Annotated in this window: 40 protein-coding genes, 10 tRNA genes, 1 other RNA gene and 1 riboswitch (1 of these 52 running past the window's edge); of the genes, 28 read left to right on the top strand and 23 right to left on the bottom strand. The window is 73.6% G+C overall.

The window, feature by feature from the left end; all coding sequences use genetic code 11:
* Together Sfr03f_RS24815 and Sfr03f_RS24810 are read right to left on the bottom strand one after the other, a co-directional pair.
* Window positions 1-438, bottom strand: the 5' portion of a protein-coding gene (locus tag Sfr03f_RS24815; RefSeq protein WP_245967739.1) for a SpoIIE family protein phosphatase. The gene continues 1,611 nt to the left of window position 1, outside the view; 438 of the gene's 2,049 nt are visible here — the first part of the coding sequence; the start codon lies at window positions 436-438; its stop codon lies off the left edge, out of view.
* 331 nt (window positions 439-769) lie between these two features.
* A tRNA-Ser gene (locus Sfr03f_RS24810) sits at window positions 770-857 on the bottom strand.
* Window positions 858-928: 71 nt separating this feature from the next.
* On the opposite strand from Sfr03f_RS24810, the gene ffs reads away from it, so the two are divergent.
* The 6 genes from ffs to Sfr03f_RS24780 all read left to right on the top strand — a co-directional run bounded on the left by ffs (window position 929) and on the right by Sfr03f_RS24780 (window position 10,288).
* Window positions 929-1,027: signal recognition particle sRNA small type (gene ffs, locus Sfr03f_RS24805), an RNA gene on the top strand.
* A 76-nt stretch (window positions 1,028-1,103) separates the two neighbouring features.
* Complete coding sequence (locus Sfr03f_RS24800; RefSeq protein ID WP_108956291.1) at window positions 1,104-3,503, top strand: DNA polymerase III subunit gamma and tau; 2,400 nt, start codon at window positions 1,104-1,106, stop codon at window positions 3,501-3,503.
* A gap of 101 nt (window positions 3,504-3,604) precedes the next feature.
* On the top strand, window positions 3,605-4,858 hold the full coding sequence (gene purD, locus Sfr03f_RS24795) for a phosphoribosylamine--glycine ligase (protein ID WP_108956290.1): 1,254 nt from the start codon (window positions 3,605-3,607) through the stop codon (window positions 4,856-4,858).
* A gap of 293 nt (window positions 4,859-5,151) precedes the next feature.
* Window positions 5,152-7,509, top strand: a complete 2,358-nt coding sequence (locus Sfr03f_RS24790) for a hypothetical protein (protein ID WP_245967738.1) — start codon at window positions 5,152-5,154, stop codon at window positions 7,507-7,509.
* Between the two features lie 282 nt (window positions 7,510-7,791).
* Window positions 7,792-9,246: a N,N-dimethylformamidase beta subunit family domain-containing protein gene (locus tag Sfr03f_RS24785; RefSeq protein ID WP_108956286.1), complete on the top strand. Its 1,455-nt coding sequence runs from the start codon at window positions 7,792-7,794 to the stop codon at window positions 9,244-9,246.
* A gap of 142 nt (window positions 9,247-9,388) precedes the next feature.
* Window positions 9,389-10,288, top strand: coding sequence for a phosphoribosylaminoimidazolesuccinocarboxamide synthase (locus tag Sfr03f_RS24780; RefSeq protein WP_108956284.1), 900 nt, complete (start codon window positions 9,389-9,391; stop codon window positions 10,286-10,288).
* A 57-nt stretch (window positions 10,289-10,345) separates the two neighbouring features.
* On the opposite strand, the gene Sfr03f_RS24775 is transcribed toward Sfr03f_RS24780, so the two are convergent.
* The 8 genes from Sfr03f_RS24775 to Sfr03f_RS24740 form a co-directional block, all read right to left on the bottom strand.
* A tRNA-Gly gene (locus Sfr03f_RS24775) sits at window positions 10,346-10,421 on the bottom strand.
* Between the two features lie 23 nt (window positions 10,422-10,444).
* Entirely contained in the window at window positions 10,445-11,059 is a 615-nt protein-coding gene (locus tag Sfr03f_RS24770) for a response regulator transcription factor (protein WP_108956282.1), read from the bottom strand.
* Window positions 11,056-12,450, bottom strand: a complete 1,395-nt coding sequence (locus Sfr03f_RS24765) for a sensor histidine kinase (protein WP_108956280.1) — start codon at window positions 12,448-12,450, stop codon at window positions 11,056-11,058. Before Sfr03f_RS24765 ends, Sfr03f_RS24770 begins: the two co-directional genes overlap by 4 nt.
* A gap of 44 nt (window positions 12,451-12,494) precedes the next feature.
* Window positions 12,495-13,313: an ABC transporter permease gene (locus Sfr03f_RS24760; protein WP_108956278.1), complete on the bottom strand. Its 819-nt coding sequence runs from the start codon at window positions 13,311-13,313 to the stop codon at window positions 12,495-12,497.
* Complete coding sequence (locus tag Sfr03f_RS24755) at window positions 13,310-14,326, bottom strand: ABC transporter ATP-binding protein (RefSeq protein ID WP_108956276.1); 1,017 nt, start codon at window positions 14,324-14,326, stop codon at window positions 13,310-13,312. Before Sfr03f_RS24755 ends, Sfr03f_RS24760 begins: the two co-directional genes overlap by 4 nt.
* A gap of 163 nt (window positions 14,327-14,489) precedes the next feature.
* Window positions 14,490-14,565, bottom strand: a tRNA-Gly gene (locus Sfr03f_RS24750).
* 88 nt (window positions 14,566-14,653) lie between these two features.
* Window positions 14,654-14,725 (bottom strand) — tRNA-Gly (locus tag Sfr03f_RS24745).
* A gap of 119 nt (window positions 14,726-14,844) precedes the next feature.
* On the bottom strand, window positions 14,845-15,165 hold the full coding sequence (locus tag Sfr03f_RS24740; protein WP_108956274.1) for a histone-like nucleoid-structuring protein Lsr2: 321 nt from the start codon (window positions 15,163-15,165) through the stop codon (window positions 14,845-14,847).
* A gap of 404 nt (window positions 15,166-15,569) precedes the next feature.
* Between Sfr03f_RS24740 and purS the strand changes: the two genes are divergently transcribed.
* The 6 genes from purS (at window position 15,570) to purM (ending at window position 22,756) form a co-directional block, all read left to right on the top strand.
* The gene (gene purS, locus Sfr03f_RS24735; RefSeq protein ID WP_108956272.1) at window positions 15,570-15,833 is read left to right on the top strand and encodes a phosphoribosylformylglycinamidine synthase subunit PurS; all 264 of its coding nucleotides are present in this window, start codon (window positions 15,570-15,572) and stop codon (window positions 15,831-15,833) included.
* A complete protein-coding gene (gene purQ, locus Sfr03f_RS24730; RefSeq protein ID WP_108956270.1) occupies window positions 15,830-16,531 on the top strand; it encodes a phosphoribosylformylglycinamidine synthase subunit PurQ in 702 nt (233 codons plus the stop codon). Before purS ends, purQ begins: the two co-directional genes overlap by 4 nt.
* Window positions 16,528-18,789 carry a phosphoribosylformylglycinamidine synthase subunit PurL gene (gene purL, locus Sfr03f_RS24725; protein WP_108956269.1) on the top strand — a complete coding sequence of 754 codons (2,262 nt, stop codon included), beginning with the start codon at window positions 16,528-16,530 and terminating at the stop codon, window positions 18,787-18,789. The genes purQ and purL overlap by 4 nt, the downstream gene beginning before the upstream one ends.
* A gap of 179 nt (window positions 18,790-18,968) precedes the next feature.
* Window positions 18,969-19,778, top strand: coding sequence for a sterol carrier family protein (locus tag Sfr03f_RS24720; protein WP_108956267.1), 810 nt, complete (start codon window positions 18,969-18,971; stop codon window positions 19,776-19,778).
* Window positions 19,779-20,057: 279 nt separating this feature from the next.
* The gene (purF, locus tag Sfr03f_RS24715; protein WP_108956265.1) at window positions 20,058-21,578 is read left to right on the top strand and encodes an amidophosphoribosyltransferase; all 1,521 of its coding nucleotides are present in this window, start codon (window positions 20,058-20,060) and stop codon (window positions 21,576-21,578) included.
* Window positions 21,579-21,688: 110 nt separating this feature from the next.
* Window positions 21,689-22,756 (top strand): phosphoribosylformylglycinamidine cyclo-ligase, encoded by a 1,068-nt coding sequence (gene purM / locus Sfr03f_RS24710; RefSeq protein WP_108956263.1) that lies wholly within the window; start codon window positions 21,689-21,691, stop codon window positions 22,754-22,756.
* 199 nt (window positions 22,757-22,955) lie between these two features.
* Here purM and Sfr03f_RS24705 read toward each other — a convergent pair whose 3' ends face one another.
* Both Sfr03f_RS24705 and Sfr03f_RS24700 read right to left on the bottom strand, forming a co-directional pair.
* Window positions 22,956-23,201 carry a DUF3073 domain-containing protein gene (locus Sfr03f_RS24705; RefSeq protein WP_108956261.1) on the bottom strand — a complete coding sequence of 82 codons (246 nt, stop codon included), beginning with the start codon at window positions 23,199-23,201 and terminating at the stop codon, window positions 22,956-22,958.
* A gap of 426 nt (window positions 23,202-23,627) precedes the next feature.
* Window positions 23,628-24,707 (bottom strand): Leu/Phe/Val dehydrogenase, encoded by a 1,080-nt coding sequence (locus tag Sfr03f_RS24700; RefSeq protein WP_108956259.1) that lies wholly within the window; start codon window positions 24,705-24,707, stop codon window positions 23,628-23,630.
* Window positions 24,708-24,954: 247 nt separating this feature from the next.
* Here Sfr03f_RS24700 and Sfr03f_RS24695 point away from each other — a divergent pair, with 247 nt between their 5' ends.
* The gene (locus Sfr03f_RS24695; RefSeq protein ID WP_108956257.1) at window positions 24,955-25,797 is read left to right on the top strand and encodes a DUF8083 family protein; all 843 of its coding nucleotides are present in this window, start codon (window positions 24,955-24,957) and stop codon (window positions 25,795-25,797) included.
* A 506-nt stretch (window positions 25,798-26,303) separates the two neighbouring features.
* The gene (bldC, locus tag Sfr03f_RS24690) at window positions 26,304-26,510 is read left to right on the top strand and encodes a developmental transcriptional regulator BldC (protein ID WP_003949541.1); all 207 of its coding nucleotides are present in this window, start codon (window positions 26,304-26,306) and stop codon (window positions 26,508-26,510) included.
* Between the two features lie 839 nt (window positions 26,511-27,349).
* Here the strand turns inward: bldC and Sfr03f_RS24685 are convergent.
* The 6 genes from Sfr03f_RS24685 to Sfr03f_RS24660 all read right to left on the bottom strand — a co-directional run bounded on the left by Sfr03f_RS24685 (window position 27,350) and on the right by Sfr03f_RS24660 (window position 33,637).
* Window positions 27,350-27,424, bottom strand: a tRNA-Asp gene (locus Sfr03f_RS24685).
* A 126-nt stretch (window positions 27,425-27,550) separates the two neighbouring features.
* A complete protein-coding gene (gene hrpA, locus Sfr03f_RS24680; RefSeq protein WP_108956255.1) occupies window positions 27,551-31,537 on the bottom strand; it encodes an ATP-dependent RNA helicase HrpA in 3,987 nt (1,328 codons plus the stop codon).
* A gap of 128 nt (window positions 31,538-31,665) precedes the next feature.
* Window positions 31,666-31,739 (bottom strand) — tRNA-Phe (locus tag Sfr03f_RS24675).
* A 24-nt stretch (window positions 31,740-31,763) separates the two neighbouring features.
* A tRNA-Asp gene (locus Sfr03f_RS24670) sits at window positions 31,764-31,838 on the bottom strand.
* Window positions 31,839-31,885: 47 nt separating this feature from the next.
* Window positions 31,886-31,958, bottom strand: a tRNA-Glu gene (locus tag Sfr03f_RS24665).
* Between the two features lie 80 nt (window positions 31,959-32,038).
* Window positions 32,039-33,637: a metallophosphoesterase family protein gene (locus tag Sfr03f_RS24660; RefSeq protein ID WP_108956253.1), complete on the bottom strand. Its 1,599-nt coding sequence runs from the start codon at window positions 33,635-33,637 to the stop codon at window positions 32,039-32,041.
* Window positions 33,638-33,742: 105 nt separating this feature from the next.
* Here Sfr03f_RS24660 and Sfr03f_RS24655 point away from each other — a divergent pair, with 105 nt between their 5' ends.
* The 10 genes from Sfr03f_RS24655 to Sfr03f_RS24615 all read left to right on the top strand — a co-directional run bounded on the left by Sfr03f_RS24655 (window position 33,743) and on the right by Sfr03f_RS24615 (window position 42,738).
* On the top strand, window positions 33,743-34,093 hold the full coding sequence (locus tag Sfr03f_RS24655) for a metallopeptidase family protein (protein ID WP_108956251.1): 351 nt from the start codon (window positions 33,743-33,745) through the stop codon (window positions 34,091-34,093).
* A 204-nt stretch (window positions 34,094-34,297) separates the two neighbouring features.
* Window positions 34,298-34,825 carry a hypothetical protein gene (locus Sfr03f_RS24650; RefSeq protein ID WP_108956249.1) on the top strand — a complete coding sequence of 176 codons (528 nt, stop codon included), beginning with the start codon at window positions 34,298-34,300 and terminating at the stop codon, window positions 34,823-34,825.
* Window positions 34,826-35,056: 231 nt separating this feature from the next.
* A complete protein-coding gene (locus Sfr03f_RS24645; RefSeq protein ID WP_108956248.1) occupies window positions 35,057-37,396 on the top strand; it encodes a DEAD/DEAH box helicase in 2,340 nt (779 codons plus the stop codon).
* Window positions 37,397-37,536: 140 nt separating this feature from the next.
* Window positions 37,537-37,609 (top strand) — tRNA-Lys (locus Sfr03f_RS24640).
* A 72-nt stretch (window positions 37,610-37,681) separates the two neighbouring features.
* The gene (locus Sfr03f_RS24635) at window positions 37,682-38,830 is read left to right on the top strand and encodes a dihydrofolate reductase family protein (RefSeq protein WP_108956635.1); all 1,149 of its coding nucleotides are present in this window, start codon (window positions 37,682-37,684) and stop codon (window positions 38,828-38,830) included.
* Between the two features lie 49 nt (window positions 38,831-38,879).
* Window positions 38,880-38,953, top strand: a tRNA-Met gene (locus tag Sfr03f_RS24630).
* Window positions 38,954-39,142: 189 nt separating this feature from the next.
* Window positions 39,143-39,661 carry a hypothetical protein gene (locus tag Sfr03f_RS31380; RefSeq protein WP_245967737.1) on the top strand — a complete coding sequence of 173 codons (519 nt, stop codon included), beginning with the start codon at window positions 39,143-39,145 and terminating at the stop codon, window positions 39,659-39,661.
* A 3-nt stretch (window positions 39,662-39,664) separates the two neighbouring features.
* Window positions 39,665-40,276, top strand: a complete 612-nt coding sequence (locus Sfr03f_RS31375) for a PP2C family protein-serine/threonine phosphatase (RefSeq protein WP_245967736.1) — start codon at window positions 39,665-39,667, stop codon at window positions 40,274-40,276.
* A gap of 232 nt (window positions 40,277-40,508) precedes the next feature.
* A riboswitch (cyclic di-AMP (ydaO/yuaA leader) is annotated at window positions 40,509-40,647 on the top strand.
* Window positions 40,648-40,658: 11 nt separating this feature from the next.
* Window positions 40,659-41,699: a M23 family metallopeptidase gene (locus tag Sfr03f_RS24620; protein WP_108956246.1), complete on the top strand. Its 1,041-nt coding sequence runs from the start codon at window positions 40,659-40,661 to the stop codon at window positions 41,697-41,699.
* A gap of 94 nt (window positions 41,700-41,793) precedes the next feature.
* Window positions 41,794-42,738 (top strand): aldo/keto reductase, encoded by a 945-nt coding sequence (locus Sfr03f_RS24615; protein WP_108956244.1) that lies wholly within the window; start codon window positions 41,794-41,796, stop codon window positions 42,736-42,738.
* Between the two features lie 19 nt (window positions 42,739-42,757).
* On the opposite strand, the gene trmB is transcribed toward Sfr03f_RS24615, so the two are convergent.
* On the bottom strand, window positions 42,758-43,519 hold the full coding sequence (gene trmB / locus Sfr03f_RS24610; RefSeq protein ID WP_108956243.1) for a tRNA (guanosine(46)-N7)-methyltransferase TrmB: 762 nt from the start codon (window positions 43,517-43,519) through the stop codon (window positions 42,758-42,760).
* Window positions 43,520-43,688: 169 nt separating this feature from the next.
* Complete coding sequence (locus Sfr03f_RS24605) at window positions 43,689-45,113, bottom strand: NsdA family TPR-like regulatory protein (RefSeq protein ID WP_108956241.1); 1,425 nt, start codon at window positions 45,111-45,113, stop codon at window positions 43,689-43,691.
* A gap of 648 nt (window positions 45,114-45,761) precedes the next feature.
* Between Sfr03f_RS24605 and Sfr03f_RS24600 the strand changes: the two genes are divergently transcribed.
* Complete coding sequence (locus tag Sfr03f_RS24600; RefSeq protein WP_108956239.1) at window positions 45,762-47,888, top strand: asparagine synthase-related protein; 2,127 nt, start codon at window positions 45,762-45,764, stop codon at window positions 47,886-47,888.
* Between the two features lie 297 nt (window positions 47,889-48,185).
* Here Sfr03f_RS24600 and Sfr03f_RS24595 read toward each other — a convergent pair whose 3' ends face one another.
* Both Sfr03f_RS24595 and Sfr03f_RS24590 read right to left on the bottom strand, forming a co-directional pair.
* The gene (locus Sfr03f_RS24595) at window positions 48,186-50,111 is read right to left on the bottom strand and encodes a sigma-70 family RNA polymerase sigma factor (RefSeq protein ID WP_372514191.1); all 1,926 of its coding nucleotides are present in this window, start codon (window positions 50,109-50,111) and stop codon (window positions 48,186-48,188) included.
* A 732-nt stretch (window positions 50,112-50,843) separates the two neighbouring features.
* A complete protein-coding gene (locus tag Sfr03f_RS24590; protein WP_108956237.1) occupies window positions 50,844-51,581 on the bottom strand; it encodes a TetR/AcrR family transcriptional regulator in 738 nt (245 codons plus the stop codon).
* Window positions 51,582-51,961: 380 nt separating this feature from the next.
* On the opposite strand from Sfr03f_RS24590, the gene Sfr03f_RS24585 reads away from it, so the two are divergent.
* The gene (locus Sfr03f_RS24585) at window positions 51,962-53,359 is read left to right on the top strand and encodes an NAD(P)/FAD-dependent oxidoreductase (protein ID WP_108956235.1); all 1,398 of its coding nucleotides are present in this window, start codon (window positions 51,962-51,964) and stop codon (window positions 53,357-53,359) included.
* A 162-nt stretch (window positions 53,360-53,521) separates the two neighbouring features.
* Window positions 53,522-55,195, top strand: coding sequence for an ATP-binding SpoIIE family protein phosphatase (locus tag Sfr03f_RS24580; RefSeq protein WP_108956233.1), 1,674 nt, complete (start codon window positions 53,522-53,524; stop codon window positions 55,193-55,195).
* Between the two features lie 49 nt (window positions 55,196-55,244).
* Here the strand turns inward: Sfr03f_RS24580 and Sfr03f_RS24575 are convergent, their stop codons facing one another.
* Complete coding sequence (locus Sfr03f_RS24575) at window positions 55,245-56,537, bottom strand: MFS transporter (RefSeq protein ID WP_108956231.1); 1,293 nt, start codon at window positions 56,535-56,537, stop codon at window positions 55,245-55,247.
* A 117-nt stretch (window positions 56,538-56,654) separates the two neighbouring features.
* Between Sfr03f_RS24575 and Sfr03f_RS24570 the strand changes: the two genes are divergently transcribed.
* Window positions 56,655-57,221, top strand: a complete 567-nt coding sequence (locus Sfr03f_RS24570; protein WP_108956229.1) for a MarR family winged helix-turn-helix transcriptional regulator — start codon at window positions 56,655-56,657, stop codon at window positions 57,219-57,221.
* Window positions 57,222-57,671 lie beyond the last annotated feature (450 nt).

Here is a 57,671-nt window from a genome sequence, read left to right as displayed (position 1 = left end):
GGGAGGCAGCAGCGGGCGGCCCCGGCCCTCGCTCCGCTCGAGAAGAGTCACCACGTCCTCGCAGAACATGGTGATCGCCTCGCGCTGGTGCGAGCTGAGCCGCGGCGGATGCCTGACGGGCCACAGCAGCGCGACACCCCCCTGCACCGCGGTGCCGCTGACGAAGGGGGCCGCGGCGAGCATGAAGTCGTACGGCACCGCGAGCCCCAGGTGGGGGTAGTAGCGGGCGATCTGCTCCCGGCTGCTGCGCCACAGCAGGTGCCCTTGACGCATGGCGTCCGGCACCGGGAACACGGAATCCACGGAGACGCGGTCCACAGGCGCCGTGATGCGCTCCGGAATACCCGCTGCGAGGGCGAGCCACAGAGTCCGCTCCCCGGGAGGCAGCAGGTAGAGCAGACCGGCTGAAGCGCCGGTCTCCTGCATCACCGTAGTCATGAGGCGTTCCAGACGCTTCATACCGAGGTCTTCCTCTCATGATGCGGGTGTGCGGCGGGGCTCCGCCGGCCGGCGGGTCGTGTTCGCCGCGGAGGCCGGCTGACGGACTGCCGTGTCCATGGTGGGGATTATCCCCTTTGTCCTGTGATGCGTGAGGGAGGCGCAATGGGGCCGAGCAGGCCGGCGGGGCGCGCGCGAGGCGATCGAGATACAGGACCGGGGAGCGCCCGAAGGCCTCGTTGTGGACAGAGACAGGGCAACGAGGTCCGGGACAACGTCGAAGGGCCCCCTGTTTCCAGGGGGCCCTTCGACATCGTGCCCGGTGAGGCACTGGCGGAGGATACGAGATTCGAACTCGTGAGGGGTTGCCCCCAACACGCTTTCCAAGCGTGCGCCCTAGGCCTCTAGGCGAATCCTCCGGGAAGAACATTACATGACTCGAGACAGTGGTCGCGAACTCGTTCTCCCCGGCCGGATCGGGTACCCTGTGCGGAGCCCCTCACGTGGCGCTATCTGACTGAACCCCCCCAGGGCCGGAAGGCAGCAAGGGTAGGTCGGCTCTGGCGGGTGCGTGGGGGGCGCTTGCGTTCCCGGCCTCGGGCGGTCGCTGTGGGGCTGTCCACAGGCCCTCCGGTATGTCGGCGCTCGCCTATAACCTCGTAGGCGTGTCGTCTCTCGCGCTGTACCGCCGCTACCGTCCCGAGTCCTTCGCCGAGGTCATCGGGCAGGAGCATGTCACCGACCCGCTGCAGCAGGCGCTGCGGAACAACCGGGTCAATCACGCGTACCTGTTCAGCGGCCCGCGCGGCTGCGGCAAGACGACCAGCGCCCGCATCCTGGCCCGCTGCCTGAACTGCGAGCAGGGCCCCACCCCGACGCCGTGCGGCGAGTGCCAGTCCTGCCGCGACCTGGCGCGCAACGGCCCCGGCTCCATCGACGTCATCGAGATCGACGCCGCCTCGCACGGTGGTGTGGACGACGCCCGTGAGCTGAGGGAGAAGGCGTTCTTCGGCCCGGCGTCCAGCCGCTACAAGATCTACATCATCGACGAGGCGCACATGGTCACCCCGCAGGGCTTCAACGCCCTGCTGAAGGTGGTCGAGGAGCCCCCGGAGCACCTCAAGTTCATCTTCGCGACCACGGAGCCCGAGAAGGTCATCGGCACCATCCGCTCCCGGACGCACCACTACCCCTTCCGCCTGGTCCCGCCGGGCACGCTGCGCGACTACCTCGGCGAGGTCTGCGGCAAGGAGGAGATCCCGGTCGAGGAGGGCGTGCTGCCGCTGGTGGTCCGCGCGGGCGCCGGCTCGGTGCGTGACTCGATGTCGGTGATGGACCAGCTGCTGGCCGGCGCGGGGGAGGACGGCGTGACGTACGCCATGGCGACCTCGCTGCTGGGCTACACGGACGGTTCCCTCCTGGACTCCGTCGTCGAGGCGTTCGCCACCGGTGACGGGGCGGCCGCCTTCGAGGTGGTCGACCGCATCATCGAGGGCGGCAACGACCCGCGGCGCTTCGTGGCGGACCTGCTGGAGCGGCTGCGCGACCTGGTGATCCTGGCGGCGGTCCCGGACGCGGCGGACAAGGGGCTGATCGACGCCCCGGCCGACGTGCTGGAGCGGATGGCGGCGCAGGCGTCGGTGTTCGGCCCGGCCGAGCTGAGCCGCGCGGCGGACATCGTCAACGAGGGCCTCGGCGAGATGCGGGGCACCGCCTCGCCGCGCCTGCAGCTCGAGCTGATCTGCGCGCGGGTGCTGCTGCCCGCCGCGTACGGGGACGAGCGGTCGCTGATGGCGCGGCTCGACCGGATGGAGCGGGGCATCAACTTCTCGGCGGGCGCGGGCGCCCCCGCCATGGGGTACGCGCCGGGACCCGACGCGCACGGGCCCGGGGCCGCCCGGGCCGCGGTCCGTCCCGGCGGCGCCCCGCAGCCCGGTCCGCAGGCGGTCCCGCACGCCGGTCCGCAGGGGGCGCCGCAGCCCGGGCCCCACGCGGGCCCGCAGCACGGCATGCCCGCCGGTCAGCCGCCGGCTCCGGCCGCCGCGCCGCCGCCGCAGGCTCCCGCCCCCCACCAGGCTCCCGCCGCCGCCCAGGTACCCGCCCCCGCTCCGGAACAGGCAGCGGCCCAGGGCGCTCCGGCCCCCGGCGCGTGGCCCACGGCCGCCCCCGCCGGCGGCGGTCGCCGCCCCGGCGGCTGGCCCACCGCGGCTGCCGCGGGCAGCGGCGCACCCGCGGCGCGCCCGTCCGCGCCCGCCCAGGCGCAGGCCCCGGCGCACCCGCAGGCCCCGGCCGCGGCCCACGGCGCGGCCCCGTCAGCGCCCGCCGCCGCGCCCCTGCAGGCGCCGCCCGCGGGCGGGCTGGACCCGCGCACCCTGTGGCCCAACATCCTCGAGGCGGTGAAGAACCGCCGCCGGTTCACCTGGATCCTGCTCAGCCAGAACGCGCACGTGGCGGGCTTCGACGGTACGACGCTCCAGATCGGCTTCGTCAACGCCGGCGCCCGTGACAACTTCTCCGGCAGCGGCAGCGAGGACGTGTTGCGGGCGGCGCTGGCCGAGGAGTTCAACGTCCAGTGGAAGATCGACGCCGTGATCGACCCCAGCGGCGGTTCCGCGCCGCCGGCAGGGGGCGGCGGCGGTCACGGCGGCGGCGCCTACGGGGGCGGCGGCTTCGGCGGGCAGCCCGGGGGCGGCCACGGCGGCGGACAGCCCGGGGGCGGTCCCGACGGTGGCTTCGGAGGCGGCGGCTTCGGCGGCGGACAGCCCGGAGGCGCCCCGGCGGGCGGCGGTGCCCCGGCGTACCAGCGCCCCGCGCCGCCCCAGCAGGCACCCGCCGCGCCCCCGCAGGCGCAGCAGCAGCCCCCCGGCCCCCGGCAGGACCGCCCGGCCGCGCCCGCGCGGCAGCAGCCGCCCGCTCCCGCCCCCGAGCCGCGAAGAATCGTGGCGCCCGAGGACGACATGCCGGCCCCGGACGACCCGGACCTCGACGAGTCCGCCCTCTCCGGCCACGAGCTGATCGTGCGGGAGCTCGGCGCGACGGTCGTCGAGGAGGTCGTGCACGAATAGCGGCCGTCGCCCGCCGATTCGGAGGAAGCTCCGACACCGGTGGCCGTCCACGCTGGGCGGGGTCTACAAGAGGTGCCCGGCGCGCCCGTTAGGCTGAGCACGTGAAGGTCCTCGTCATCGGCAGCGGTGCCCGCGAACACGCCCTGTGCCGCTCCCTGTCCCTCGATCCCGCCGTCACCGCGCTGCACTGCGCCCCCGGCAACGCAGGTATCGCCGAGGTGGCGGAGCTGCACGCGGTCGACGCCAACGACGGCGCGTCCGTCACCGAGCTCGCCCGGCGGCTGGAAGCCGAACTGGTGGTGGTCGGTCCCGAGGCCCCGCTGGTGGCAGGCGTCGCCGACGCCGTCCGCGCGGCCGGCATCCCGGTCTTCGGCCCGTCCGGCGAGGCCGCGCGGCTGGAGGGCTCCAAGGCGTTCGCCAAGGACGTGATGGCCGGCGCAGGGGTGCCCACCGCCCGTTCCTACGTGTGCACCACCGCCGAGGAGGTCGCCCACGCGCTGGACGCGTTCGGCGCGCCCTACGTCGTCAAGGACGACGGCCTCGCCGCCGGCAAGGGCGTCGTGGTCACCGACGACCTCCAGGCCGCCAAGGACCACGCCGCCGCCTGCGAACGCGTGGTCGTCGAGGAGTACCTGGACGGTCCGGAGGTCTCCCTCTTCGCCATCACCGACGGCACCACCGTGGTCCCGCTGCAGCCCGCGCAGGACTTCAAGCGCGCGCTCAACGACGACCAGGGTCCCAACACCGGCGGCATGGGCGCCTACTCCCCGCTGCCCTGGGCCGACCCCGCCCTGGTCGACGAGGTCACGGCGTCGGTGCTCCAGCCGACCGTCGACGAGATGCGCCGCCGCGGCACCCCGTTCTCCGGCCTGCTGTACGCGGGCCTGGCGATCACCTCGCGCGGCGTGCGGGTGATCGAGTTCAACGCCCGCTTCGGCGACCCGGAGACCCAGGTGGTCCTGGCCCGGCTGAGGACCCCGCTGGCCGGTGTGCTGATGGCCGCCGCCACGGAGAACCTGGGCGACCTGGAGCCGCTGCGCTGGAGCGAGGAGGCCGCGGTCACCGTGGTCGTCGCCTCGCACAACTACCCCGGCACCCCCCGGACCGGGGACCCGATCACCGGTCTGGACGAGGTCGCCGAGAAGGACGCCCCGCACGCCTACGTGCTGCACGCCGGCACGCGGCGCGAGGGCGACGCGGTGGTCAGCGCCGGCGGCCGGGTGCTGTCGGTCACCGCGACCGGCTCCGACCTCACCGAGGCCCGCGACCGCGCCTACACGGCGGTGGCCCGGATCAACCTCGACGGGTCCCAGCACCGCACGGACATCGCGCTCAAGGCGGCCATGGACGCCTGACGCACCGCCGCGCGGGAGCCACAGGCCCCGGATTCCCTGCCTCGTCGAGGCACCGGAATCCGGGGCCTGATCTTTGCGCTGCGTCATCCACCTTTCCCCAAAGCCATTCCATCGAGTGAGCGATGGCCGGTATGGCTGACTGAGGTCCGGACCCTGGCTAGTGTGCCCCGCGGGCGTTCCGGCACTTGGCCCACAGGCATTGCGCTGTCCTGGCCCGGTGCCACAGTGGGGGCATGGACAACGCGGCCAGGCGACGGACAGGCGACGCACACGTGAGGGGGTGAGGTCCGGTCGTGACCGGTACGGGCATGGACACCGGCGCACCGGGTGCGCGTTCACGGGCGCTCGCCGTGCTGCGCGTGCGGGGCTGGGCGCTGGCGGCGGCGCTGCTGCCCGCCGGAGTGTGCGTGGTGCTGCTGACCGGGAACGCCACCGGGCGGTTCACCGGGCCCGTCTGGGACGTCGTCCGCCTGGTGACCGGCGTCCTGGCGCTGCTGGTCCTCGCCGCCGCGGCCGTCGTCTCGCTGGTCGTCGCCCGTTCCCGTCCGGCCACCAGCCCCACGGTGCCGATCCCGGAGCGATCGGCGCCCGACCTCTACCGGCTGGTCCGTGACCTCGCCGACCGGCTGGGCGTCCCGGCGCCCTCCTCCATAGAGCTGACCCCGGACTGCGACAGCTGGCTGGAGGACCGCTCGCACCCGGCGCACGCGGCCGCCTCCGGCCGCGGGACCTCGCTGCTGCGCAGACTGGCCGATCCGCACCGGCGTGACCGGACGGCTCCGGTCCTGGTGATCGGCTCGCCTTTCCTGTGGTGGATGCGGGTGGGCGAACTGCGTGCGGTGCTGGCCCCCGTCGTGGCCGGCACGGGCCCCTCCGCCCACCCGGACATAGCCGCGGCCCGCCGCTTCGTGCGTGGTCTGGACGCCGCGATGGCCGTGACCGCGGACCCGCAGCGCAGCGGGCCGGCCCGGCTGGTGCTGGGCGGGGTGGCCCGGGTGGTGCGGCTGATGCTGCGCGGCTGCGCGCCGCACGCCGCGGAGATGGAACGCGGGGTGGCCGCGGCGGCCGCCGAGCGTGCACAGGCTGTGGACCACGGGCTGCGGGTCGTCGCCCAGGAGCAGGTGGGGCTCGCCTACGCGGGCTGGGACCGGCTGCTCACCCGGGTCGCGCAGCCGGCCTGGCGGATGCGGCGCTGGCCGGCCCGTCTTGACGTCGGCGTGGTCGCCGCGCTCACCGAACTGTCCCGCCGCGACCGGCTGGCCGGGGGGTTCGCCTCCCGGCTCGGCGACCGGCCCGCCTGCGACCTGCTGGAGGAGCCGGGCGCGATCGACGAGGCGACCTCGCTGCTGGCGGCCCGCCTCTTCCACGGCGCCTCCGCGGGATCCTGCGGGAAGTGGGCCCCGGTGGAGTGGCAGGAGTACCCGGAGGAGGTCGTGGACCGTGCCTGGCGCGCCGACGCCGACCGGCTCCACCGCGTCCTGGACGCGCTGGGCCCCCACCAGACCCCCGGCGACCGCACCCTCTCCCGCGTCCTCGACCACCTCACCACCCCCACCGCCCCCGACCCGGGTCGTCCCTCCGCCGCCGACGGCTCCGCCGCCTCGGACTCGGGTCGTGCCTCCGGTGCCGACGGTTCCGCCGCCTCGGACCCGGGCCGTGCCGCCGGCGCCGACGGTTCCGCCGCTCCGGACTCGGGCCGTCCCTCCGCCGCCGACGGTCCCGCTGCTCCGGACTCGGGCCGTCCCTCCGCCGCCGACGGTCCCGCTGCTCCGGACTCGGGCCGTCCCTCCGCCGCCGACGGCTCCGCTGCTCCGGACTCGGGTCGTGCCTCCGGTGCCGACGGTTCCGCCGCCTCGGACTCGGGTCGTGCCGCCGGCGCCGACGGTCCCACCGCTCCGGACTCGGGCCGTCCCACCTCCGCCGAGCGTCCCGCCGCCTCGGGGCATGCCTCTGATGCCGAGGGTCCCGCCCCCGGCCCCACCACCTCCGGCACCGGCCGTCCCTCCGCCGTCCCCGGTCCCACCACGCACCCCAGCCCGGACCAGGCGTCCCCGGCCGCCGCCCCGACGCCGCCCACCGGCACCGTGCCCGAGGGCGGCACCCCGGGGGGCATCCCTGGCGACAACGCCGACGCGACACCGCCAGCCGCCTCCGCCACCCCAACCCCCACCCCCGGGACCGCCCACCCCTGGCCGGGGGCCGACGACCCCGACGACGGCGACCCGCTGCAGGACAACGAGCGCGCCGCCACGCTGGCCGCCGGGATCACCGCCGAGCTGGCCCGCGAGGAGGCCCACGCCGCGCGGGAGGGTGGCGGCGGGCCCGCGGCCGCCGCCGGGGGGCCGGGCGCCGGGTCGACCTGGTGGGACGACGGGCGGCTGCCGCTGCTGCCGCCCCCGCCGCCCCGTTCCGGCCGGGACCTGCTCGCCGACCACGTCACCGCCATGGTCTGCTGCGCCGCCGTCGACACGGCCGGAGCGGCGCCGGGGCTGGACTGGCTGGACGGCCCCGCCCTCCTGGTGCGCGGCGAGCGCGTCGCCGACCTGGGCGCGCGGGTCCTGACCTTGGTCGAGGAGGGGGACGCCGTGCCCCTGCGGGCCTGGCTGCGCGACCTGGGCGTCCGCGCGGAGAAACCGGTACGGCTGGGGTGACCGCGCCGGGGGCGCCCGGCCCGCCCGGCACGGAAGAGCAAGGCGCCGCCCGCCGAGGGAGAAAGGCGGCACCGACCGGCACGGAAGGGAAGGCGCCGCCCGCCGAGGGCGGGCATGGGCACGGGCCCGGCACTGAAGGGAAGGGCACCGCCCGCCGAGGGAGGGTGGCGGGCACGGGCCCGGCACGGAAGGGAAGGGCGCCGCCCGCCGCGGGAAGCGGGGACGGCACCGACCGGCAGGGGGCCGGGACGCACGACGAACACCAGGGAGGGGGAGCGGTACATGGGCCCGGAGCGGATCCGCCGCTGGGAGTCGGGGGCACTGGCGCACGGCGTGACGGACCCGTTCGGCCTGGGCCCCTTACCGTGGCTGCGCGGCGGCGAGACGTACTTCGACGACACCGGCCAGGTGGTCCCCTGGTACGTCGACGAGCCGGGCCCGCGCCCCGCGGGACCCCGCCCCGCCGACGACGTGCGCCGCCAGATCAAGGGCTTCGCCTCGCCCGGCGCCGTCGCGCCGGGGGAGCCGATCGACTTCCGCGTCACCGTCGAGCCGCCCCAGGAGTTCGGCATCGACGTCTACCGGATCGGCCACTACGGCGGCGACGGCGCGACCAAGGTGACGAGCAGTCCCCGGCTGGCCGGCCTGGTGCAGCCCCCGCCGCTGGTCGCCGACCGGACCGTCTCCTGCCACCACTGGTGGCTGTCCTGGCGGCTCACCGTCCCCGCCGACTGGCAGCCCGGCGCGTACGTCGCCGTGCTGACCACCGCCGACGGCCACCGGTCCCACGTCCCCTTCACGGTCCGCGACAACCGCCCCGCCGACCTGCTGCTCCTGCTGCCCGACATCACCTGGCAGGCCTACAACCTGTACCCGGAGGACGGCGTCACCGGCGCCAGCCTCTACCACGCCTGGGACGACGAGGGCCGGCTGCTCGGCGAGTCCGGCGCGGCCACCACGGTGTCCTTCGACCGCCCCTACGCGGGCGCCGGACTCCCCCTGCACGTCGGCCACGCCTACGACGTGATCCGCTGGGCCGAGCGCTACGGCTACGACCTCGCCTACGCCGACGCCCGCGACCTGCACGCCGGCCGCGTCGACCCGGGCCGCTACCGCGGACTGGTGTTCCCCGGGCACGACGAGTACTGGTCCCGGCCGATGCGCCGGACCGTGGAGCTCGCCCGCGACCAGGGCACCTCCCTGGTCTTCCTGTCGGCCAACACCCTGTACTGGCAGGTGGAGCTGGGCCCCTCCGCCCCCGGGGAGCCGGACCGGCTGCTCACCTGCCGCAAGCGCCGGGGACCGGGCCGTCCGGTGCTCTGGCGGGAGATCGACCGCCCCGAGCAGGAACTCCTCGGCATCCAGTACGGCGGACCGGTGCCCGAGCCCGCCCCGCTGATCGTCCGCAACGCCGGCCACTGGCTGTGGGACGGCGCCGGGGTCACCGACGGCGAGGAGATCCCCGGGCTGGTCGCCGGCGAGGCCGACCGCTACTTCCCCCGCGCCCCGCTGCCCGCCCACGACGAGCGGGTGCTCCTCGCCCACTCGCCGTACCCGGATGCCGGCGGCGTCAGGCGCCACCAGGAGACCTCGCTGTACCGCGCGCCCTCCGGCGCGCTGGTCTTCGCCTCCGGGACGTTCGCCTGGTCCCCGGCCCTCGACCGGCCCGGCCACGTCGACCCGCGGATCCAGAAGGTCACCGCCAACCTGCTGGACCGCGTCTGCAAACGGGACTGAACGGTTCCCCTCACGGGCCGGGGACGGACGCCGCACCACGCACCCCGTCCCGCGCCCTGCCCCGCCCCAGGCCCCCCGGCCTGCCTCGGATCTCCCGGTACGGGAGAATCGGGGGCATTGGACCAAACCACGGGGAGGAACCGTGTCCGGATTCGTCGAAAAGCCCGAGCCGGTGCAGGTGCCGGGCCTGGTGCATCTGCACACCGGCAAGGTGCGCGATCTGTACCGCAACGAGGCGGGCGACCTCGTGATGGTCGCCAGCGACCGCATCTCCGCCTACGACTGGGTGCTGCCCACCGAGATCCCGGACAAGGGGCGCGTGCTGACCCAGCTCTCCCTGTGGTGGTTCGACCAGCTCGCCGACCTGGTGCCCAACCACGTGCTGAGCACCGAGGTGCCGGCCGGCGCGCCCGCCGACTGGGCGGGCCGCACCATGATCTGCAAGAACCTCGAGATGGTGCCGGTGGAGTGCGTGGCACGCGGCTACCTGACCGGCTCCGGCCTGGCCGAGTACCGCGAGTCCCGCACGGTCTGCGGTCTCGCCCTGCCCGAGGGGCTGGTGGACGGCTCCGCGCTGCCCGCCCCCATCTTCACCCCGGCCACCAAGGCCGAGGTCGGCGAGCACGACGAGAACGTCTCCTACGAGGAGGTCGCCCGCAAGGTCGGCGCCGAGGTCGCCGCGCTGCTGCGCCAGACCACGCTCGCCGTCTACGGCCGCGCCCGTGACGTCGCCCGCGACCGCGGGATCGTCCTGGCCGACACCAAGTTCGAGTTCGGGTTCGAGGGCGACCGGCTGATCATCGCCGACGAGGTGCTCACCCCGGACTCCTCCCGCTTCTGGCCGGCCGACGTCTGGGAGCCGGGCCACGCCCAGCCGTCCTACGACAAGCAGTTCGTCCGCGACTGGCTGACCTCGGACGCCTCCGGCTGGGACCGTCACGGCGAGCAGCCGCCGCCGGCCCTCCCGCAGGAGATCGTCGACGCGACCCGGGCCAAGTACGTCGAGGCCTACGAGCGCCTGACCGGCCTCACCTGGAGCTGAGACCCCGGAGCCCCGGAACGCCGAAGGCCCCGGTCGAGTGACCGGGGCCTTCGGGACTGGAGCGGACGACGAGGCTCGAACTCGCGACCTCAACCTTGGCAAGGTTGCGCTCTACCAACTGAGCTACGTCCGCCTTGCGCCGTGGCGCGAGAGCAACTATACCCAACCTCGCTCACGAGCGGTACGCGCCGCTGTGTGACGGTTCTCCGCCCCCAGCTTGGAGACGGCCGAGGACAGGTAGTTGCGGACCGTCCCGGGGGAGAGCCCGGCCCGCTCCGCGATCTCGGTGACGGGCGCCCCGTCCGAGGCCAGGTCCAGCACCTCGGCCTCCCGCGCGGTCAGCGGCGAGTCCCCGGCGGAGATCGCGTCGGCCGCCAACTCCGGGTCGACGTAACGGTTCCCCGCGTGCACGGTGCGGATGATCTCGGCCAGGCGGCGCGCGCTCACCGTCTTCGGCACGAACCCGCGCACCCCCGCCGCCAGCGCCCGCTTCAGGTGGCCCGGCTGCCCGTGGCTGGTCACCACCAGCACCCGGCACTCCGGCAGTTCGGAGCGCAGTGCTGTGGCCACCTTCACACCGTCCGCCCCCGGCATCTGCAGGTCGAGAACGGCCACGTCGGGCCGGTGCGCCCGGGCCATGGCCAGCGCCTCCGGGCCGGTGGCGGCCTCGGCGACCACCACCAGGTCCTCCTCCAGGGCGAGGAGCGCGGCCAGGGCGCCGCGGATCAGGTGCTCGTCGTCGGCGAGCAGCAGGCGTACGGGCGCGCTCACGGGGCGGCCTCCAGCAGGTCGCGGGCGTCGGCCCCGCGGCCGAGTCCCCCGACCGGCACCTCGGCGACCAGCCGGAAGGTGCCACCGCCGCCCGCACCACCCGCAGCGCCGCTCGTACCGCCACCGCCCGCACCGCCCGCGGCGCCGCTCGCACCGCCGCCGCTCGCGCTGCCCGCACCACCCGCGCCACCGCTCGCGCTGCCCGCGCCGTCACCCACAGTGCCGCCCGCCCGGTCGCCGCCGTCGACCCGGCCCGCGGTGAGCGTGCCGCCCACCGCCGCCAGCCGCTCGCGGAGCCCGGCGAGCCCCGAGCCGCCCGTGCCCGCGGCGTCCTCGGCGCCGTCGGCGCCGTCGTTCTCCACCACCAGCGTCACCCGTCCCTCCTCCGTCGCGGCGGTCACCGCGCACCACTGGGCGTTCCCGTGCCGCAGCACGTTGGTCGTCGCCTCCCGCACCACCCAGGCCAGCGCGGACTGCACCTCGGCCGGCAGTTCCCCGCCGGCCACGGACACTTCGCAGTGGATCCCGGCCGCCTCCAGCACGCCCTGCGCGCCGGCGATCTCGGTCCCGAGGTCGGCCCTGCGGTAGCCGCGCACCACCGCCCGCACCTCGCGCTGCGACTCCTGCGCGATCCGTTCCACCTCGGTCATCTGGTCCACCGCCTCGGGCCGTCCGCGGCGCGCCAGTTCCACGGCCAGTTCGGCCTTCAGCGCGATGACCGCGAGGTTGCGTCCCAGCACGTCGTGCAGGTCCCGTCCGAACCGGAGCCGCTCCTCGGCCACGGCCAGCCGGGCCCGGTTCTCCCGGGCCTCGTCGAGCTCGTAGACGGCGTTGAGCAGCCAGACGGTGAAGACGGAGGTGAAGGCCATGAAGCCGGTGACGAGCAGCACGACGAGGGAGACGACCACGGCGACGGCGACGGGCGCGCCGTCCGCCAGCGTCACCGCCCCGGTCCCCACGCCGAACCCGGCCACGGCCGCGGGGATCCGGGCCCGGTCGCGGACGCCGAGGACCAGGATCCCGCCACCGAAGGCCAGCACCAGCGCGAAGACCGCGCCCGCCGCCTCCTGGTAGGCGTCCTCCTCCACCCGTGCCGCCAGCAGCAGGGACGTCACGGCCACCGCGCCGGTCATGACCCCGAGGGCGGTCAGCAGGCGCCGCGGCTGCTCACGGGTGCCGCGGGTCCAGTCCAGGGCCCGGGAGGCGGTCACCGCGCACAGGGCGGCGTGGGCGAGGACGACCAGGAGCACGGGCACCGCGTCGGGGAACCCGAGGGGCGCGGCCAGCGAGGCAGCGGCCGCGGCCTCGGCCAGCGCGAAGCCGTGGAATGACCACCGCGTGTACGTCTCCACCTTCGCCGGAGTGCTCTTCTTCCCCCACCACTGCCGCACGCGTCGTTCCCTCTTCTCCGTCGGCGCCGTCAGGCCCGAGCTTCTCAGCGCCGCGGTTCCCAGCGGAACCAGCGTCGCACGGCGAACATCCCGAGCGCGATCCACGCCAGGGCGGTGGCCACGGCGGTCAGCGCCTCACCGGCCGTCATGGTGCCGAGCCAGCCGTCGCGGACCAGACGGATCGCCGGTGACAGCGGCAGCAGATCGAGCACCGCGGCGATCCGGTCGGGCATGACCTCGGTCGGGAAGGCCATCCCGGACGTGACCGCCGTCACGAAGAGGAACGGCAGCGAGGTGACCTGGCTGCTCTCCACCGTCCTGGTGAGGCCGGCCGTGGCCGCGCCCAGCGCCGCGCACAGCAGGGCGCCCAGGACCACGCCCAGCACCAGCAGGTGCGGAGCACGCGGGGCGCCGATGTCCAGCAGCACCGCGCAGGCGACGCCCAGCAGCAGCGACTGGGCCAGGCTGACGGCCAGCACCGGGGCGGCGGTCCCGCCGAGGATCTCGGCGTCGGACGCCTCACCGGTGCGCAGCCGCTTGAGCACCAGTTCCTCGCGGCGGGAGACGTAGGTGGAGACCAGGGTGGCGTAGACGGCGAAGAGCATCGAGAAGCCGATGCCGGCGGACAGCATCATCACGCCCAGGCTGAGCCCGTGGGCCGCCAGATCGATCTCGCGCATGCCCTGCTGGACGCTGAACGGCAGCACCAGCGGGATCAGCAGCGCCGTGATCACCGCGCTGCGGTTGCGCAGCAGCAGCGTGAACTCGGCCCGGGCCAGGGCCCGCAGGCGGCCGACGGGGGTGGTCGTGCCCCGGCGGACGGGTCCGGCGGCGGTGGCGGCGGTGGTGGTGGGGATGCTCATGCGGTCCTCTCCGTCTCCCGGGCGGTGTCCTCACCCAGGCGTGCGTCCGTGTCGGCGGCGGCTGCGGCTGCGGGGTCGCGGCGTCCGCCGGCCTCGCGGGCGATGTCGAGGAACGCCTCCTCCAGGGAGGCGGAGCGCACGTCGAGCCTGCGCAGCTCGACGCCCTCGGCGGCGGCCCAGGACAGCAGCGCGGTGGCGGTGCGCTGGAGTTCACGGGTGTGCAGGCGCAGCAGCGGGCCCTCGGTCCGGTGGTCGACGACGCCCATCGGGGCCAGCGGCGGCAGGTCCCCCGGCAGGAGCCCCGCGGGCAGCTCGAAGGAGATCCGGGAGGGCCGGGTGGCGGTCACCTCGGCGGGCGTCCCGGAGACGGCGATCCGGCCGTCGTGCAGGATGGCCAGCCGGTCGGCGAGGTCCTCGGCCTCCTCCAGGTAGTGCGTGGTCAGCAGCACGGTGGTGCCCCGGTCGCGCAGCGCACGCACCAGGTCCCAGGTTTCCCTGCGGCCCTCGGCGTCCAGGCCGGTGGTCGGCTCGTCGAGGAACAGCACCTCGGGGTCGCCCAGCAGGGCCAGTGCCAGGTCCAGGCGGCGGCGCTCGCCGCCGGAGAGCTGCTTGACCTTCACGTCCGCGCGTCCGCGCAGGCCGACCAGCTGGAGCACCTCGCTCTCGGGCCGGGTGCCGCTGGTGCAGCCGGCCCACATCCGCGCGGTCTCCGCCACCGTCAGCTCGGAGGGGAAGCCGCCCTCCTGGAGCATCACGCCGGTCCGCGGACGGACGGCCGCGCGCTCCGTGTACGGGTCGTGCCCGAGGACCCGGACCCGGCCGCCGGCCGGGCGGTCCATGCCTTCCAGCAGTTCCACCGTCGAGGTCTTGCCCGCACCGTTGGTGCCGAGCAGCGCGAAGATCTCGCCCCGGCCCACCGAGAAGGAGATGCCCCGAACCGCCTCGTAGCCGCCCTGGTAGACGCGGCGCAGGTCGGTGACCTCGATCACCCGCTCGCGTTCGCTGATGTCCATGGCCACAGCATTTCGCCGGGCGGGGACCGCCGACAGTGCCTGCTGTCATCGGCTCGTATGACAAATGTCAGGGGCGGGATGCCGGCTCCGGGGCGGCCTGACCTCGGTCCCGACCACGGAAAACGCCGAAGGCCCCGGTCGAGTGACCGGGGCCTTTCGGAACTGGAGCGGACGACGAGGCTCGAACTCGCGACCTCAACCTTGGCAAGGTTGCGCTCTACCAACTGAGCTACGTCCGCAATTGCTCCCGACCGGCTTTCACCGATCGGTGCGAGCACCAGCCTACCGGATGCGGAGGGGTACTCCGGACCGGATGGGCCGATGGAGAGCGGGTGACAGGGATCGCACACTGCGCCTCCCCCCTGGAAGGGGGGTGTTCTACTACTGAACTACACCCGCACGGTTCGGGGTTTCGGCCTTCCGGCCTCGCCCCTCGGCGTGCCTGAACTCTAACTGATCACCCGGGGTGCTGCGCAAGTCCATTCCCCGGAGGGGCGCGCGCGGCACCCCGCGGCCCGTCAGTCCCGGGCCGCCGCGAACGCCTCGTAGACCCGCTTGGGGATGCGGCCGCGGGCCGGCACCTCCAGGCTGTGCGCCTGGGCCCAGGCCCGCACGGCCGCCGGGTCGGGCGCCACCTCGGTCTGCCGGTAGACGTTCCCGGAACGCGCGCGCTTGCGGCCCGCCTCCACGTACGGGGCGAGCGCGTCGCGCAGCTTCCCGGCATTCGTTTCGTTCAGGTCGATCTCGTACGTCCGGCCGTCGAGGCCGAAAGCGACCGTTTCCGCCGCCGGTGAGCCGTCGATGTCGTCGGAGAGGGTGACCACGACACGCTGAGCCACGAATATCGGTCCTTTCCTGCGGGACCCCGTCGGTTCCCGGATGCCGCCGAAGGGCGTGACGTGCCCGAACGTCGTCCGGGACGCGCCGTGGATCACCGGGTCGTCCGGTTGTCACGGCCGAATGTCCTCCGGCCGACAATTACTTTGTACAGGGCTCGTCGCCATAAGGGGAAGTGCGGGGAAATCGTTTCGCGGGTCGCGGCGTGAAATCCGGGAGAATCACCGCCTCCTTTTTCCGGCGGTCCGGCGGTCCGGCCGTCAGGTTCGGCAATGCCCGGAAGGATCAAGGAAAGACTCATCCTGAAGTGATGCGGAACACGTAGTTTCCTACTAATCTACCCGCGTAGAAATTTTGTCCGGGTAGTCTGAAGGAACCTGCTCAGCACCACACATCGGGAGTGCCAGTGGCACGCGTCGTAGTCGACGTCATGCTCAAGCCGGAGATCCTCGACCCCCAGGGCCAGGCGGTCCAGCGCGCGCTGCCGCGCCTCGGTTTCGAGGGCATCTCCGACGTCCGTCAGGGAAAGCGTTTCGAGCTCGAGGTCGACGGTCCCGTCGACGATGCGGCCCTCGCCCGTATCCACGAGCTCGCCGAATCCTTCCTCGCGAACACCGTGATCGAGGACTTCACCGTCAAGGTGGAGGAAGTCGCGGAGGCGGCGAAGTGACCACCCGTATCGGAGTCGTCACTTTCCCCGGAAGCCTCGACGACCGTGACGCCCAGCGCGCGGTCCGCATCGCCGGGGCCGAGCCGGTCGCCCTGTGGCACAAGGACAAGGACCTCAAGCAGGTCGACGCCGTCATCCTGCCGGGCGGCTTCTCCTACGGCGACTACCTGCGGGCCGGCGCCATCTCGCGGTTCTCGCCCGTGATGGAGACGCTGATCGAGCAGGCCAAGGCCGGTCTCCCGGTCCTGGGCATCTGCAACGGCTTCCAGATCCTCGCCGAGACGCACCTGCTGCCCGGCGCGATGCTGCGCAACAACCACCTGCACTTCGTCTGCCGTGACCAGAAGCTGCGGGTGGAGAACGCGGACACCGCCTGGACGTCGGACTACGCGGCGGGCCAGGAGATCCTGATCCCGCTGAAGAACGCCGACGGCCGCTACACCGCCGACGAGTACACGCTCGACAAGCTGGAGGCCGAGGGCCGGGTCGCGTTCCGCTACCTGACCGACGGCCCGGAGGCCGACGGCTACGGCAACCCCAACGGCTCGCTGCGCAACATCGCCGGCATCACCAACGAGGCCGGGAACGTCGTCGGCCTGATGCCGCACCCGGAGCACGCCGTGGAGTCCCTCACCGGCGGCGGCACCGACGGTCTGCCGTTCTTCACCTCGATCCTCAAGAAGCTGGTCACCGCATGAGCCGCACCCCTCTGGACACGGTCGAGCACGCGGCCGCGACCCCCGACGTGGAGCAGCCCTGGGCCGAACTCGGCCTGAACAAGGACGAGTACGCGCGCATCCGCGAGATCCTCGGCCGCCGCCCGACCGGCGCCGAGCTCGCCATGTACTCGGTGATGTGGTCCGAGCACTGCTCCTACAAGTCCTCCAAGGTCCACCTCCGCCAGTTCGGCGAGAAGGCCCCGCAGTCCGAGGCGATGCTGGTCGGCATCGGCGAGAACGCCGGTGTGGTCGACGTCGGCCAGGGCTACGCGGTGACCTTCAAGGTCGAGTCGCACAACCACCCGTCGTACGTGGAGCCCTACCAGGGCGCCGCGACCGGCGTCGGCGGCATCGTGCGCGACATCATCGCGATGGGCGCCCGCCCGGTCGCCGTGGTCGACCCGCTGCGCTTCGGCGCGGCCGACCACCCCGACACCCGGCGCGTGCTGCCCGGCGTGGTCGCGGGCATCAGCGGCTACGGCAACTGCCTGGGCCTGCCCAACATCGGCGGCGAGGTCGTCTTCGACGCCTGCTACCAGGGCAACCCGCTGGTCAACGCCGGTGCCATCGGCGTGATGCGCCACGAGGACATCCACCTGGCCAAGGCGTCCGGCGCCGGCAACAAGGTCATCCTCTACGGCGCCCGCACCGGCGGTGACGGCATCGGCGGCGCGTCCATCCTCGCCTCCGAGACCTTCGACGACGCCAAGCCGTCGAAGCGCCCCGCCGTCCAGGTCGGCGACCCCTTCCAGGAGAAGCTGCTCATCGAGTGCACCCTGGAGGCCTTCCGGGAGAAGCTCGTCGTCGGCATCCAGGACCTCGGCGCGGCCGGTCTGTCCTGCGCCACCTCCGAGCTCGCCTCCAACGGCTCCGGCGGCATGCGCGTCGAGCTCGACGACGTGCCGCTGCGCGACTCCACGCTCTCGCCCGAGGAGATCCTCATGAGCGAGTCGCAGGAGCGCATGTGCGCCGTGGTCGAGCCGGCGAAGGTCGACCGCTTCCTCGAGATCTGCGAGAAGTGGGACGTCATCGCCACCGTCATCGGCGAGGTCACCGACGGCGACCGCCTGGAGATCTACTGGCACGGCGGCAAGATCGTCGACGTCGACGCGCGGACCGTCGCCCACGAGGGCCCGGTCTACGACCGCCCGTACGCGCGCCCCGACTGGCAGGACGCGCTGCAGGCCGACGACGCCGCCAAGCTGCCCCGTCCGGAGAGCTCCGACGAGCTGCGGGCCCAGGTCCTGAAGCTGGTCGGCTCCCCGAACCAGGCCTCCAAGGCGTGGATCACCTCCCAGTACGACCACCTCGTGCAGGGCAACACGGTCCTCGCCCGCACCGAGGGCGACTCCGGCATGATCCGGGTCGACGAGGAGACCGGCCTCGGCGTCGCCATCGCCACGGACGGCAACGGCCGCTACGCCAAGCTCGACCCGTACACCGGCGCGCAGCTGGCGCTGGCCGAGGCCTACCGCAACGTGGCCGCCACCGGCGCCAAGCCGCTGGCCGTCTCGGACTGCCTCAACTTCGGCTCCCCCGAGGACCCGGCGGTGATGTGGCAGTTCGTGGAGGCCGTGCGCGGCCTGGCCGACGGCTGCCTCCAGCTCGGCACCCCGGTCACCGGCGGCAACGTCTCGCTCTACAACCAGACGGGCGAGGCGGCCATCCACCCGACGCCGGTCGTCGCCGTGCTCGGCGTGATCGACGACGTGGCCCGCCGCACCCCGGCCGCCTTCCGCGAGGAGGGCCAGCTGATCTACCTGCTCGGCGACACCGAGCCGGAGTTCGGCGGTTCGGCCTGGTCGCAGGTGATCCACGACCACCTCGGCGGCCTGCCGCCCAAGGTGGACCTGGAGCGTGAGCGGCTGCTCGGCGAGATCCTGATCTCCGCCTCCCGTGACGGCATGGTCGACGCCGCCCACGACCTGTCCGACGGCGGCCTGATCCAGGCCGTGGTCGAGTCCGCCCTCGAGGGCGGGACGGGCGCGCGGCTGGTCGTGCCGGACGGGCTGGACGCGTTCACCTTCCTGTTCTCCGAGTCCGCGGGGCGCGCCATCGTGTCGGTGCCGCGCTCCGAGGAACTGCGCTTCACGGACATGTGCGGTGCGCGGGGCCTGCCGGCCACCCGGATCGGCGTGGTCGACGGCGACGCGGTCGAGGTCCAGGGCGAGTTCACGCTCCCGCTGGCCGAACTGCGGTCCGCCCACGAGGGCGTGATCGAGGGTCTGCTCGCCTGACCCGGCCCACCCCGAGACACCCGGCCCGCCCCGCGCGGCGCCGGGTGCCTCCGCGTCCGGCGCCGTGTGCCCGCGCGCGGCCTCGGGCGCCAGTCCCGTGCGGCCCCGGGTGCGCCCGCGCGTGCGGCGCCGGTGCCTGCGCGTCCGGCCCCCGCTGAGGAACCGTTACGCTCGCCCGCATGGCACCCGGCACGCGGAAGAAGCCCCGCACCTACGACCCGCTGCGCACCCGCACCGCGGTACTGGCCCAGTTCGCCAACGTCCGCCGGACGGTCGGGGACCTGACGCCCGAGCAGCTCGCGGCCCCCGCCGGGATGGGCGACTGGACGGTCCGTGACCTCGTCGCCCACATCGCCTTCGCCGTCGCCAGTACCAGCCGCCTGCTCGACCTTCCCGAGCCGCCGAAGGCCGAGTTGATCCCCGCCACCTGGACGGTCACCGCCGCCCGGCACGCGGAGAGCATCGCCGCGTCCGCCCGAAACCTCGCCGAGGCGCACCCGGACCTGGACGCCCTCTGCACGGAGACCGCCGAGCGGCTCACCGGGGACCTGGAGGCCCACCCCGGCCGCCGCCTCCTCGCCGGCCGGACCGGCGCCCTCACGCTCACCGACCACCTGGCCACCCGCTGCGTCGAACTCGCCGTCCACACCGACGACCTGAACGCCGCTCTGGCCGCCGTGGACGGCCCGCGGACGCCCCAGGACCGGCAGGCCCTCGCCGCGGCCGTCCGGGTCCTCGCCGACGCCCTCGCGCACGCCGCCCCGGGCGGCTCCACCGAGGTCCGGGTGCCCCCGTTCGCCGTCGTGCAGTGCGTGGAGGGGCCGCGGCACACGCGGGGCACGCCCCCCAACGTGGTCGAGACCGACCCGCTGACCTGGCTCCGTCTCGCCTCCGGCCGGCTCGGCTGGGAGCAGGCCCGGGAGGCGGGCGCGGTGTCCGCGAGCGGGGAGCGCGCCGACCTGTCCCCGTGGCTGCCCGTGATCGCCTGACCACTCCGACGCGGTCGGCCCGCGGTCCGCGGGTCACGGTCCGTGGACGCGCCTGTCCGCTCCGTGGACCGGCGGGTGTGCGACGTCTCACTCGTGCGGCCCCCCGGAGATCCCCGCCCGCCACCGCCACCGCCCGCCGACGCCGTCACCTCACCCTCCGAGAACCCCTCTGACCTGCGGAAACGCGGCCCTGCCCGGTCGGCCGGCGTGTCGTCTCCGGCATCCGTCCCGCCACTGCCCCATTCGGCGCAACGGCCGTCCTCCCCTACACTCGAAGACGTGCCTCGTGGTGACGGTCTCCTCAATCACGACCTTCTTCCCGGCGAAAAGGGCCCCCAGGACGCTTGCGGCGTCTTCGGTGTCTGGGCTCCGGGTGAAGAGGTCGCCAAGCTCACGTACTTCGGGCTCTACGCCCTCCAGCATCGGGGTCAGGAATCCGCGGGTATCGCGGTCAGCAACGGCTCCCAGATCCTCGTCTTCAAGGACATGGGCCTCGTGTCCCAGGTCTTCGACGAGACCTCTCTCAGCTCCCTGCAGGGTCATATCGCGGTCGGACACGCCCGCTACTCGACCACCGGCGCCTCCGTCTGGGAGAACGCCCAGCCGACCTTCCGGGCGACCGCGCAGGGATCCATCGCCCTCGCCCACAACGGCAACCTGGTCAACACGGCGGAACTCGCCGGCCTGGTCGCCGATCTGCCCGAGCGGAACAACGGCTCCGCCCCCGCCGCGACCAACGACACCGACCTGGTGACGGCCCTGCTGGCCGGCCAGACGGACGACGACGGCAAGCCGCTGTCCATCGAGGCGGCGTCGTCCCGGATCCTGCCCCAGGTCCGTGGAGCCTTCTCCCTGGTCTTCATGGACGAGCACACGCTCTACGCCGCCCGTGACCCGCAGGGCATCCGCCCGCTGGTCCTGGGGCGTCTGGAGCGCGGCTGGGTGGTCGCCTCCGAGTCGGCCGCCCTGGACATCTGCGGCGCCAGCTACGTGCGCGAGATCGAGCCCGGCGAGTTCGTCGCGATAGACGAGAACGGCCTGCGCTCCTCCCGCTTCGCCGACGCCCGCCCCAAGGGCTGCGTCTTCGAGTACGTGTACCTGGCCCGCCCGGACACCGACATCGCCGGCCGGAACGTGTACCTCTCCCGCGTGGAGATGGGCCGCCGCCTCGCCGCCGAGGCGCCCGCCGAGGCGGACCTGGTGATAGCGACGCCCGAGTCCGGCACCCCCGCCGCGATCGGCTACGCGGAGGCCTCCGGCATCCCGTTCGGCGCCGGTCTGGTCAAGAACGCCTACGTCGGCCGGACCTTCATCCAGCCCTCGCAGACCATCCGCCAGCTGGGCATCCGGCTGAAGCTGAACCCGCTCAAGGAAGTCATCAAGGGCAAGCGCCTGGTCGTGGTGGACGACTCGATTGTCCGCGGCAACACCCAGCGCGCGCTGGTCCGGATGCTCCGCGAGGCCGGCGCGGCCGAGGTCCACATCCGGATCTCCTCGCCGCCGGTGAAGTGGCCCTGCTTCTTCGGCATCGACTTCGCCACCCGCGCGGAGCTGATCGCCAACGGCATGACCATCGAGGAGATCGGCACCTCGCTGGGCGCCGACTCCCTCGCCTACATCTCCATCGACGGCATGATCGAGGCGACCACCATCGCCAAGCCGAACCTGTGCCGTGCCTGCTTCGACGGCGAGTACCCGATGGACCTGCCCGACCCCGAGCTGCTCGGCAAGCAGCTGCTCGAGACGGAGCTGGCCGCGCCGGTCGAGACCGCCGCCAGCGCCGCCATCCGGCGTCCGTAGCCCGCCGACGCACGGCGCCGGGTCCCTCGCGGGCCCGGCGCCGGCCTCCGGCCCCTCGCAGATTCCTCGCAGCGCTTCAGCTGTACACCCGACAGAAAGCTCACACAGTCATGTCCACTGAGACAGGTGCCAGCTACGCGGCTGCAGGCGTCGACATCGAGGCGGGCGACCGCGCCGTCGAGCTCATGAAGGAATGGGTGAAGAAGACCCGGCGCCCCGAGGTGCTCGGCGGCCTCGGCGGCTTCGCCGGCCTCTTCGACGCCTCCGCCCTCAAGAACTACGAGCGCCCGCTGCTCGCCTCGGCCACCGACGGCGTCGGCACCAAGGTCGACATCGCCCGGCAGATGGGCGTCTACGACACCATCGGCCACGACCTGGTCGCCATGGTCATGGACGACATCGTGGTCTGCGGAGCCGAGCCGCTCTTCATGACCGACTACATCTGCGTGGGCAAGGTCCACCCGGAGCGGGTGGCCGCGATCGTCAAGGGCATCGCCGAGGGCTGCGTCCTGGCCGGCTGCGCGCTGGTCGGCGGTGAGACGGCGGAGCACCCGGGTCTGCTCGGGGCCGACGACTTCGACGTGGCCGGCGCCGGCACGGGCGTGGTGGAGGCCGACGCGCTGCTCGGCCCCGACCGGATCCGGGAGGGCGACGCGGTGATCGCGATGGCCTCCTCCGGTCTGCACTCCAACGGCTACTCGCTGGTGCGTCACGTGCTGCTCGAGCGCGCCGGCATGGCGCTCGACGCCCACGTCGAGGAGCTCGGCCGCACCCTCGGCGAGGAACTGCTGGAGCCGACCAAGATCTACTCGCTGGACTGCCTGGCCCTGATGCGCACCGGTGAGGTGCACGCCTTCAGCCACATCACCGGCGGCGGCCTGGCGGCCAACCTGGCCCGGGTGATCCCGGACGGCCTGCACGCCGTGGTCGACCGGTCCACCTGGACGCCGGACCCGATCTTCACGCTGGTCGGCCGGACCGGTGGGGTCGAGCGGCTGGAGCTGGAGAAGACCCTCAACATGGGCGTCGGCATGATGGCCGTCGTCCCGCAGGAGTCCGTCGAGGTCGCCCTGTCCACGCTGGCCGACCGCGGGGTCGAGTCCTGGGTGGCCGGCGAGATCGTCGCCCGGGGCGAGCACGCCACGGGCGCGGAGCTGATCGGCGACTACGGGGCGTGAGCCCGCCGTCGGTCCCGGCGGGCTCACCGCCCGCCGGGGCCGGAACCGAGGCCGGGACCAGGGCCGCCGCCGCGACCAGGGCCGGGAGCCGGGGCTCCGGCGGTGGCGTGGGCAGCCCCGGCGGTCCGGGGCAACACTGAACCCGGCTCGGTGCCGAAGCCCCGAACCGGGTCCAGATCAGTATGAGCGGTGAACGCTGTCAGGCACCGCGACGGTGAGAGGACTCTTCGTCCTCGTCCTCGTCGTCGGCCCCGTAGAGCTCGGCGTACCGCGAATACAGGTCGTCGTCCTGCTCATCGTCCTCGAACCGCTCGCCGTTAGGCGTCGGATTCGACGTCGATGCGCCCAGCTCCTCGGCCAGGCGTGAGAGATCCGTCCCGCCGCTGTTGTACTTCAGCTGGCGGGCGACCTTCGTCTGCTTGGCCTTGGCCCGGCCGCGCCCCATGGCTCGACCCCCTCAACGACGGGGCGCGACGGCCCCAGAGTCTTGACGCGTTCATGATCCAGAACGGCCTCTCCGCGGAGAGACCGGTCCGTAGGGCTTCCACGGTACCTGAGCCCACGCCCATACGGTACGTCGCCCGCACCAAGCGTGTGTGCCCAGTACCCGCGAGGCGCCCTTTCCCCGCTGGTCAGTGCCGATTTTAACCACTTCCGCCCGGAAGACCCGCCCGGAGAAGTGACAGGTGTCTCCCGTTGTCCGGACCTCTGACCTCCGAACACCGGTGCCGCAAGGCGATCATCCACACGGAACCGGCGCGTCGCGGCCTCGTCACCGACACGTTTCTTCACTCCGGAGGGTGAAGGGTCGGGCGGGAAGTTGACGCGCCGGTCTCTCGGGAGAAGGCGCCGCCGAGTCAGGCGGACCGGGTCATCGACCCGACCGACGGGATTCGGCCATCCTCTGCTCGGCGATCCGGTCGGCCGCGGCGGCCGGCGGGATGCCGTCCGCCTTCGCCCGCGCGAACAGCTCCAGGGTGGTGTCGAAGATCTTCGTCGCCTTGGCCTTGGCCCGGTCGAAGTCGAAACCGAGGAGCTCGTCGGCCACCTGGATCACCCCGCCGGCGTTCACCACGTAGTCCGGCGCGTACAGGATGCCCCGGTCGGCGAGGTCCTTCTCGATGCCGGGGTGGGCCAGCTGGTTGTTGGCCGCGCCGCACACCACCGTCGCGGTGAGCGCCGCCACGGTGGCGTCGTCGAGCGCGCCGCCGAGGGCGCACGGGGCGTAGATGTCCAGACCCGGGGTGCGGACCAGTTCCTCCGCGTCCGCCGCGACCCGCACCGACGGGTGCTGCGCGAGCAGCGCCCGCACGGCCTCCTCGCGCACGTCGGTGACGATCACCTCGGCGCCGTCCGACAGCAGGTGCTCCACCAGGTGGCGCCCGACCTTGCCGACGCCGGCGATGCCGACCGTGCGGCCGCGCAGCGTGGGGTCGCCCCACAGGTGCTGGGCTGCGGCCCGCATGCCCTGGAAGACGCCGAACGAGGTGAGCACCGAGGAGTCGCCCGCCCCGCCGTTCTGCGGGGACCGCCCGGTGGTCCAACGGCACTCCCCGGCCACCACGTCCATGTCGGCCACGTAGGTGCCGACGTCGCAGGCCGTGACGTACCGGCCGCCCAGCGAGGCGACGAACCGGCCGTAGGCGCGCAGGAGTTCCTCGGTCTTGTGCTTCTCCGGGTCTCCTATGATCACCGCCTTGCCGCCGCCGTGCTCGAGGCCTGCCATGGCGTTCTTGTACGACATCCCGCGGGCCAGGTTGAGGGCGTCGGCGACGGCCTCGGCCTCCGTGGCGTAGGGGTGGAAGCGCGTCCCGCCGAGGGCGGGGCCCAGGGCGGTGGAATGGATGGCGATCACGGCCTTCAGTCCGCTGGCGCGGTCCTGGCAGAGCACGACCTGCTCATGCCCCCCTTGCTCCGACTGGAACAGGGTGTGCAGGACGCCGTCGGTCATTTCGGTCACGGTGGTGACTCCTGGATGAGAAGCGGCGGTTACGGCGGTCCCCGTACGGGTGGCGGGGACCGTGGCACGAGGGTAGAGCCTGGAGCGCCGCCCTGACCGTCTCCGCACAGGATCATCCACGCGAGGAGTACGCGCCGGTCCGGGCCTAGACGGTTCTGGCTGCTTTTCCCGGCATTGCGCCCACTTCCGATCCGGGCGGGACGGGTTTCGGACGTCGGCCCTCGGGGAGGGTGGAGGGGTGCCCAAGGTGACCTCGGTGATCGTCCCCTATCCCGCCTATCTGCGGGTCTACGAACCACTGGCCGCCTTCCCCCGCGAGGAGCGCGCCCACTGGGAGCGTTACGCGGCCCGCCCGGGACGGCCCACCTGCCAGGACGAACTGCGGCGTTCCCTCGCCGACCTGCTGGCCACCCCGCCGTCGCCGGTGCCGGTCCACGAGAGCGGGGACGCGTTCGTCACCGAGGTGGACGGCGTGGTGTGCGTGTGCCCCTGGCGCACCCGGCTGCGCGGGTGGCAGGCGCTGCGGGACTTCGGGACGGACCTTCCGCCGACCGTCCTGGACGCCGTGCTGCCGCCGGTGGTGCGCGAGGAGGCCGCCCGGGACTACGAGCGGTGGCTGGTCCGCCATCCGGACGCCAGGCCCTGGATCCGCAGCGCCACCTGGCACGTCCCGGGCCACTGGTTCGTGCTGGTCGCCGACGAGGAACGGGAGTGGCGGCCCGGCACGGGCGGCGGGCCGCCGGTGCTCCGCTACCGGACCCGGATGGTCGACGCGCGCCGGCGCCTGGCGCGCGGCCTGCGCACGGTGCGCGAGTCGGTGGGCGAGGGCCCGGTGACCGAGGCGCTGGTCGGGGTGGGCCGGTGGCTTGAGGAGTTCCACCCGCGCTCCCTGGTGGAGCTGGACTACGGAGGGCTGGTGCACGCCCTCCCGGCCGGCGACCTCGCCGAGGACCACTCGGCCGCGGACGCGGCCGAGGCCCTGGCGGCGCTGCGCGACGGCGACGGGGAGGCGGCCGGCGAGGCGTACGAGCGCCTGGTGGACCGGTGGCGGGCGGTCCGGCAGCGCGGGCTGGCCAGCTGACGCCCGGCGCGCACGGTGTGAGCCCCGCGGCGCACGGTGGTGAGCCCCGGAGCGTGGCGGACCCGTATGCACGCCCGTCACGAAACGGACACACGTCCCTAAGCGTGACGGAGTGCACGTACCCGGCCCTTGCGTATCTTGCCACCCCTCATGCCAAAATAGGACAAGGAGTCCGGGGAGGGCTCCTGCTGTCCGCCTGGGCGGGCATCGGTGCTGGACGCCTGGGGGGTCTGATGGCCTCTGTGGACTCTGTGACTGATCGTCACAGTGGAGTGACTGTCCGTTATGGCACGGTCCATCGGCTTCCGTCGCTGATGAACACCTGGGAGGGCAATTCCATCGGTTTGGCCGACGCGGCTGGACAGATGGTGTAGTTGTAGTGCCGAGGACAAGCCGTTCGTCCTATAACCGACTCGACCCGCGTCCGCCATTTCGGGCAACGCGGGTCAAGGTGCAGAATTTAGAGGAAAGAACCGAGAACGTCGGTTCTCCCGAGGAGGCCGCTCATGACCGCTCGCACCCCTGATGCCGAGCCGCTGCTGACCCCGGCTGAGGTCGCCACCATGTTCCGCGTCGACCCCAAGACGGTGACGCGGTGGGCGAAGGCCGGCAAGCTCACGTCGATCCGCACGCTCGGCGGGCACCGGCGCTACCGCGAGGCCGAGGTCCGCGCACTGCTGGCGGGCATCCCCCAGCAGCGTAGCGAGGCCTGACAGCCATTGATTCGAAGGCCCGTGGCGATCACGGTGCCCACAATTGAATAGCAGGACGCGCGAAGCGGTCCCCCAGCCGCCGAGACGTCCGTCACTCAGCTCCACACGACGCCGGTCCTGCCCCAACAGGACCTCGTCCAGGGCCTCCGGGCCCCTCGGACACCCCCTTGCACGTTGACGCGTCGTCGATCGCGCTGGACTCCGCCGGGTCCAGCGCGATCTTTTTTTGCCCTCACGACGACGGCTGAAGGCCTCTCCAGGGCCCCTTCGCGGGACCTCCGGCGGATCTCCACCCCCCGCGCGTCCGCGCAGATCAGGGCGGCGGTCAGGGCGTCGGGCGGAGTCCGGCGCGGGCCCGGAGGGAGAGTGCAATTGCACATATAAAATTGACATGATGTAAGCAGGGGTTAACTACGCCCCTTTGAAAAACTGATGAGGTGACACCTTTCACACCGACGACGGCTTGTTGCCGGTGCGACACGTGCGCTATTGGGTGGGACAGGGGCATATGCCGCCGTCGGCGCCCGTCGGTGCGGCGGGCTCCCCGCGCACCTCGTGGCGCCGGAGCGCGGGGCCTCTGGAGGGCGCGTCAGGCCCCGCTGGGCGCGCCGGGGCGCGGGAGGGTCGGAGAGGTCTTTCCGGGGCCGTGGTCGGTTTCTGACGCCCTTTCGGGGGCGTCCTCCCGGACCCGGATGCCCCGCCGGGCCCTCCCCACACCCGCTCTCCGGTCGGCCCCTGGCGCGGCCGGCCCTCGGGGCCTTAGCGGGGCTCGGCCGTCTCCCGTTCGGGGGCGCACGACGAAGGCCCGCACCGATGAGGTGCGGGCCTTCTAAGAAGTGCGGTCCTGACGGGATTTGAACCCGCGGCCTCCACCTTGACAGGGTGGCGAGCACTCCAAACTGCTCCACAGGACCAGGTGCTTCACACCGTGGGTTTCCTGTTCGGTCCCCTGCGCTGTGCTGCGAGAAGGACTCTACAGGAGTACGGCCGCCTGGTCGAACTCACTGTGGGTCAGTGCCCCGTCACCCGTTCGGGGCAGCTCAGGGGGCCAGCCCGTCGATGGTCTTCACGATCCGCTTGTCCGAGACCGGATACGCCGTCCCCAGCGCGTGCGCGAAGTAGCTGACCCGCAGCTCCTCGATCATCCACCGGACCTCCCGCACCGCCCGCGGCACCGGGCGGCCCTGCGGCATCTGCTCCAGGAGCCAGGCGTACTCGTCCTGCATCTCGTGGACCTTCTCCATGCGGGTGGTGTCCCGCTGGACGTTGGAGGCCATCTGCTGCAGCCGCCGGTCGGCCGCCACCAGGTACCGCATCAGGTGCGGCAGCCGCGCGAGTCCGGCCTCGGTGACGAAGCCCGGCTTCACGAGGCCGTCCAACTGGCTCCGGACGTCCGTGAGGTTGGCCAGCAGGGCGGGGCTCCTCACCGACTTCAGCCGCCGCTCGCACGCCTGCCAGGCGGCCAGCACCTGCTGCACCTGGCCGACCGCGCGCACCGTGGTGTCCACGATCTCGGCCCGCACCTTGTCGTAGAGCTTCCGGTAGGACTCCTCGTCCCAGACCGGACCCCCGAAGTCCGCGATCAGCTTGTCCGCCGCCGCGAGCGCGCAGTCGTCGAACAACGCCTGCACGGAGCCGTGCGGGTTGGCCGACAGGGCCAGCTTCTGCGCGTTGGAGAGGCGGTCCAGCGCGAACTTCGCCGGGTTGACCGGGATGTTGCGCACGATCAGCCGCCGGGTGCCCCGCCACATGGCCTCGGCCTGCTCGGCCTCGCTGTCGAACAGCCGCACCGAGACCGTGTCGCCGTCGTCCACCAGCGCGGGGAAGGCCTTCACCGGCTGGCCGGCCCGCTTGGTCTCGAAGACCCGGACCAGCGTGCCGATCGTCCAGTCCGTCAGGCCCGTCCGCTCCAGCGAAGGACCGCCCGAGCGTTCGGCGGTGGCCGCGGCGGCCTTGGAGAGGGCCTGGCGGGCCTTGGGGCGCAGCCGCAGCTTCAGCGCCTCGAGGTCCTTGTCCTCGGCCAGCTTGCGCCGCCGTTCGTCGACGATCCGGAACGTCACCTTGAGGTGGTCCGGCACCTTCGACCGGTCGAAGTCGTCGGGCTCCAGGCGCACGCCCACCATGCGGTGCAGCTCCCGCGCCATGGCCACGTCCAGCGGCTCCTGGCCCGGCACCGCCACGCCGAGGAACCGCTGCGCGAAGTTGGGCGCCGGGACGTAGTTGCGGCGGATCGGCTTGGGGAGCGAGCGGATCATCTCGGTGACCAGTTCCTCGCGCAGGCCGGGGATCTGCCAGTCGAAGCCCTCGTCGGTCACCTGGTTGAGCACCTGCAGCGGGATGTGCACGGTGACGCCGTCCGCGTCCGCGCCGGGCTCGAACTGGTAGGTGACGCGGAACTTCAGCCGGCCCTGCCGCCAGGAGTCCGGGTAGTCGTCCTTGGTGACCTGGCCGGCCTTCTCGTTGATGAGCATGGACCGCTCGAAGTCGAGCAGGTCCGGCTCCTCATGGCGCTTGTGCTTCCACCACGAGTCGAAGTGCGCGCCGGAGACGACGTGCTCGGGGATCCGCTGGTCGTAGAAGTCGTAGAGGGTCTCGTCGTCGACCAGGATGTCCCGGCGGCGGGCCCGGTGCTCGAGCTCCTCGACCTCGGTGAGCAGCTTGCGGTTGTCCGCGTAGAACTTGTGGTGGGTGCGCCAGTCGCCCTCCACCAGGGCGTTGCGGATGAAGAGTTCGCGGGAGACCTCGGGGTCGATGCGCCCGTAGTTCACCTTCCGCTGGGCGACGATCGGGACGCCGTAGAGCGTCACCTTCTCGTACGCCATCACCGCGGCCTGGTCCTTCTCCCAGTGCGGCTCGCTGTAGGTCCGCTTGAGCAGGTGGCCGGCGAGCGGCTCCACCCACTCCGGCTCGATCTTCGCGTTGACCCGCGCCCACAGGCGGGAGGTCTCCACCAGTTCGGCCGACATCACGAACCTCGGCGGCTTCCGGAAGAGCGCCGAGCCGGGGAAGATCGCGAACTTGGCGTTGCGCGCGCCGAGGTACTCGTTCCTCGTGGCGCCCTTCCCGGACTCCTTGGTGGTCCCGGAGTCCTTCACGTCCTTCATGCCGATGTGCGAGAGCAGACCGGCCAGCAGCGAGACGTGGACGGACTGTTCGGGGGCGTCCTCCTCGTTGAGGCGTATCCCCATCTGCTGGGCCACCGAACGGAGCTGGCTGTAGATGTCCTGCCACTCGCGGATCCGCAGGAAGTTCAGGTACTCCTGCTTGCACATCCGGCGGAACGCGGACGAGCCGCGCTCCTTCTGCTGCTCGCGGACGTAGCGCCACAGGTTGAGGAAGGCCAGGAAGTCGCTGGACTCGTCCTTGAACCGGGCGTGCTGCTGGTCGGCCTGTGCCTGCTTGTCGGCGGGCCGCTCGCGCGGGTCCTGGATGGAGAGGGCGGAGGCGATCACCATGACCTCGCGGACACAGCCGTTGCGGTCGGCCTCCAGCACCATCCGCGCCAGCCGCGGGTCCACCGGCAGCTGGGCGAGCTTGCGGCCCGTGTCGGTGAGGCGCTTGCGCGGGTCCTTCTCCGCCGGGTCCAGCGCGCCGAGCTCCTGCAGCAGCTGGACGCCGTCACGGATGTTGCGGTGGTCCGGCGGATCGATGAAGGGGAACTTCTCGATGTCGCCCAGGCCGGCGGCGGTCATCTGCAGGATGACCGAGGCCAGGTTGGTGCGCAGGATCTCCGCGTCGGTGAACTCCGGGCGCGCCTCGAAGTCGTCCTCGGAGTAGAGGCGGATGCAGATGCCGTCGCTGGTGCGGCCGCAGCGGCCCTTGCGCTGGTTGGCGCTGGCCTGGGAGACCGGTTCGATCGGCAGCCGCTGCACCTTGGTGCGGTGGCTGTAGCGGGAGATCCGGGCGAAGCCGGGGTCGATCACGTACTTGATGCCCGGCACCGTCAGCGAGGTCTCGGCCACGTTGGTGGCCAGCACGATCCGGCGGCCGGAGTGCTGCTGGAAGACCCGGTGCTGCTCGGCGTGGGAGAGCCGGGCGTAGAGCGGCAGGATCTGGGTGGACCGGTACCGCTTCTTGGTGAGCGCGTCCGCGGTGTCGCGGATCTCCCGCTCGCCGGAGAGGAAGACCAGGATGTCGCCCGGTCCCTCCGCCATCAGTTCCTCGCAGGCGTCGGTGATCGCGGTGATCTGGTCGCGGTCCGTCTCCTGGGAGTCCTCCTCCAGCAGCGGCCGGTAGCGGACCTCCACCGGGTAGGTGCGGCCGCTGACCTCGATGATCGGGGCGTCGCCGAAGTGCCGGGAGAACCGTTCCGGGTCGATGGTCGCCGAGGTGATGACGACCTTGAGGTCGGGGCGGCGGGGGAGCAGCTGGGCCAGGTAGCCCAGCAGGAAGTCGATGTTGAGGGACCGCTCGTGCGCCTCGTCGATGATGATCGTGTCGTAGGCGCGCAGATCGCGGTCGGTCTGGATCTCGGCCAGCAGGATGCCGTCCGTCATCAGCTTGACGTAGGTGTCCTGGCCGACCTGGTCGGTGAACCGGACCTTCCAGCCGACGGCCTCGCCCAGCGGGGTGTTCAGCTCCTCGGCCACGCGCTCGGCCACCGTGCGGGCGGCGATGCGGCGGGGCTGGGTGTGGCCGATCATCCCGCGGACGCCGCGGCCCAGCTCCATGCAGATCTTGGGGATCTGCGTCGTCTTGCCGGAGCCGGTCTCACCCGCGACGATCACGACCTGGTGGTCGCGGATCGCCTCGGCGATGTCGTCCTTCTTCTGGCTGACCGGGAGGGCCTGCGGATAGGTGATGGCCGGCACCCGGGAGGCCCGCTCGGCCAGCCTGGCCTCGGCCTTCTCCACCTCCGCCGCGATCTCGGCGAGCACGGCGGCCCGGGCCTCGGGCTTGCGGATCCTGCGGGCGCCTTCGAGTCGCCGCCCCAGCCGGTGAGCCTCCCGCAGGGAGAGCTGGGCCAGGCGGTGGGCGATGTCGCCGAAGGCGGGCGCGGCGGGGGCGGAGGCAGGCTGCGTAGACATACGCATTCCAGGATCGCACCTTCCCGAACGGGGTGGCGAGCGCATTAACCGGGGGCGGTGCCCCGGCCTGAGCGAGGACGGCACAGCGGAAGACCCCCTTCGGTAACCGAAGGGGGTCTTCCTGGCGGTGGCTGGGCCCGGGGTCGAACCGGGGACCTTCCGCTTTTCAGGCGGACGCTCGTACCAGCTGAGCTACCCAGCCACGAGGTTTCAGGTGAAACCTCAGCGGTCCTGACGGGATTTGAACCCGCGGCCTCCACCTTGACAGGGTGGCGAGCACTCCAAACTGCTCCACAGGACCTAGCTTTGTGCGCGTCTTGCGTTAACAGTGTCGCACACGATCTTGCGTGCCCCCAACGGGATTCGAACCCGTGCTACCGCCTTGAAAGGGCGGCGTCCTAGGCCGCTAGACGATGAGGGCTATACGGCCCGCCTGGGCGCTTCTCAGCGCGTCGGGGACGTGAGAAGCATAGGTGATGCCGGGGGGTATCGCCAAAACGTTCAGCGGTCGCCACCGGACCGCCGTGGCGAAGCCTCCGCGGTGGACGGAACCGAGGGTGATCCGGAGCCGGAACCGGAGGGCGCGGGAGAGGCCCCGCCCGGCTGGTTCTCCTTCACCAGGTGGCGGCTCACCTCGGCGGTCGTGAGGCCGAGGCCGCCCAGCCGGATCTCGTCCCAGGCCTGCAGCCGGCGGCTGTCCCGGTCGAAGTAGAGGACCGAGGTCTCGATCGGATCCGGCTTCTTCCCCTCCAGCGCCCGCAGTCCACCGCCGCCGGTGGACCCCTCGGTGCGCAGCCGGGTGCCCAGCTCCATCAGCCAGGTCCGCTGCTTGTGGATGTGCCCGGACAGCGCCAGCGGGACCACGCCGTCCACCTTCCGCGCCGCCTGCGGGTCGTGGACGACGGCGACGTCCACCGGCTTCCCGGCGCGCCGGTGGTCGCGGATCTCCGCGGCCAGTTGCACCCCGGCCCGTTCCGCGGCGGCCTTCCCGCCCTGCGGCTTGCTCCGGTCGGGTGTGAACTGCGGGTCGCCGATGCCCGCGAACCGCAGCCCGGCCACGTCGACCGCCCGGCCCTCGTCCAGCACGTGCACGCCGTCCAGGCCGGAGAGGTACGTCTGCGTGTCCCGGGAGTCGTGGTTGCCGCGCACCCATATGTAGGGCGCGCCCAGGTCCGCGACCGGGTCCAGGAAGCGGTTCTCGGCCTTGGTGCCGTGGTCCATGGTGTCGCCGGAGTCGACGATGACGTCGATCTCGTACTGGTCGACCAGGGAGGCGATGATCTCCCAGCTCGCCGGGTTGAGGTGGATGTCCGAGACGTGCAGGACCCGGATGGTGGTCGGGTCGGGCTGGTAGGCCGGGAGGGTGCTGGTGGCGTCGTAGAGCTTGGTGACGTTGGTGACCAGGCGGGCCAGTTCCTGCTGGTAGACGTCGAAGTCGGAGACGATGCTGCGCGCGTTGCCCACCACCGAGGGCGCGGAGGAGAGCAGGCCGGAGAACCGGGGCTCGAGCACCGAGTTGGGGTTCCAGGTGGCCCAGGCGGTGGCCCCGGAGGTGGCGAGCAGCGCGAGGGCGAGGCCGCCGGCGGCCAGGGCGCGGCGCGGGCGGCGGTAGACGATCAGTCCCAGCGCCGTCGCGCCCACCACCACGGCGGCGCCCGAGCGGACCGCGAGGGTGAGGATGCCGTCGCCGACATCCTCGGCGATGGCGTCCTGGAGGCCGGAGATGCGCTCGGGGTGGTCGACCAGGTCGCGCGAGCGTTCCGCGTCCAGCTGGTCGACGTCGACCCGCAGCCGGAAGGGCGCGGTGTGGGTGTCCAGGGACAGCGCGCCCAGCGGCGGGATGCGGATCTCGGTGCCGCCGTCCACCGAGGGGTGCAGGCCCATGGTGGTGTTCACCGGCCCGACCGGGGCCCGGACCACGCCCACGGTCAGCAGGCCCAGCCAGGCGCCGCCCACCACCACCGCGACCAGCCCGGCGGCCCGCGCCAGGGGGTGCGCGCGGCGGCCCGGCTCGGGCCGGACGCCCGGGGCGGACCTCCTCCGCAGAAGGGTGCGTATGCGATGCGGCACGGTGGGCGGTCGGGCGTCGGAGCGGGCCATTGGGACCGTATGCCCAGGTCTGCGACCGGATACGCGGCTCGGGGAAGTGGCGCCGGAGGCGACCGGGCGGGTGTGCGGGCGGACGTTGTGGCACAGAATGGCGGTGTGCTGGAGATGACGCGCGAGGAGTTCGAGGAAACGGTGGCGGAGGCGCTCGACCGGATCCCGCCCGAGCTGACACGGCTGATGGACAACGTCGCCGTGTTCGTCGAGGACGAGCCGCCGGCGGACGACCCGGACCTGCTGGGGCTGTACGAGGGGACGCCGCTCACCGAACGGGGCGAGTGGTACGCGGGGGTGCTGCCGGACCGGATCACCATCTACCGGAACCCGACCCTGCGGCTCTGCGACACCCGCGAGGACGCGGTCGCCGAGACGGAGGTGACGGTCGTTCACGAGATCGCCCACCACTTCGGCATCGACGACGAGCGCCTGCACGACCTCGGCTACGGCTGAGCCCCGACGCGCCGACGCCCCGACGCCCCGACGCGCCGACGCCCGGCGCCTTGATGCCCCGGCGCCCTGACGCCCGGCGCTCTTGACGCCCGGCCCGGCGCGGGGCGGCGGGTGGTGGTGATTGCGCGGCGCGTGGGCGTGTCCTCCTGCGCCCGGCGGGAGTTGGGCAGGGTGACTCTCCCCCCGCCCTCGGAGGTGGCTCCCGTGCGCCGTGTGTACGTCCCCGTTCGTATTGCCGCCGCGGTCGTCGCCGTCTCCGCCCTGGCGACCGGCTGCGTGGACCTGCCGGGCGGGGACGGCGACCGGGCCCGGCCGTCGCGGTCCTCGGGCAGCGGTGGTGCCGAGGACGGCGGGGCGGGGCCCGGAGCCCCCGGCGGCGGCGCCTTCGACCCCCGGGTGACCGGCGAGGGCGCCCGCCCGGAGACCGGCGGCTCGCGGCGGCCCGGCAGGCCCGGCAAGGACGAGCGGCGTCCGTCGGACCGCAAGGAGGGCGAGCGCCCCGGGGAGGCCGAGGATCCGGTGGACGCGGACCCGGGCGACGTCGAGGAGCCGGGCGAGCCGGCCCCCGCCGAGCCCGGCGAGCCCGCGCCCGAGCCGCCCACCCAGGAACCGAGCCCGGTGCAGCCGCAGCCCTCCCCGCCCCCGCCGTCGCCGGACCCCACGCCGGTCCAGCCCTCCTCCGCGCTGCCCCCGTCGCAGCCCTCCGCGGCCGGAGCCCCGGTGGCCGTGTAGCAGGGCCCGGAGTGTGGCGTGGCTCGCGTTCGCCGTTCTCGTTTGCGCGGAAGGGCGTGAGGTGCGTATGGTGGTAGATCGTTTGATCCCATTTGCCCGGCGCAGCGAAAAAGAGCGCGCCGTGTGGCGCGTTCTCTCCCTTGCCGTGGCTGACCGCATCGAGGCGGTTCCTCGCGAAACACGGAGTTGACGGGCGCGTGCCGACGAGACTCCGGAAGGTTTCGCATAAGCATGTCCATTTCCAGTACTGATCAGTTCGTCGTCTCCGAGAACGAGACGGCCGCCGAGCTCGGCGGGCACGACGAGAACGCCGACGCCGTCCTGGTTCAGGACGCCGTCGAGGCCCCCGAGGCAGCGGACCACGCCGAGGAGCAGGCCCCCGAGGAGACGGGGCCGAGCTTCGCCGACCTCGGTCTGCCCGAGGGCGTCGTGCGCAAGCTCGCGCAGAACGGCGTGACCAAGCCCTTCCCGATCCAGGCCGCGACCATCCCGGACGCCCTGGCCGGCAAGGACATCCTGGGCCGCGGCCGCACCGGCTCCGGCAAGACCCTCTCCTTCGGTCTGCCGACCCTGGCCCGCCTGGCCGGCGGCCGCACCGAGAAGAAGCGCCCGCGCGCCGTCATCCTCACCCCGACCCGTGAGCTGGCCATGCAGGTCGCCGACGCCCTGCAGCCCTACGGCGACGTGCTCGGCCTCAAGATGAAGGTCGTCTGCGGCGGCACCTCGATGGGCAACCAGATCTACGCCCTGGAGCGCGGCGTCGACATCCTCGTCGCCACCCCGGGCCGTCTGCGCGACATCATCGGCCGCGGCGCCTGCTCGCTCGGCGACGTCGAGGTCGCGGTCCTCGACGAGGCCGACCAGATGTCCGACCTGGGCTTCATGCCCGAGGTCACCGAGCTGCTCGACCAGATCCCGGCCGGCGGCCAGCGGATGCTTTTCTCCGCCACCATGGAGAACGAGATCAAGACCCTGGTCGACCGCTACCTGGAGAACCCGGTCAGCCACGAGGTCGACGCCGCCCAGGGCGCCGTCACCACGATGTCGCACCACATCCTGATCGTGAAGCCGAAGGACAAGGCTCCGGTCACCGCGGCGATCGCCTCCCGCAAGGGCCGCACCATCATCTTCGTCCGCACCCAGCTGGGCGCCGACCGCATCGCCGAGCAGCTGCGCGACGCCGGTGTGAAGGCGGACGCCCTGCACGGCGGCATGACCCAGGGCGCGCGCACCCGAACCCTGGCCGACTTCAAGGACGGTTACGTCAACGTCCTGGTCGCCACCGACGTCGCCGCCCGCGGCATCCACGTCGACGGCATCGACCTGGTCCTCAACGTGGACCCGGCCGGCGACCACAAGGACTACCTGCACCGTGCCGGCCGCACCGCCCGTGCCGGCCGCACCGGCACCGTGGTCTCGCTGTCGCTGCCGCACCAGCGCCGCCAGATCTTCCGGCTGATGGAGGACGCGGGCATCGACGCCTCGCGTCACATCATCCAGAGCGGTACCGCCTTCGAGCCCGAGGTCGCCGAGATCACCGGCGCCCGCTCGATGACCGAGCTGCAGGCCGAGTCGGTGGCCGGCGCCGCCGTCCAGGCCGAGCGTGAGGTCGCCCAGCTCACCAAGGAGCTGGAGCGCCTGCAGCGCCGCGCCGCCGAGCTGCGCGAGGAGGCCGACCGCCTCACCGCGCGAGCCGCCCGCGAGCGCGGGGACGACCCGGAGACCGCGCTGGCCGAGGCCGCCGTCGTCCGTGAGGCCGCGGAGGCCGCCGAGGCCGCCGCCGTCTCCGTGCCGGAGCAGCCGAGCGCCCAGCAGGTCGACCGCACCGAGCGCGAGGACCGCCCGCAGCGCCGTGACGACCGCGGCGAGCGTCGTGACGACCGTCCGTTCAACCGCGACCGCCGCGACGACCGCAGCGAGCGTCCGTTCAACCGTGACGACCGCGGTGGCCGTTCCTTCGAGCGTCGTGACGACCGCGGTGGCGACCGTGGCGGTTTCCGCCGCGACGACCGCGGTGACCGTGGCGGCCGTTCCTTCGAGCGCCGCGACGACCGTCCGTTCAACCGCGACCGCCGCGACGACCGCAGCGAGCGTCCGTTCAACCGTGACGACCGCGGTGGCCGTTCCTTCGAGCGCCGTGACGACCGCGGCGGTGACCGTGGCGGCCGTCCGTTCGAGCGTCGTGACGACCGTGGCGGCTTCCGCGGCAACGACCGGGGTGACCGTCCGTTCAACCGCGACGACCGCGGTGGCGACCGTGGTGGCCGTTCCTTCGAGCGTCGTGACGACCGTGGCGGCTTCCGCGGCAACGACCGGGGTGACCGTCCGTTCAACCGCGACGACCGTGGCGGCGACCGTGGTGGCCGTTCCTTCGAGCGTCGTGACGACCGTGGCGGCTTCCGCAGCAACGACCGTCCGTTCAACCGCGACCGCCGCGACGACCGCCCGGGCTTCCGCTCCGGCGGCGCCTCGGACCGCCCGTTCGGCCGCCGCGACGACCGTCGTGACGACCACCGCGGTGGCTCCTTCGGCCGCCGGGACGAGAAGCCGCGCTGGAAGCGCAACGGCTGACACGCCCGCGCACACCGCCTGTGAGGGCCCGCACGACTCGGTCGTGCGGGCCCTCCGCGCTTCCCGCGCGCCGTCGGCCCCGGATACCCGCTCGGACGGGAGGCCCCCTCCCGCTATGCTCGGGGAAGCAACATCACCCTGGGCCCTTAGCTCAATTGGCAGAGCAGTGGACTTTTAATCCATTGGTTGTGGGTTCGAGTCCCACAGGGCCTACTTCTGACGCGGCGCATGCGCCCGGCCGACCCCGGCCGGAGCATGCGCCGCTTCACGTCCCGGAGCCGCCCCATGCCGCACCCCTACGTCCTGCTCTCCGCCGCCGTCTCGCTCGACGGCTGCCTCGACGACACCGGCCCGGAGCGGCTGCTGCTCTCCGGCCCGCAGGACTTCGACCGGGTCGACGAGGTGCGGGCCGCGAGCGACGCGATCCTCATCGGGGCCGGCACCCTGCGTGCCGACGACCCGCGGCTGGTCGTCCGCTCACCCGAACGGCGGGCCGCGCGCACCGCCGCCGGGCTGCCGGAGTTCCCGCTCAAGGTGCTCGTCACCGGATCGGGTGAACTGGACCCGGCTGCACGCTTCTGGCGCACCGGCGGCCGCAAGGCCGTCTACACCACCGACGGGGGCGCATCGCGGGCGCAGGCGGCGCTGCGTGGCCAGAAGGACGTCGAAGTGGTCCCGGTGGGGCCGGAAGTCGACTGGCGGGCGGTCCTGGAGCACCTCCACGCCGCGTACCGGGTGCGACGGCTGATGGTGGAGGGAGGCGGCAGCGTCCACACCCAGCTGCTGCGGCTCGGTCTCGCCGACGAGCTCCAGCTGGTGCTGGCCCCGTTGCTGGTCGGCGAGCCGGGTGCGCCGCGGCTCTTCGGCCCGGGCGCCTACCCGCCGGGCCGGCTGCGGCTGGAGGAGACCCGGCCGGTGGGCGACGTGGTGCTCGCCCGCTACCGGCCGGTCGCCCCGGGCGCGGGTCCGCTCGCCTCGGCCGCGGACCGGTACTGGCTGGGCCTCGCCTGCGACCTCGCCCGGGAGTGCCCGCCGTCGCGCACCGCGTTCAGCGTGGGCGCCGTGGTGGTGGCCGAGGACGGGACCGAGCTGGCCCGCGGCCACTCCCGGGAGGGGGACGACCCCGTGGTGCACGCGGAGGAGGCGGCGCTGGCCAAGATCGACCGGGCCGACCCGCGGTTGCCCGGGGCCACCGTCTACAGCAGCCTGGAGCCCTGCGCCCGCCGTGCCTCCCGGCCCGCCCCGTGCGCACGACTGATCCTCGACGCGGGGGTGCGGCGGGTGGTCACCGCCTGGCGGGAGCCCGACACCTTCGTGGCGGCCGCGGACGGCAGCGGGGTGCTGGCGGCGGGCGGCGCCGAGGTGGTGCGACTGCCCGAGTACGAGGGGCGGGCCGTGGAGCCCAACCGCCACCTGCTCGGCGGGTCGGCGTGAACCGATTCGCTTTTCCCCGTCGCCATGTCGTACAGTGAAGACACAACGACGCGGGGTGGAGCAGCTCGGTAGCTCGCTGGGCTCATAACCCAGAGGTCGCAGGTTCAAATCCTGTCCCCGCTACTGAAAACTCAGGGCCGGAATCCTTCAGGGATTCCGGCCCTGAGTGTTTGCGACCGCAGTCGTCCTTCTTCTCCGGCTTCTCCGGCCTTCGCAGGCGCCCTCCAGTCCGCCTGCTCCGCCTGCCTCCGCCCTCATCCGCGCCGAGGTCAGCGGTCGCCGCTTCCGGCCCGGCGCGGGACGATGGATTCCATGCTGAGGCGAGGCGGACCGGTGGATCCGGACGTCGAGGAGGCCCTCGGGCCCGGCCGGCGCTGGATCCACTACGCCCGTCTGGTGCTGCGGGTGCTGCCCTTCCTGGCCCTGGGCCTCGGCCTCGCCTACGACAGTCTGACGCCGCGGGACGTGACCGCCGTACCGTTCTTCGCGGCCGCCCCGTTGATCGCCGCACCCCTCTACACCCTGCGCGCCACGGTGCTCATCGGGCTGCTGTCGACGGGCCTCACCCTGTACGTGCGGCTGACCCAGGACACGGACAACTCCGCCCTGCTGGCCACCGAGCTGTTCACCGTGGTCATCGTCTCGGTGCTGTCCTGCGTCTTGAACGTCGCGGTCCACCGGGTCGACCTGCGCCTCGCGTCGGCCCGGCAGATGGCCGAGGTGGCGATGCGGGCCGTGATGCCGCCTCCGCAGCGGCAGATCGGCGCCCTGCGGATCGCCTCCCGGTACCAGGCCGCCCTGCGCGAGGCCAACATCGGCGGCGACCTCTAAGCCGTGCACGACACCCCGCACGGGGTGCGGCTGGTCCTGGGCGACGTACGCGGCAAGGGGATGGACGCCGTCGCAGCGGTCGCGGTCGTCGTCGGCGCCTTCCGCGAGGTGGCGGAACGGGCCGACACCATCGAGCAGGCCTCCGAGCACATGGAACAGGCGGTGGTGCGCGAGCGGGACCGGCGGGCCGTGGAGCTGGAACAGCAGGAGGGGTTCGTGACGGCGGTGTTCGCCGAGTTCACCCGGGACGGCCGGAGCGTGACGATCGTCAACCACGGTCATCCGCCGCCGCTGCTGCTGGAACCGGGGGCGCGGCCGCGCCTGCTGGAGCCGGGGCGGTCCGGGGGGCCGCTCGCGCTCTCGGAGCTCGTCGGCCCGCCCCGGCCCGGGCCGCCCGTGCCGCTGCGGCCGGGTGTGACGGTGCTCTTCTACACCGACGGCATGACCGAGGCGCGGGACGAGGACGGGGTGTTCTACGACCCGGTAGAGCGGCTGGACGGGCGGGTGTTCCGTGAGCCGGAGGACCTGCTGGAGTTCCTGTCCGAGGACGTGGCCCGGCACTCCGGCGGTGACGCCGAGGACGACATGGCCCTGCTCGCCGTGCGGAGCCTGTGACCGGCCCGGACACGGCAGCGGCCCCCGGGGCCACGGAAACCCACCGAAGTGATCAAGCCATGGCGGTCGTCACGGTGTGACCGAGGCCATGTCCGTTTCGCCCTGTTGGGTCTCCATAGGTTCAGGCCACAGGGTCGGACGATGTGAAGGAACGGCTTGGAATTGAGCCACCGCTTCTATTAACGTTCGATAACGCAGCGCGCGGTTGTCCCAGCCGTCACCAGCGACGGCTCCGTGCGCTCTGCCGAATCCCGCGAGGGAACCGGGGAACCACTTTTGGGGTGAATCGGGCGTATCTCGGTATACGCGCGTAGGAGACCTTCCCGCTCCGAACCCGTCAGCTAACCCGGTAGGCGAGACGGAAGGAAAGGAGTGCGCCCCCGTGGCGTCCAACACCCCTGCCCCTGAACTGCCCCTCGTGCCGAGCCAGCGTGCGGCCGCCGACGCGTACGGTCCCGCGGGATTCCCCGGCGAGGGCGCCTTCGAGGAGTGGAACCCCAGCGAGGGAACCGTCCAGAGAGGCCGCCACCGGGTGGCCAAGCAGCGGGGTCTGGCCCGCAGTTCCACCGTCCTCGGCGTCGGTGTGATCGCCGCCGTCGGTGCGGGCGGCATGGCCACCGCCGCGCCCGGCAAGGCTCCGGTGCACATCACCATGCCGCAGATGCCGTCGCTGGACCCGGTCACCTCACTGCTTCCCGGCGGCGACGAGGCCGAAACGGCGGCCGTCGAGCAGGCTCCCAGCGTCCTCGGCGAGATGGGCGTGGGTGTCGCCCCCACCGAGACCGCCTCCCCCGCCGACGCGGGCGAGGCGCTGCGCGCCCGCATCATGGCGCAGGCCGCCCAGCAGGAGCAGGAGGCCGAGGCGCAGGCCGCGCTGGAGGCCCAGGACGCCGCCGCCCAGGCCGCCGCCGAGAAGGCCGCCAAGGAGAAGGCCGAGGCGCAGGCCCGCGAGGCCGCCGCCGAGAAGGCCGAGGAGGAGGCCAAGGCCAAGGCCGAGGCCGAGCGCATCGCCAAGCTGGCCGCCACCTTCGTCTCCCCCGCGTCCTCCTACACGATCACCTCCACCTACATGCAGGCCGGCTCCATGTGGTCCTCCGGCTACCACACGGGTCTGGACCTCGCGGCCCCCACCGGCACGCTGCTGAAGGCCGTCCACACGGGCACCGTCACCGAGGCGGGCTGGGCCGGCTCCTACGGCTACCGGACGGTCCTCACCCTCGAGGACGGCACCGAGCTCTGGTACTGCCACCAGTCGTCGATCAACGTCAGCGTGGGCCAGAAGGTGTCCACCGGCGACGTCATCGGCCGGGTGGGCGCGACCGGCAACGTCACCGGCCCGCACCTGCACCTGGAGGTGCACCCGGGCGGCGGCGACGGCGTCGACCCGATGGCCTGGCTGGCCGAGCGCGGCGTCAACCTCTGACGGCCGCCGGTTCCACCCCCCTCACCCTCCGCGGACCGTGACCGGCTGACGGCGCGTCGGAATGCGCCGTCGGCCGGACGCGTTGGTCACAGGCATGACTGAACTGCGCAAGCTGGGCACGTCCGGCCTCGAGGTCTTCCCGCTCGCCCTCGGCGGCAACGTGTTCGGATGGACCGCCGACGAGCGGGAGTCCTTCGCCGTCCTCGACGCGTACACCGCGGCGGGCGGCAACTTCGTCGACACCGCCGACTCCTACTCCGCCTGGGTGGAGGGCAACGAGGGCGGCGAGTCGGAGACCGTCATCGGCAGGTGGCTCAAGGCGCGGGGCAACCGCTCCGAGGTCGTGATCGCCACCAAGGTGAGCCAGCACCCGCAGTACCGCGGGCTGTCGGGCGCCAACATCCGGGCGGCGGCGGAGGCCTCGCTGCGCCGGCTGGGCACCGACCACATCGACCTGTACTACACGCACTTCGACCAGCCGGAGACGCCGGTCGAGGAGATCATGCTCGCCCTCGACCAGCTGGTCCGCGAGGGCAAGGTGCGGGCGATCGCCGCGTCCAACATCAGCGCCGAGCGGCTGCAGGAATCGCTGGACTTCTCCGAGCGCGAGGGCTTCGCCCGCTACACCGCCGTCCAGCCGCACTACAACCTGGTCTCCCGCGACACCTACGAGGGCCCCCTGCGCGACGTCGCGGAGCGGGCGGGGCTGGCCGCCGTGCCGTACTACGCCCTGGCGTCCGGCTTCTTGACCGGCAAGTACCGCCCCGGGACCACGGTGGACAGCCCCCGCGCGACCGGAGCGGCCCGGCACCTGGAGAGCGAGCGCGGCCGGCGCGTCCTGGCCGCCCTCGACGAGATCGCCGAGGCGCACGGCGCGTCCCCGGCCACGGTGGCCCTCGCCTGGCTGGCCGCGCGCCCGACGGTGGTGGCGCCGATCGCCTCCGCCCGCACGGTGGACCAGCTGCCCGCCCTCACGGCGGTCGCGGACCTGCGGCTCACCGACGCGGAGACGGCCCGGCTGGACGAGGCCTCCGACTGACCGGCCGCGCCGCCGGGGCTCAGATCCGGCGGAAGAGCAGGTCGCGCACCACGTGCCCCTTGTCCAGCCCCTGACCCTCGAACCGGGTGAGCGGGCGGAACTCCGGCCGCGGCGCGAAGTGACCGTCGGGACGGGTGTTCTCGAAGCGGGGGTGCGCGGTCAGCACCTCCAGCATCTGCTCCGCGTACGGCTCCCAGTCCGTCGCGCAGTGGAGCACCGCGCCCGGACGGAGACGGTCGGCGGCCAGGTCGAGGAACTCGGGCTGGATCAGCCGCCGCTTGTGGTGCCGCTTCTTGGGCCAGGGGTCGGGGAAGTAGACCCGCAGGCCGGCCAGCGCGTCGGGCGTGAGCATCTCGCGGAGCAGGATGATCGCGTCGCCGTTGGCCACCCGCACGTTGGTGAGCCCGCTCTTCTCGGCGAGGTTCAGCAGGTTGCCCTGGCCCGGGGTGTGCACGTCCACCGCGAGGATGTTGGTTTCCGGGTCGTCGGCGGCCATCTGGGCGGTGGCCTCGCCCATGCCGAAGCCGATCTCCAGCACGACGGGACGGTCGTCGCCGAAGAGCTCGGCGAGGTCCAGGGTGCGGTGGCCGTCGATGTCCAGGCCCCACCGGGCCCAGAGCCGCTCGATGGCGTCGGCCTGGCCGGTGGTCACCCGGCTGCGGCGGGGCTGGAAGCTGCGGATGCGGCGCTCGTGGTGGGAGCCGGCCGGATCGGGCTGCGGTCCGTCCGGGAACCGGGGGGTCCGGGCGGGGCGGCGGCTGGGGTTCGGGGCGTCAGACACAATGCCCCGAGTCTACGGCGCACCGCCTCCACCCTCCGCGCTCACCACCCCCGGCACGGGCGCCGCCGTGCCGGGAATCGGGGATCGTGCCGGGAGTCGGGATCGCGCCGGGAGCGGGATAGGGCCGCCGCGCGGAAGGCGGGACCGGTCCGGGGCGCCGAAGGCGGGATCAGGCCGGGGTGCCGAGGAGGGGGCGGGCGCGTTCGCGTAACTCGACGACCCGCGGTTCGTCGCCGTACGGCTCCAGCCGGGTGAGCAGGTCCTTGACGTACTCCGTGGTGCGGGCGGACGAGATCCGCCCGGCCACCTCCACCGCGCGCACCCCCTGCTCGCAGGCCGCGTCCAGGTTGCCGGACTCCAGTTCGGCCACCGCGGAGACCACCAGCCGCAGCCCGTGCGAGCGCACGAACTCCTCGGTGGGCTTGGACAGCGCCTGCTCGGTGAACCGCCGCACCTGCCCGGGCGCCTTCAGGTCGCGGTAGCACTCGGCGGCGTCGGCGCAGAACCGGTCGTAGCCGTAGAAGCCGAGCCAGGTCGGGTCATGGTCCCCCTCGCGGGAACGCTCCAGCCAGCTCTCGGAGGCCTTCAGCGCCGCACCCGCCGCGGCCGCGTCCCCCGCCTTGGCGTGGGCCCGCGCCTCGACCAGGCGGAAGAAGCTCATCGTGCGGGCGGTGGCCAGCCCCCGGTTGCGCTCCACGGCGGCCTGGGCGAGGTCCACGCCCTCGTCGCCGAAGCCCCGGTAGGTGGCCTGCAGGGACATGGACGCCAGAACGTAACCGCCCAGTGGCACGTCCGCCGCCGCGCGGGCCAGCCGCAGGGCCTGGATGTAGTAGCGCTGCGCGGCCTCCTGCTGCCCGGTGTCGAAGGCCATCCAGCCCGCCAGCCGGGTCAGCTCGGCACTCGCCCCGAAGAGGGCGCGCCCGACGTCGTCGGAGTACGAGCCGAGCAGCAGCGGCGCCGCCTCGACCCGCAGGCACTCGGGCACCATCGAGGACCGCCAGTCCCCGCCGCCGTACTTGGAGTCCCACCGCCGCGCGTCCTCCGCCGCCTCGCGCAGCTTGCGGACGTCGCTGTGGCCCACCTTCAGCGGGGAGCCGGACCCCTCCGAGGCGCCGGCCTCGCGCGCCACCGAACTGTCGGCCGGGGATATCAGCCACCGCGAGGCGGGCGTCGCGTAGGCGGAGACGGCGAAGGAGCCCGCGAGCGACTGCCAGATGCCGCCCGAGCCCGCCCGCCGGCCGGCCAGGTCGAGCCGGTACAGCTCGGTGGCCGACCTCACCGCCTGGCCGACGTCGCGCGGGAAGGCCAGGCCGACCTCGGGCGTCGGATCGGCGTCCGCCAGCCCGATCTCGTGCAGCGGGACCGGCCGGCCGAGCTTCTGCCCGATGGCGGCCGCGATCAGATGGGGAGCCGCGCCCTGCGGCACCATGCCCTTGGACACCCAGCGCGCCACCGACGTCTTGTCGTACCGAAGCGTCAGCCCGCGCTGGGCCCCCAGGTCGTTCACGCGCCGCGCCAGCCCCGCGTTGCTGATGCCCGCGAGGGCGAGAACGGCGCCGAGCTTCTCGTTCGGCCCGCGTTGCTCCCTGGGCATCCGGTCCCCCCTCGGCAGAGACGGCTGCCGCGACTGGCATAAACCCGCGGCATTCGTAAACCCAGCGTAGTTCTCCGAATCCCATGCGTTAAGGGGCAAAGTTCCGTATGGCGAGATTGCTGCCCGGGCGGGAGTACGGAGGGTGTCCACGTGCTCCCGGTGTGTGGCCGTGCGCCCGGCCGTGCGCTCTGCATCGCCGGCGGCCAGGACTGTTCCATGGGTCCTGCGTGGGTCGGCCCGCTGTACTGGATCCAGCGGGCTGGGGGACACCGCCGCCACATCCCCGCGGGCGGCGGACCGGTCCGGGAGGCGCAGCCCGCCTCCCGGACCGTACGTACTCCTCCGTATGTACGGAGCGTGTGCGCAGGGCTCCGCAACTCGCGCACAGTCGGCGTAATTGGCTGAAAATATGCCCTGCGCCGAGAAGCCGTCACGGCCCTCCCGCCAGGTGAACGCAGGCGCACCGGGTGGTCACCGGGGGCGCGCCAGGGGGCGCATTCAAGTCGCCCCGGTGGAACGCCACTTGACCGGGCCCTCGCGCGGCCGGCACGGAGGGCGCGTCGGCGTGCCTCCGTGACACTCCCTTCGTGGCAGCATGGTGCACAGGTTCGCTCGTGCACTGATTGTCCACAGCCTGTGGAGGCGTCGATGCGGTGGTTGGTGGGATGGAGCAGCACCGCCGCGGGCCATCGGCCGCCCGGCCCCGACCTCTTCGGCGCCTACGGCGAACCCGACGCCCACCCCGACGAGTTCGGTGACGACACCCCCGAGCCGGTGGGCGCCCAGCTGCTGTGGGGCGGCGTCGATCCGCTGTGGGCGGTGGGCGACTGGCGGCCCGACGAGACCCGCGTCCTTATCGCCGACGCCCGCACCCGGATAGCGGTGGTGGGGCTGTGCGGGGCCACCGACGACCAGCTGCTGGCCGGGCTCTTCGCGGCCCGTGGCGGCGCGCTGCGCCACCTCACCGCCTGGTCCGGCAGCTACACCGTCGTCGTCCAGGTCGACCGGCGCACCACGGTCTGCGGCGACCTGGCCGGCGCCCGCCCCGTCTTCCACACCCCCTGGCGGGGCGGCACCGCCTACGCCACCGCGGCGCTGCCGCTCGCCGACCTGGTCGGCGCCAACCTCGACTTCGGGCACCTGGCCGCCCTGCTGGCCGCGCCGGAGGTCCCGGCCGCGCTCCAGGACTCGACCCCCTACGAAGGGGTGCGGCGCATCCCGCCCGGACACGCCCTGATCCTGCGCGCCGGCGCGCGTGAGGTCGCCGGGTACGAGCCGGTCGCCTCGCTCGCCGTGGCCGCGCCCCCCGCCGACCCGCACAGCGCCGTGGACGCGCTGCGCGAGGCGCTGGTGGAGGCGGTGCGCACCCGGCTGGCGGCGCCCCGGCACATGCCCGGCGCCGGCACGGACCCCGGGCCGGTGCCCGGCATGGGGCCCGCCGACCGCCGCGCCGACCGGATGCCGGTGCCCGGCATCGGCGCGGACCTGTCCGGCGGCCCCGGCTCCGGCACCCTGGCCCTGCTCGCCGCCGGTCTGCCCGGCCGCCCCGGCACCGTCCTCGGCCACGGCGCCGGCGCGGGGGAGCGGCTGCTGGCGGTCACCTTCAACGACCTGGCGGTCCGCGGCCGGGAGGCCGAACTGGAACGGGCGGGCACCCTGGCGGCCAACCCCCGGCTGCGGCACGTGGTGGTCGCGGGCGGCGCGGAGGTGCTTCCCTACGCCGACCTCGACGGCCCGCTCACCGACGAGCCCGGCCGCTCCCTGGTCTCCGCGGCCCGGCACCGCGCCCGGTTCGCCGCGGGCAGCGCCGACCACTTCACCGGGCACGGCGCCCGCGAGGTCCTGGACGCCCACCCGGCGCGCCTGGCCGACCTGCTGATGGACCGCAAGCGGCGCCACCTGGTCCGGCCCACCATGGCGCTCGCCCGGGCGGACGGCTCGGTGCTCGTCCCGGCCCGGGTCTACGGCGCGGCCCGCAAGCTGGCCCGCACCTCCTACCCGGCCGGCATGAACGATTTGGCGGAGCGGCTGCGGCACCGCCGGTTCGACGACGGGTCCGCCGTGGCCGGAGCGGTGGAGGCGTCGCTGGCCGCGCTGGTGTGGGCCACGCCCGGTCCCGCCGCGCGGTGGCTGACCGGCGAAGCGCTGGCCGACGTGTCCGGACGCCTGCAGGCGGCGACGCTGCGCGCGGCGGCCGTGGGCCCCGGGCAGCGGCCGGGCGACTTCCGCGCCCGGGCCGCGCTGGCCCGGTACGCGGCGGACGTACGGGTGCTGGAGCAGGCGGCGGAGGTCCGCGCGCAGCGGCTGCACGCGCCGTTCCTCGACAACCAGGTGGTGCGGGCCGGGCGCGCCCTGCCGGAGACGCTGCGGGTGCGGCCCGGGGCGCGGGCGGCGATCCTGCGCGCGGTCCTCGAGGGCGCGGGCGTCGGCGGCCTGCCGCCCGGCTGGGGCGCCCCCAGCCACGCCACGGCGGAGGCCGCGGACCGGGCGGGGCTGCGGGCCGCGGGGGACGTGCTGGGAGACCTGTTCGCCTCGCCGTTCCTGGCGGAGGCGGGGCTGGTCGAGGCGCGGGTGGTGCGGCAGGCGCTGCGGGCGGGGGCGGAGGGGGAGCCGCTGGCGTCGGCGGGGCTCGCGGACATCGTCTCGCTCGAGCTGTGGCTGCGGCGGCTGCTCTCCCGGCGCGGCACCTGCTGGACCGGCACCGCCCGCCGCCGCGCCGCCCCCGCGGGCCTCACCCCGCCCCGCCGCAAGGCCCTCGACGCCACCGGGCGGTGACGGAGGCCTCCGGGTCCCGCGGGCGGGCGTTGCGGGCCGGCCGGGGGGTGAGGGGCGTCGCGTCCTCCGGCGGCTCGGCGGGGCGCGGTTCGGCCGAAGGCGGCTTGACGGGGCGCGGTTCGGCCGAAGGCGGCTTGACGCGGCGCCGTTTGCCCGAAGGCGGCTTGTCGGGAGGCGCTCCGACCGAAGGCGCCCCGACGTAAGGCGGTTCGACGAAGGTGCGCCGACGTAAGGCGCGCCCGACGTAGAGTGCGCCGACGTAAGACACCCTGCCGGAGGGCGCGCTCCGTCGGGACGTCACCCGCAGAGGAAGCGGGAGGCGGCCCAGTCGGCGGGCACGGCGAGGGCGCCGCCGCGCGGCTCGACGACGAGACGCACCGTCCGCCGCCCGGACAGGCCGACGGACACCGGCACCGCCGGATCCCCCGCCCGCACCACCCCGGACTGCCACAGCCGCACCCCGTCGGCGTGGACGGAGAACACCGCGGCCCCCAGTCCCAGCGACATGTCGTCGATCCCCGCCATCGCCCGGTACGAGGTGCACGGCCGGTTGAGGTCGATCACCACGGAGGACCGCCCGTTGACCGTCACCCCCTCGGGGTAGGTCACCCCGGCGACGGTGAGGGACCTCCGCTGCCAGACCCAGGTACTCGAGGAGAGCCGCATCTCCGGGCCGCTGCCGTCACCGGCGACGTCGTACGGCAGGCCGCTCCACCGGTACTCGACAGGCACCACGGGCGGGGGCGGCGGCTCCTCGGCCGGCGCGGGCACGGGTTCCGGCGCGGGTTCCGGCGCGGGCGGAGGCGCGGGAGTGGGCGAGGGGGAGGGTGAGGCGGACCGCGCGGGAACATCGGCGGCAGGCTCGCGCACGGGCGGGACGGACGTCGCCGGCCCCGCGGCCACCGGGCGTGCGGGCCGCTCCGGCCCGGGCGACGGCGGCGCGCCCTCGGGCGCCGCGGCCGGCTCCGACACCGGCGGAGGACCGGCCACCGGTGGCGTCAGCGGCGTGGGACGGTCGTGCCCGATCAGCGCGAGCGCCAGCACCGCGGCGGCCACCGTGACCACCCCGGCGGCGATGCCCGCCTTGGCCGGAGCTCCCAGCCCCTCGGCCAGCACCCCGCCACCACCGGCACCCGCGCCGGAACCGCCCGCGCCCGCACCGCCCGCACCCCCGGCCGCCGACGTGGCGCCGCCCGCGCCGCCGCCACCACCCGCCGCGGCCACCGCCGACCCGCCCGCGGCCACCGCCCCGGCCCCGGTGGCGCCCGAGAGCGGCCCCGCCACCCTGGCGTACCCCGCCGCGGCGAACCACCCGATGACGGCCACCGGCACCACCGCCGGGATGCCCTGCGCGACATCCCTGATCTGCCCCGCCGCCGCCCGGCACCGCGCGCACTCCTCCAGGTGCTTGCGCAGTCCCCGCTCGGCCCGGATCCGCAGCCCGCCGCGGGCGAAGGCGCCCAGCCGGTCCGCGTACCGGGCGCACTCGGCGTCGGCGGCGAGCGTCGCGCTGACGTGCGCCTGCAGATACGCCTGCTTGAGACCTTCGCGGGCCCGGCTGGCGAGCACCCGCGTGCCGTTGGCGTCCAGGCCGAACAGCGTGGCGACCTCGCCCGGCGACTCGTCCTCCACCTCGGTGTGCCACAGCACCGCCTGCCACCGCTCGGGCAGCGAGCGGAAGGCGCGCATCGCCAGCGACTGCTCGGCCTCGTGCATCGCCCTCACGTCGGCGCCGAGCTCGAGCGTGTCGTCGTCCAGCCGGTCGGTGTCCCGGACCGACTGCTCGACGAACACCGCGAAGTCGTCGACCAGTTGTTCACGCCGGGCGGACCTGACCCACCCCGCGGCGGTGCGGCGGACGGTGGTGAGCAGATAGGCGCGCACGGCGTGCCGCGGACCTGCCCCGCCGCGCACCGCCTGGAGCACGCCGGCGAACACCTCGGCGGTCAGGTCGTCCGCGGTGTGCGCGTCCCGGCAGCAGGTGCGGGCGTACCGGCGCACGGCGTCCGCGTGCCGGCGGTAGAGCGCCTCGTAGGCCGAGTCGTCACCGGCCCGCATCCGCACGATCAGCTCGGCGTCGGAGCCGGGCGGTGCGGACGCGGCGGCCTCCCGGCCGGCACCCGCCTCCCGCTGCGCGGGGAGGAAGGTCCCACCCCCCGGCCTCACGGCCGCCCCGGCCTCTGCCTCACGCGGCCCGGCCACGGTCTCAGGCGGTCCGGCCACGGGCTCACGCGGTCCCGCAGTAGCCTTACGCGATCCGGTCCTGGGCTCGCGCGGTCCGGTCGCGGGCTCACGCTGCCCTGCAGTGGCCTCACGCAATTCGGTCCCGGGCTCAGGCCGCCCGGTCCCGGGCTCGCGCGACCCGGCAGCGGGTTCACGGGGCCCGGCAGCGGCCTGGTGTGGCCAGGTCCCGGCCTCACGCGATCCGGTCCCGGGCTCAGGCGGTCCGGCCGCGGGCGCACGCGAACCGGCCGCGGGCTCACGCAAACCGGCAGCGGGTTCACAGGGCCCGGCAACGGCCTGGCGCGATCCGGTACCGGCCTGGCGTGGCTCGGCAGCGGCCTCACGCGGCCCGGCCGCGACCCGCCCCGGCTCCGCCCCGGGCCCCGCCTGCTCGGGGATCCTCCCGGCGGCACCTCCGCCCCCCGTGCCCCCCGCGCCCCCGCCGGCCCTGTCGCCCTCGTCGTTCCGCTCGTCCGCGCCCATATCTCGGCTGGCCCCCGCACGCCGGTCCGTCATGTCGCGGCCAGCGTGGCACAGCGGAACTGGGCGTCGAGCGGACGGACGGAACTACCACTCGTCCGTGGGGTTTCGCCCGCTCAGGGGTTCCAGCCGGCACCCCCGCACGGCACAATCCGGGGCCGCGCACGAGACACCCCCGCACGCGGCCCCGGGTCGAGCACCTGGACGGCCCCGGACCGCACCCCGCCGCCCGTCACCGGGTGGCGTCCCGCCTCAGGACGGCCGCGAACGCAGCCCCTCCAGCAGGATGTCCAGCAGCCGCGAGGAGGCCGCCGCCTGCTGCGCCGGATCCGGCAGCGAGGGCGCGGCGGTCGCGATGACCAGCAGCACGTCCGCCACCGACACGTCCGTCCGCAGCTCGCCCGCCGCCCGCGCCCGGTCGACCAGCCGGCCGACCACGTCGAGCAGCGCCGCCGCGCCGGCGTCGTCCGGCACGCCCGACTCGCCGGGGTCCGCCGGGACGCTCCGCTGCTGCGGCACCCGGGCGTCGTCGGCCACGCCGACCCGCAGCACCTGCGGCGGCAGCAGCCGCCCGGCACCCGAGGCGACCGAGGTGCGCAGGAACCGGGAGAGGGCCGACCACGGCTCGTCCTCCTGGCCCAGCGCGGCCCTCGCCTGGTCCGTGAGACGGGCCGTCTCCTCCTCGGCTATCCGCCGCACCAGCACGTCCTTGCTCGGGAAGCGCCGGTAGACCGTGCCGACACCCACCCGGGCCCGCCGGGCGACGTCCTCCATCGGAGCCCCGTAACCCAGCTCGCCGAACACCTCGCGGGCCGCGCGGAGCACGTGCTCCAGGTTCCGCTGGGCGTCCACCCGCAGCGGCGTCGTGCGCATCCCGCGGGCCGCCGCATGGGCGAGGCCGGTGCCGCCGGCGCCCACCGCCGCGGCGACCGGCGTCGCGGCGGCCCGCGCGACGGGCGCGGACGGCCAGTGAGATTCCTGAGTCTGCATGTGTAACCCCCCGGTTATTGCGTCTCCCCCCGGAGACTCCCCACCTTGGACGGCCGGGCCACGAGGAGAAGGCGTATGACAAGAAATCCGCCCGACGCGGATACGAACCGCGCATCCCCCCACACCCCGACGCACAACGAACATAGTTGAGTGGGCGTCAATTCAGAAGGGTCCCGTTCCGCGTAGGTGGACCCTCGAAAGGAGTACGAGGCGCACACGTCCGCGACACGCCCCCGCCGGGAGCCCTCGATTCCCCCGCGACCTGCGGATTCCGCCGCACGCCCCGATGCCACCGCCACGCCCCCGCGATCCGCCGCCGGTCACATGAATTGACAAGGCTGTGGACAAAGTTCTGAGCGGGGTGCGTCATGGGGTGTGTGATGGTGAAGGAGCGCACCCGGGTACTGGTGGTGGGCGGCGGCTGCGCCGGGATGAACACGGCCCTGAGGCTGCAACGCCGCCTGCGCGCCGAGCTCCGCGCCGGCGCCGTGGAGATCGTCCTGATCACGGCTGACCCGTACATGACCTATCAGCCGTTCCTCCCCGAGGCCGCCGCCGGATCGATCTCCCCGCGGCACGTGGTGGTGCCGCTGCGCCGCGTCCTCGACGGCTGCCGGGTGATCGTCGGAGAGGTCACCGGCGTCGAGCACTCCCGGCGCCTCGCCCGGTACACCACCGCAGCCTCCGGTGAGCGGGCCGCCCGCAACCCCTCCGCGCCCTGCGGCGAGTCGATCGGCTACGACGAGATCGTGCTGGCTCCCGGCTCCGTCTCGCGCACCCTCCCCGTGCCCGGCCTGGCCGACCACGGCATCGGCTTCCGGACCGTGGAGGAGGCCATCGGGCTGCGCAACCACGTCCTGGAACAGCTGGACATCGCCGCCTCCACCCGCGACCCGGCGGTCCGCGAGGCGGCGCTGACCTTCGTCTTCGTCGGCGCCGGCTACGCGGGGGTCGAGGCGCTCGCCGAACTGGAGGACATGGCCCGGTACGCGGTCCGGCACTACAACACCATCGCCCCCGAGGACCTGCGCTGGCTCCTGGTCGAGGCGTCCGGCCGCATCCTCCCGGAGGTCGACGAGCCGCTCGCCCGCTACGCCCTCACCCAGCTGCGCCGCCGCAACGTCGACGTCCGGCTGTCCACCCGGTTGCGCTCCTGCACCGACCGGGTCGTGGTGCTCGACGACGGCGCACGGCTGCCCGCTCGCACCCTCGTGTGGACCACCGGGGTTCGGCCATCCCCGATGCTCGCCGCCACGGGCCTGCCGCTGGACTCCCGGGGGCGGCTGCGGTGCACCGAGCACCTCGCCGTCGAGGGCGTCCCGCACGCCTGGGCGGCCGGCGACGCCGCCGCGGTCCCCGACCTGGCCGCCGACGCGCCCGGCACCACGGTGGCGCCCAACGCCCAGCACGCGGTGCGCCAGGCCCGGGTCCTCGCCGACAACCTCGTGCGCTCCCTGCGGGGGGAGCCGTTGGAGCGCTACGCACACGCCCATCTCGGCGCGGTCGCCTCCCTCGGCCTGCGCAAAGGCGTCGCCCAGCTCCGCGGGCGCCGGCTCACCGGCCGCGCCGCCTGGCTGCTGCACCGCGCCTACCACCTGGGCCGGCTGCCCACCCTCAACCGCAAGGCACGGGTGCTCGCCGAATGGACGCTGGCCGGTCTGTTCGCGCGGGAGATCGTCTCGCTCGGTTCATTGGAACACCCGCGCGCGGAGTTCGAACGCGCTGCCGGGGGAATGCATCCCGACGGCCCTCACCCCGACCCGAACGGGTCCACCTGACCGGACGAAGGAACTCCGCAAACGCGCCAGGCGTCCAACGGATGTCGGTGCAAACCGCCCCGGACCGCTCCGGGGCTGCCACACTGGTCCACCGTCCGCGGCGGCCGCCCGACCGGCCGCATTCCGGAGCAGGCCGGAGACCACAACCCGAGGCAAGGATTCGTGAACTTCACGCGCTGGAGCGCCCGGCTCCCCGGAACGCAGCGCCGCGCCGCAGCGCGAGCGGGAACGGGCCTCTCCCCGGACGGAGCGACCCCGGGCCGGGAGGCCCAGGATCGCCGGGCCGACGGCTCCGTGCCCGCCGCCCGTGCCGAGCAGCCGGGCGGCAGAGCCCGCCCCGGCGCCGCGGCCCTCGACGACCTGGCCGTCCACGAGGTGCTGGACCGCGTCCCAGCCCTGGTCGCCCTCGTCCAGGGCGCGGACCACCGCGTCGCCTACGTCAACGCCGCCTACACCGCCGCGTTCGGCCCCCGAACACCGGGCGGAGCGGCCCGCGACCAGCTCCCCGAACTGGTCGAGACCGGCCTGCTCCCCCTCCTCGACCAGGTCCTGCGCAGCGCCCGCCCCCGCACGCTGAAGTCCCGCACGGCCTCCGACGGCCGCTGCTACACCTTCACCTGCACCCCCGTGGCGGTCGAGGGGGAGCGGCACGGCGGCGTGCTGGTCTTCGCCGCCGACGTCACCGACCACGCCGAGGCGGGCGAGCGGCTGCGTGCCAGCGAGCGCCGTCAGCGCGAGACCGCGGTGACCCTCCAGCGCTCCCTGCTCCCGCAGGAGCTCGAGCAGCCCGACGACCTCCGCATCGCCGCCACCTACCACCCCGGCGGGACGGAGGCCGCGGTCGGCGGCGACTGGTACGACGTCATCACCCTCGGCGGCGGCCGCACGGCGCTGGTCATCGGTGACGTGATGGGGCGCGGGGTGCGCGCCGCCGCCGTGATGGGCCAGCTGCGCACCGCCGTGCGCGCCTACGCCCGCCTGGACCTCCCGCCGCACGAGGTGCTCCAGCTGCTGGACGGCCTGGCGTCCGAGATCGACGCGAATCAGATCGCCACCTGCGTCTACGCGGTGCACGACCCCAACGAGGGCCGGCTGGTCTACGCCTCGGCGGGCCACCTGCCGATCCTCGTCCGCGACGCCGAGGGCGAGGTGGTCCGCACCGAGGAACCCACCGGTCCGCCGCTCGGCGCGGGCGGCTGGGTGCACGCCTCCGCCTCCGTGCCGCTGACCCCCGGGTCGACGGCCGTCCTCTACACGGACGGCCTGGTCGAGCGCCGGGACAAGGACCTCGACGAGGGGATCACCGCCCTGGAGCGGGCGCTGGCCGGCGCGGGCGGCAGCCCTCAGGTGATCTGCGACCGCCTGATGCGCTCCGCCGGGGTCACCGCCGACCACGACGACGACGTCGCCGTGCTGGTGATCCAGCATCCCGAGCGCACCGGCGCCGAGGCGGACCTCTTCCGCCACGCCGAGCTGGAGCTGCTCGGCGGCGCCGAGGCCGCACCGCACGCCCGCGCGTTCACCTCCGGGGTGCTCGCCAGCTGGCGGTTCCCCGCGGACCTCCGCGACCTGGGCGTCCTGGCGGCCAGCGAGCTGGTCGCCAACTCGCTCCAGCACGGGATGCCGCCGATGCGGCTGCGACTGCGCCGCACCGACCGCCGGCTGATCGTGGAGGTGACCGACGCGGACGACCACCTGCCGCGGCGCCGCCGGGCCGAGCCGGGCGACGAGTCGGGCCGGGGCATCGCCATCGTGGCGACCATCAGCTCCAGCTGGGGCTGCCGGCGCACGCCGGGCGGCGGCAAGGCGGTCTGGTGCGAGTTCGCACTGCGGTGAGCGCGCCGGTCCCGGGAGACCGACGCGCTCAGGGGGTGAGGGCCGAGCCCTAGGCGTCCGCACCCACCGGCGCGGCAGGCGGGGAGGCGGGCGCGGACTGCGCCACCACCCGGGCACGCGTGGCGTAGGGGTGGTTCTGCGCGGTGGTGAGCCGCCGCTCCAGGCCCATCGCCAACCCCGCCATGCCGAGGCAGAACAGCAGCATCAGCACGATGTACGGCCCGTGCAGCGCGGCACCCATCGGCCCGCCCACGGCGGGACCGATCGCCAGCGCCAGCTGCTTGACCAGGGCGAACGCCGAGTTGTACTGACCGGCCAGCCCACTGGGCGCGAGATCGGCGACCAGCGGCGCCAGTGTCGGCGACAGCAGCGCCTCACCCAGCCCGAACAGCGCGTAGACCGAGATGAAGGAGACGGTCGCGACCGCCTGGCTCACGTCGGCCAGCCCGGAGAACCCGGCGACCGCCCAGGCGACGGCCCACAGCAGACCCACGCCCGCGATCACCCGCGAACGCCGCCGCCGCTCCACGAACCGCAGCACCAGGAACTGGGCCAGCACGATCATCGCCGTGTTGGCCGCCAGCGCGGTGCCCAGCGTGGACGTCGAGATGCCCGCCGCCTCCACGCCGTAGGCGCTCAGGCCCGACTCGAACTGCCCGTAGCAGGCGAAGAACAGCACGAAGCCCAGGACGCAGAGCCAGACCATCGCCCGGTTACGGAACAGCGCGCGCCAGTCGGCCTTGACCGCGGGCACCTGCTCCGGGCCACCGTCCTCCGGCAACGCCGCCTTCGGCAGCCGCGTCGTCGCCATCAGACCGGTGAGCAGGACGAACATCGCGGCCTGGATCGAGAACAGCAGGACGAACGAGCCGGGACGCGACGGGTCCACCAGGTGGCCGCCGATCAGACCGCCGACGCCCAGGCCGAGGTTCTGCAGGAAGAACTGCGTGGCGAACGCCCGGGTCCGCGAGAGCGTGGACGAGCAGTCGACGACCAGGGTGGCCAGTGCCGGCTGCATCACGGCCTGACCCGCGCCGAGCAGCGCCGCCGACAGCAGCACCGTGGTGGCGCCGGCCGACAGGCCCAGCGCCAGGGAGCCCGCCGCGGCCGTCACCAGCGAGGCCACCAGCACGGGGAGCGCGCCCCGCGACACGATGGCCCGTCCGGCGAACGGGAGCACGATCAGGGCGGCCACCGCGAACACCGCGAGGACCAGCCCCGCCGTCACGGCGCCCAGCCCCCGCACCTGTGCCACATAGACGTACAGATACGGAACGGTGAATCCCAGACCGAACGCGCTGAGCGCGCTGCCCACCTGGATCCGCCGCATCGCCTTGCTCACTGTCACCTGCCTTGCTACGAGTCGTTAGCCCTGAACACTTCGAACCTAAAGTTCGAAGCTAAAGACTACACACCCAAGGTCTTCAGGCGCCAAGTCTGTGCATGCGATACTCCGCACATGGCCGACAACTCCGCAGACCCGACCGCAGCGGCTCTCGGCGAGCCGACGCTCGAGGAGCAGATCGCGGCCTACCAGCGGGAGTTCCAGGACCTCGACCCCCAGGTCGAGAAGGTCGTCTCCGCGCTGTCCCGGCTCAACCGGCGCATGAACGTCGCCTACAGCCGCCAGACCTCGGAGCTCGGCATCAGCAACGCCGAGTGGGAGGTGCTGAAGGCCTTGGTCCTGTCCGGCGCCCCCTATCGGATGGGGCCGGGCGAGCTGGCCAAGCGCCTCGGCCTCACCCCGGCCGCGATGACCCACCGGATCGACCGCATGGTCACCGAGAGCCTGGTGACCCGCGAGCGCGACGAGTCCAACCGCGTCCGCGTCATCGTCGAGCTCACCCCGCTCGGCCGTGAGAGGTGGCTGGAGGCCATGCGTCTGGCGAGCGTCTTCGAGGAGGGCCTCCTCCAGGACCTCTCCTCCGACGAGCGCGCCACCCTGGGCGAGCTCCTCACCCGTCTGCTCATCCGTGTCGAGCACGCCCAGCCGGACGCCGGCGGGCGGCTGACCGACCTGGACTGACCCGGCCGGCCCGGCCTCTTGACACGGGTCCTGCCGATCCGTAAGGTTCTTCGAGTTGCCGCCGAGCCGTCACGGTTCCCCGGCAACCATCCGCCGCTCTCAGCGGCACCTCACACCAAGCACGATCACTCCCGCGGGATTCTTTTCGGCGTGCCCGGAAAGCAATTCACGCGGATCTCGAGGTCTCCGGGCCGGCTCCGAATAGGGCCGATTGGGAACCGAGGGAAAGATCCGCTAAGGTTTGAGACGTCGGAACGGCCCAACGGCCGCGAAGACAACCCCCTCTGACTGGGAATCAGACGCCGAAAGGTTCTGATAGAGTCGGAACCGCCGGAAAGGGAAAACGCCGAAAGGTGAAGGACCTGGAAAGCACCGAGGAAATCGGAACGGAAACGGTCTGATAGAGTCGGAAACGAAGGAAGCGCCCGGAGGAAAGCCCGAGAGGGTCAG

The organism is Streptomyces fragilis, assembly GCF_003112515.1.
In the GTDB taxonomy this organism is placed as follows: domain Bacteria; phylum Actinomycetota; class Actinomycetes; order Streptomycetales; family Streptomycetaceae; genus Streptomyces; species Streptomyces fragilis.
This window is presented reverse-complemented; position numbering and strand designations above follow the sequence as displayed.

Bases quoted from the DNA above. Each gene is read 5' to 3' on its own strand.
- Sfr03f_RS24785 (WP_108956286.1), top strand. From the start codon at position 7,792: ATGGGCCCGGAGCGGATCCGCCGCTGGGAGTCGGGGGCACTGGCGCAC.
- Sfr03f_RS24760 (WP_108956278.1), bottom strand. From the start codon at position 13,313: ATGAGCATCCCCACCACCACCGCCGCCACCGCCGCCGGACCCGTCCGC.
- Sfr03f_RS24755 (WP_108956276.1), bottom strand. From the start codon at position 14,326: ATGGACATCAGCGAACGCGAGCGGGTGATCGAGGTCACCGACCTGCGC.
- purL (WP_108956269.1), top strand. From the start codon at position 16,528: ATGAGCCGCACCCCTCTGGACACGGTCGAGCACGCGGCCGCGACCCCC.
- Sfr03f_RS24720 (WP_108956267.1), top strand. From the start codon at position 18,969: ATGGCACCCGGCACGCGGAAGAAGCCCCGCACCTACGACCCGCTGCGC.
- purM (WP_108956263.1), top strand. From the start codon at position 21,689: ATGTCCACTGAGACAGGTGCCAGCTACGCGGCTGCAGGCGTCGACATC.
- Sfr03f_RS24705 (WP_108956261.1), bottom strand. From the start codon at position 23,201: ATGGGGCGCGGCCGGGCCAAGGCCAAGCAGACGAAGGTCGCCCGCCAG.
- Sfr03f_RS24700 (WP_108956259.1), bottom strand. From the start codon at position 24,707: ATGACCGACGGCGTCCTGCACACCCTGTTCCAGTCGGAGCAAGGGGGG.
- bldC (WP_003949541.1), top strand. From the start codon at position 26,304: ATGACCGCTCGCACCCCTGATGCCGAGCCGCTGCTGACCCCGGCTGAG.
- hrpA (WP_108956255.1), bottom strand. From the start codon at position 31,537: ATGTCTACGCAGCCTGCCTCCGCCCCCGCCGCGCCCGCCTTCGGCGAC.
- Sfr03f_RS24660 (WP_108956253.1), bottom strand. From the start codon at position 33,637: ATGGCCCGCTCCGACGCCCGACCGCCCACCGTGCCGCATCGCATACGC.
- Sfr03f_RS24645 (WP_108956248.1), top strand. From the start codon at position 35,057: ATGTCCATTTCCAGTACTGATCAGTTCGTCGTCTCCGAGAACGAGACG.
- Sfr03f_RS24635 (WP_108956635.1), top strand. From the start codon at position 37,682: ATGCCGCACCCCTACGTCCTGCTCTCCGCCGCCGTCTCGCTCGACGGC.
- Sfr03f_RS31380 (WP_245967737.1), top strand. From the start codon at position 39,143: ATGCTGAGGCGAGGCGGACCGGTGGATCCGGACGTCGAGGAGGCCCTC.
- Sfr03f_RS24615 (WP_108956244.1), top strand. From the start codon at position 41,794: ATGACTGAACTGCGCAAGCTGGGCACGTCCGGCCTCGAGGTCTTCCCG.
- Sfr03f_RS24605 (WP_108956241.1), bottom strand. From the start codon at position 45,113: ATGCCCAGGGAGCAACGCGGGCCGAACGAGAAGCTCGGCGCCGTTCTC.
- Sfr03f_RS24600 (WP_108956239.1), top strand. From the start codon at position 45,762: ATGCGGTGGTTGGTGGGATGGAGCAGCACCGCCGCGGGCCATCGGCCG.
- Sfr03f_RS24590 (WP_108956237.1), bottom strand. From the start codon at position 51,581: ATGCAGACTCAGGAATCTCACTGGCCGTCCGCGCCCGTCGCGCGGGCC.
- Sfr03f_RS24585 (WP_108956235.1), top strand. From the start codon at position 51,962: ATGGTGAAGGAGCGCACCCGGGTACTGGTGGTGGGCGGCGGCTGCGCC.
- Sfr03f_RS24570 (WP_108956229.1), top strand. From the start codon at position 56,655: ATGGCCGACAACTCCGCAGACCCGACCGCAGCGGCTCTCGGCGAGCCG.